The organism is Pseudomonas sp. CFBP 13727 (genome assembly GCF_014841915.1).
In the GTDB taxonomy this organism is placed as follows: domain Bacteria; phylum Pseudomonadota; class Gammaproteobacteria; order Pseudomonadales; family Pseudomonadaceae; genus Aquipseudomonas; species Aquipseudomonas baltica.
This window is the reverse complement of record NZ_JACYUT010000002.1, coordinates 1-57,671: the sequence shown is the minus strand read 5'-3', so window position 1 is coordinate 57,671 and position 57,671 is coordinate 1. Positions and strand designations below refer to the sequence as shown.

The following is a 57,671-nucleotide window of genomic DNA, read 5'->3' as shown; positions in this document are numbered from 1 at the left end:
GCGGTGAAAACCTCGGAAATCGCCGCGCGCTCGCTGGGCTTCAACCCGGTGATAAGTAAAACCCTGGCATTCGCATTGTCGGCGGCCTTGACCGGGCTGGCAGGTGGTTTGCTTGCGCCCTTGCTGATGTTCATCAACCCGGAGTCCTTCCCCTTCTCCCAATCCATCCTGTTCGTTCTGGCCGTGATCGTGGGCGGCAGCGGTATGCTGTTCGGGCCGCTGATCGGTGCCGTGTTGATCGTGTTGGTGCCGGAACTGCTGTCGGATTTCGCCGAATACCGGTTGCTGATCTTCTCCATACTGCTGCTGATCGTACTGTGGATCGCGCCCAACGGCTTGCTCGGTGCCCTCGCCCGGCGCGTGATCAAACCCGCTCGCCTGGTGCCGCCGACGTGCATCGATCACGCACGCGTCGCCGCTCATCTGCGCAGCCGCGGCCCGTCCTCAGGGCTGCGGGTTACCGATATCGGCATCCGCTTCGGCGGCGTACAGGCTGCGCAACACGTCAGTCTGCAGGCACCCGCCGGCAGTATCACCAGCATCATCGGCCCAAACGGCGCGGGCAAAACCACGGTTCTGAACATGATCAGCGGGTTTTACGCACCGGACAGCGGCCAGATCGAATTGCAACAACCGCTGGCTGGGCTGCCTGCCTGGAAGACGGCCCGGGCCGGCATTGCCCGTACGTACCAGACCACCTTGTTGTTCGGCGAACTGTCCGTGCTCGACAACCTGCTCGTGGCGATGCAGAAGGGGCGCCTGGGCCTGCCGTTCAGCCGTGCCCTGGAAACGCAACGCAGCCTGGCGCTGGAGTTGCTGGCGCTGGTGGGCTATCGCGGCGAAGTGAACATTGCCGCCGAGGATTTGCCCCACGTAGACCGCCGCCTGGTGGAAATAGCCCGGGCGCTGGCGACTGCACCGACCGTGCTATTGCTGGACGAGCCGGCGGCAGGCCTCAGCCGTCGCGACACCGACGACCTGGCGGTACTGCTGCGCAAGCTGGCGGATTTTGGCCTCACGGTGATTCTGGTCGAGCACGACATGGCACTGGTGATGTCGGTGTCCGAGCATTTACTGGTGCTCGACGCGGGCAAGCCGATTGCGTCGGGGCCACCCTCGGAAATCCGCCAGAACCCGCAAGTGATCGCCGCGTATCTGGGCGGCACCGACTACCAAGCCACCCCCCGCGCGCAACCCTGGGCGGGTAGCCGCGACGCGCGTTTGTACGTCAAGGATCTGGTCATTGATTACGGCGCGTCCGCCGTGGTCAACAAGGTCAATCTGCTGGTGAATCCCGGCGAACTGGTGGCCATCCTCGGCGCGAACGGCGCGGGTAAATCCAGCATCCTGCAATGCCTGGCCGGCCTGCATCGCGCCAGCAGCGGCAGCATCCTGCTCGACAACGAAAACATCGAACAGACCAGTGCCAGCCTGATTGCCGCACAGGGCCTGGCGTTGGTACCCGAAGGTCGTCAGGTCTTTCCTTACCTGAGCGTGCGCGACAATCTGTTGCTGGGTGGTTACTCACGTCGCGAAGCCTTCGATACCGACGCTGAAATCGAGGCCATCCTCAAGCGCTTCCCTCGTCTGCGCGATCGCATCGACAACCCGGCCGGTCTGCTGTCCGGTGGCGAGCAACAGATGGTCGCGGTGGGTCGCGGCCTGATGGCAAAGCCGAAAATCCTTCTGCTCGATGAACCGTCGCTGGGCCTGTCACCTGCCATGATCGGCGAGCTTTACGACGCGCTGGCTGCGCTGCGCGACGAGGGTGTGACCATTCTGCTGGTAGACCAGATGGCCAACCTCGCACTGCAAGTGGCTGACCGCGCGTATGTGTTGGAAACCGGAACCATTGTGAAGTCCGGCAGCGCCGCGCAATTGCGCGACGACAAAGATCTGGCCGCGGCCTACCTGGGCGAAGGAGTCAGCGCATGAACGCTTTGCAGATCATCAATGCGCGGCTTGGCGACGATAACCACCTGACCCAGCTGCAGGTAGAGAACGGCTATTTCGTCGACGCCTGGAGTGCCGACACATACCAGTGGGACACACTCGATCTGCAGGGGCAGCTCATCATGCCCGGCCTGATCGAAACCCACATTCACCTGGACAAGGCCTGCATCATGCAGCGCTGCCACCTGCAGGAAGGCACGCTGGCCGAAGCAGTGGCCCAGACCCGAGCGGCGAAAGCGGGGTTTACCGAAGACGATGTCTATCGGCGCGGTGCTCTGGTGCTGGACAAAGCCATCGTGCAAGGCACGACACACATGCGCACCCATGTCGAGTTGGACCCGCAGATAGGCTTGACCGGCTTCCATGCCATTCGCCGCTTGCAGGCTGACTATGCCTGGGCGATCAGCCTGGAGCTGTGTGTGTTCCCGCAGGAAGGGCTGCTGAACAACCCGGGCACCGAAGCGCTGTTGTGCGAGGCACTGGAAAGTGGCGCAACAGTCCTGGGCGGGTGTCCGTACATGGACAGCGACCCGCTGGGACAGATCCAGCGCTTGTTCGAATTGGCTACACGCTACGACTGCGACCTTGACCTGCATCTGGATTTCGATTTGAACCCCGAAGGCCTGACCGTCATGGAAGTCGCACGCTGTACGCGGCTGCATGGCTGGGGCGGACGCGTGACCATCGGCCATGTGACCAAGCTGTCCGCCCTGCCCAGGGAATCACTGACGGTAATCGCCCTCGAGCTGGCCGAAGCGGGCGTACAGGTGACCTGCCTGCCCAGCACCGACCTGTTCCTGATGGGTCGCGAGGTGTTCCACAACAAGCCCCGCGGGCTGGCGCCGCTGGCTTATCTGCACGCCTGTGGCGTGACGTGTTCGGTGTCTACCAACAATATCGGCAATCCGTTTACGCCCTATGGCGATGCCTCGCTGGTGCGTCAGGCCAATCTGTTCGCCAACGTCTGTCAGATGGGTACTGTAGGGCAGCTGCTGCAATGCCTGGCTTGGGTCTCCAGCGAGTCGGCACGCCTGCTCAGGCTGAAAAATTACGGCCTGCTACCAGGCTGCCGCGCCGACTTCATCGTCTTCGACGCGCCCTCACCCGCTGCGGTGATCGCCGAGATAAGCGCCCCGGTGATGGGTTTCAAGGGTGGCAGGCAAACCTTCAGCAGACCGGCGGGGAAGTTGCTGAGGCCGTGATCGAACAGGCAACGCCTGCGCATCAGCCACGCAGCGCTTGCTTGAGGTTGAACTCCTCCAGCGCTCGCTCTTCCAGCGCCAGCTGCCCTTCCAGTTCGTCCAGGTGTTCGAGCATGACCGCCACGGCCCGTGCATTATCGCCTTGCTCCAGCGCGGTAATGATTTCCTGATGCTCATCCGACGCGCACGACGGCACGTCGTTACGCTGGTACAGCGCCACGATCAACGAGCTGCGCACCATCAGGTTGCCCAGGATATCGCTGAGCACGGTATTGCCGCTGATCTCGCCGAGCAGCAGGTGAAATTCGCTCAGCTCGCGAACGATGGCGCGGCGATCGGTATCGCTGGTGGCTTTGCGTTCGTTACTCATATGGCTGGCAATGCGTTGCCGCTGTTTGCGCATCACGGCCGGGGTAATGGCCTCGACAATGGCCCGCTCGATGGCACGACGGGCGCTGAAGATGTCCCGCGCTTCCTTCGCCGTCGGCTGGGCAACCATGGCGCCGCGATTGGCTTCGATGGTCACGACTTTCTGCATCGCCAGGCGCTGTAGCGCGACCTGCACATGATTGCGGTTGGCCTGCAAGGTTTCGACGATGTGGGCTTCGACCAACCGGGTGCCGGGCGGCAGGCGATGTTGGGCAATGGCCTTGAACAACGCATCGACGATACGCTGCACCTCGAGCTGTTTGGCAGTGACGGTACTCAACCCCATCGTTTCCTCTGTTGTCTGGAAGGCCTCATGCCTATACACGAGATGCCCCGTATCCGGCAAATGCCCGGTTCGGCCCTCAGTCTACCTGGCCAAGGGCCGTACCCTCACCTCGCGGATCATGCATGGCGCTGCGCCGACCCTGGGCATCAATGGCAATGATACCGGCATGGCCCGTCATCGGGCTCTGCGCAGCTATGATTTCCACCTCATGGCCGAGCGCCGCCAGGCCTTCGATGGTCGCGGCAGGCATATCGCCCTCGAGCTTGAGGTTGTCGGTGCTGTCGAAAAAACTGCGGCCCAACAGAAAGCGCGGAGTCGCCAGCGCCTGATCGATGGGCTGCCGATAGTCGATGAGCTGAGTCGCCAGAACCATCTGCGTCTGCGGTTGGCCATCGCCCCCCTGCGTGCCGAAGAACCAGCGCTGGCCATCGTCCGCCAGGTAACAGGACGGGTTGAGCGTGTGCGCGGGACGCTTGCCGGGAGCCCAGCCATTGACGTGCTCGGGGTTGGCGTTGAAACCCGCAGCACGGTTCTGCCATAGCACCCCGGTGTCACCCAGAATACAGCCAGAGCCGAAGTCGTGAAACAAACTCTGGATGAGGCAGGCCGTGCGGCCCTGGGCATCGGTCGCCGCCATCCACACCGTATCGGCCGGACGTCCCGGCTCGTTCCACGGCGCTGCACGCTGGTCGTCGATGGCATCGGCATACCCTTGGATGTGCCGTTCATCGAGACTGGCGGCAAAATCCCAAGGCGTGTTCAGGGGGTCGCACAACTGCGCGTTTCGGCGCAGCAGGCCTTGCTTGATGGCTTCGACCAGGTAGTGGTAGTAAAGCGCGCCGCCGTTGCCGACCCGCGCGAGTGGCTTATGCTGCAGCGCGGCCATGGCTTGCAACGTATAAAGCCCCTGGCACGGCGGTGCAACGTTATAGAGATGGCCCTGGCGGTAACGTACCGAGATCGGGGCCACCAGCGGTGCACGCGTAGCCGCCAGGTCGGCCTGGGTCAAGCCACAACCGAGCCGATCGAACGCCGCACCGAAGGCGTGGGCCAACTCGCCCTGATAGAAGTCCTCGACACCGTGCCTGGCCAGATGCCGCAAGGTATTGGCCAGCGCCGGCTGGCGCAGCGTATCGCCTGCGCGTAGCCAACGCCCATCGGTTTTGCAGACACCGTGCAGGTCCGGCAACTGCTCGATGAGTGGCTGCCGCAATGTCTGCCAAAACAGCTGCGACTGTGAAACCGGCGTGCCCGCCTCCGCCACGCTGGCGGCGTCCTGCAACAGGTCGGCCCAACCAAAATTCGAACCCCACTCATGTCGGCTGATCGTCGCCGCCGTGTGCCAGCTCGCCAGCGCACCCGCCGTGGTGGCGACCGACGATGGCCCTCTCAAACCGATGACTCCGCCGTCGGGCAAACGCTGTCCGGCCTGCCCGATCCCCACGATGGTGCGCACCTGGGTGTCGTGGATCATCCACAGGGCATCCCCGCCCAGGCCGGTCATGTGCGGGAAGACCACGGCGAGCATGGCGCTGGCTGCCAACATGGCATCAATGGCAGTGCCACCGGCTTCAAGGATCTGCATCCCAGCGGCACTGGCCTGGGCGTGAGGCGTGCAGATCACCGCACGAGAGGAGGTAGCGATCATGATTTGGGGGCCCCGGCTTTGCTAGCTATCTATAAATTTATTGTTAGCAGAGCAATATGTGTGCCGTGGTTTTTACTGGTGGCGGATGAGGCTGGGGGTACGGATAGCAGCGGGATGGATCAAGGAGCTGGCAGGCGAAGAGGGATCTTCAGATTTTCTACCAGGGTTTCTGCGATTGAAGTCATCGGGGGCACCATCTGTGCCCCCCATCCGGTCAGTGTGCCGCGTCGAACTTCGGCGTGGCCTCAATGGGCGCCCTGACCAACAAATACGGCGGCTGCCGGGTGTCGAATCCCTTACCCATCCGGCTCCACTGCCCCAGCGTCACGTACACCGAATCGGCGGTCACGAATACGCCGTCCGGCCACACCAGTCGCGGGTCGCGCAGCACCACATCGAGGCGGCCATCCGGCCAGCGACGCAGCACTTGATGATGCTCGGCATCGGTCATGTACAGACGGCCCTGAGCGTCCATGTCCATCCCGTCGACCATCACCTTCTCTCCTTCATCCTTGATCTGCTCAGCCAGTTGTCGGTCATTGAGATTGAAGTCAGCAAGGGCCGCGGTCGGCAGGCTCCACAGGTGTCGACTGGTGAGCGGCGAGTAAAACAAACGCGAGCTGTCGGGCGTCAGCGCCAGACCATCGACGCCACCATGAGGAAATGCGCTGTTCTTGCCGTCGTAGCGCATGGGCACACCGTCGAGCTGGGTGACGAAATCTTTTTGCGCCACGATGGAGGGGTGACCGGCGAGCACACGACGCTGCTTGCCGGTGGCCAGATCCACCACCACCAAAGCCGGGTCGTCGCCGAAGGATGAATCGGCGACATAAGCGATGCCTTGGCTGCCGTGGGTGAGATCGATGCGCAGGTCATTCATGTGGCTGTCTTGCCGCAAGGCATCCTTGAGCTCGATGGAGGTCACGATGCTGTTGCTGCTCAAGTCGATACCCACCACCTTCGCTGCACCCGCCGGAATGCCCTGCTTGCCTGCGCGTTTGCCATCGTCGATCAACCAGAGGCGCCCACGCTTGTCCAGGGTCATGCCATGCAGGGAAACAAGCCGCTTGGCGTCGGATAGTTCAGACGGCAGGCTGACGGCGGCGGCGGGATAGGGAACCAGCTTGCCGTTGACCAACTCGCCTAGCGTCATGCCCGCGTGATCCTCGGCATGACGCGGAAAGCCAACAAACGTGCGCCCTTCCGGGGTCACCACGATACCTGACGGGCCTGGGCCGCTGAACGTAGCCACCTCCTGGATCGAACCAATGGGAACCAGGCTGCGATCGATGGTCTCGGCATGGGCTGCGTTCACTGCCAAAGCCAACGTCGCGGCCGCAAGGGCGGTGATCGAGGCTCGCTTCAATGGGTTTTTGGTCATCCGTTCCGGGCTCCTGCGGGATGAGATGGACTGGTCTGCACTAGGCTCTGAAACCGGTTTCAGAAATGTGCGAAAGAAACCTGTACGGGCGTCGAAGGGAACATACGGCGCGACAGGTTCATGGGTATTGAAGGGAGTTGGGTAGGGAAGTTCCACTGGATGGAAGATGACGTGTGGCTGGGAATGTACTGAACGATGGTTGACGGCCGGTGCGTTACGATCGAAGTCGGGGAGTCCGAGACGATCAAATCGACGCAGCCGTCGAACCGAGGCTTGATGCTTTATTCCACTGCGTGAAATGGTGGCAAAACAATAGTTCCCGAAAATTGTACATTTCCGGGGGCTTCGTATTTAGCAATAGTGGCGGAGAGAGATAGGGATTGGAACCCTAGGTACCGGTGAAAGTGCGATGGATTTCGAATCCGCTGGACTGAAACCTTTAAAACACTTAACCTCGGCCTCAATCTCATTTGACACAAGGTTTCTCCATTTTCATTTAAACCGCTGTGAGCCGCTAGTATTTACCAGGAGCCATTTGCGGGATCATTGAGGGCTCAAAACAACCCTCAGCAAGCCCCATGAACTGGCCTAGACAGCTTAAAAAACTAAAAAACCTAGTAAACAGATCAGCAGCGCTTAAGAGTAATCTTATCTCCCGAGTTAACAGTCAATTTATAATTATTTCTAAGTCTCTTCAGCACACTCAGGCTTTTCACAGACACCGCCATAGATATAGCGGTAGTTGTCGCCGCCACTCCAAGAACACTAATTGCACCGGCAGATCCAGTGGCTAGGGCGACACTAGCAGCGGGTGTGGCGGCGCCTCCTGTGCCAAGCGTAGCGACAACACCATAAAAAACTATGCCGATAGACCCAATCGCAACGACCCATGCAACCGTTCCTGTAGCCTTAATCCGAACGGTTTTTTTTGCAAGATCTCCTTCAATTATTATGGTATCTTCATTTCGACTTACCGCATCTGCTAGCTCAGCCTCTGTCGTAACGCTCATTTTTCCTCCTTGGATTTTTTTGTATCTGCAATAACAAATCCCGCAATGATTATAAAAATAATCATTGGTGGGAAAGCAACACACAAAGCTATAGCGCCAACTAATATAAGGCCACCAAACACAACGCCGACCATCTGCCCCAATAGCGGAAGGAGTAGCTTAAATACAATCACGGCCGTGATAATTGCAGCGATTACAATAATAATCATTCCACACATCCTTGCCACTGCGTTTCGTATACTAATATGCTTTTAGGTCCTGCTCCTGCTGTATCGGCTGCTTACTCTATCTCTTTAGCCCTAAATCACTACCCTGTGTCTGCCACTCTGATCGCCAGATTTAGAGGAGACTGGGTGAGCACACTAGGATTTAATAACGAGTTGGAGAAGTGTAATGTCGGCAGGGCCAATTTTAACCTAGCAATACGGTCTTTCAATCTGTATCTAGGTCTAACCCAAACGAAGTTGATCTGCAGAAAAAAACTGCCTGGCAATTACGCCAATCAGGTGCAGATTACAAGAAATCGCCTATAAAACTGCCACTCACTTTGCCGTCATCAGCGAATAATCTTTGATACCACGGAAAATTTAACCTAGCGGAGTTACCATCCAAACCCTTGAGGGCTACCAGTAGCCTATTGGTGTGGACTGCAAAGTCGAAGTTTATTTTTCCTCCATTAATCTATCAATCCCCTGTAACCGATTCTTGCGATAGGACATAATAACCTTATCACGACCACACTATATGGAGCTTATATGAATATCCCGGATGCTACCTGAAACATCTAAAGGACAGAAACTCCCGTTGTTGGATTCGCCATGTGCAACGGTCCATTGCCGTAATAAAAGCTTTTTATCCTTTTGCATAGCAGCAACTCAGTGTAGGCTGGGTTCTACGATTTCTTGGAGAGTGGGCATGGGTGAAGCATGGAATCTGCAAGCGCTGAGGGCGCAAGTTAGGGTTCGTCACCCTGAGGCGAGCGAAGGGCTTATTCAGATTATCAATTCGCTTGGTCGATCATGCGAAATCTTTGACTATCACAAATGTCTTGCCCGCGACGCTTTCGCCGCTTTCAATCCTGAAAACGATCCACACGGATTGAAATTTGCAGAGCAAATTTTTGGATGTGAGGACGAACAACATATCATTGAGAAGGCCAAGCTGATCAGCGAAGCCAACTTGATCGCCTGCATCGCCATAACTCGCAATTCGTTCGACAGCTTTGGGCAATTGCTGAATGGACTCTTACTGCCCACCCCGCTCACAAACCATTTCTACGTCCACAGCGTCAAAGACAAACTTCCCGATGGAGACCTCAAGACTCGGCTTGATGAAGTCTTGTCATCAGATTGGTTTAGGTACGTCCACGCCTTCATGAATGAGGTGAAGCATCATCGACTGATCGTTCAGCAAGCAAAAATTTCGTTCGTAGATGAAAACAGGGGTGGAAAGATCAAAGGGTTCAGCCACAAAGGAAAAGACTATCCCGCCTGCTGGGTTCGAGAGGCGCTGGAAGGGACGGTGGAACTTCAGAATTCGCTAGGTGCATGCGGAATACTGCTCAATCGTGCGTACTTTGGTGAAGCCAACAACAAATCGGCTGTATTGAGTAGTACAACTGAAAAGCAAAAAGCCCCGTAACTCATTGAATTACAGGGCTTTCCAAATAATGGCGGAGAGATAGGGACCCTAAACTTTCTGCCAGCAACACCCATAAAACACTGACTTTCTTGGCTGAAATCCATTTATTACGTATAAATACTACGTACAAACCATCACCCAAGAGAACATCGTGGCAAACAATCTAGAACTGCAAGGCGGCGTGTATCACGTTCGCCTTGCCATCCCCAAGGACGTGCAGAATGCGGTGGCGGCAAGAAAATCCTATCTCAGTCACTGAAGACAGGTCTTCGCTCTGAAGCCATGGATCGCCGTTTACCTATTCTTTCCGAGTGGAAACAGCGAATTCAAGCCGCACGCAAAGGCAACATGCCACCTGAAGACTGGCAAGAACAGTTCGTATCCGCAATTGAGAAGGTCGACACCTTCAGAACGAACAAACGCCGCGCATTGATTGGTGAGGATGTACCACCTTTTCCGCCGTCTAAAGCAATCAAAGCAATGCAGTTAATGGTTGATAACCCTGAGTTTCTGAAAAGTATGATCTTGCTCGTAGAGAAATCTAGGGCGATGGAGAAAAATGATGGCCTGGCAGGTGCGCTAAAATCTCAAGATCTGTTCGCCCATGCGCTCAAGACGAGTCTGCCAACGCTGCATAAAACGCTGTACACGATGACGGAAGATCACCAGGCAGAGATGACTGCATTTCTAGCCGATCCTGCAAGCATCAAACCTAAGTCAGTGATCACAAAAAAAGCGTTGGCGGCATTTCGGACGTACCGACAGAGCCGTGGTGCTGACGCCAAGAACATCGCCATACAGTAAATGCGGTTGACCAGCCTGTCCGACTTTTTGGCCAAGCATCAGCGTCCCTTGGACTTCGACTCTTTTTCGGCATGGCTTGACTCATTGGGTTTGAGCACCAAAACACTTAACCAGTATCGGCTGGCTGGCAGTGTTTTCTGGAAATGGGCTATGAAACACGACAGTCACTGGCGTGAGCATTATCGGGACAAAGCCAGTCCATTTGATAATCATGATTTATCTCAAACCCGGGGCAATGCTCGGAATGATGGACAACACAAAGACTTCACACTGGCAGAACTGCCGAAGCTACATGCAGCCGCTTTGAACGACGGGCATACAGCTTTGGCGGATCTAATCCTGCTGGGTACCTATACCGGTGCAAGAATTGAAGAACTCTGCCGTTTGCACATTGAGAACGTAATCACCGTAGAAGGCGTCCAGAGCTTCGATATCGTTGAGAGCAAAACCAAAGCAGGCATTCGCGTAGTCCCGATTCAACCAGCTCTTAAAGGCGTCGTGGTAGGACTTATAGATGATTCGACAGACGGCTATCTGGTACCCACCAAAGGCCGTAACAAATACCAGATACGTTCAGATGCCTTGGGAAAGGCTTTCGGTAGATTGAAGACTGCGCAGAGTTTTGGGCCACAGCATGTATTCCACAGCATCCGTAAGACCGTCATCACTCAGCTCGTCAGAGCTGACGTTACTGGAACGTTGATTGCGGAAGTAGTAGGCCATGAAACTGGCACGGTTACGTTTGACATATACAGTCAGGGCGCTTCAGCTAAGCAAAAATTTGAAGCAATCTCAAAGCTTCCAAAAATTGCAAACTAGCCGACACAGAACAATTTACAACCCTCCAGAATCCTGTTTAGAAGAAACAGTATTTGTGGTATAACTGAGCGTTTGGCAAAATTTTTTTCTAAACGGATCTTAGGGGGTTTCTAGTAACTCCATGAGACGTCTAACACCTAGGGCATAGCAAGATCCTATAAACAATTAGATGCGCATAGAAAAGCATAATATGTTATACATATTTTGGTACTGTCTTGGTCCTGTCAGTAAAAGGTTATAAATATTTTTACAAAAAAATCACTTATTTTGTGATTTTTCAATCTGAAAGATATAAATACTAGTGTAGGAAACTCCTACATCGATCAGCGCGGGATGGGGCAACCCCCTAACACCCCGACCGCTCCGTTCAAAAGTCGGCCACCATTTCCGACGTACAATCCGAGTGACAGATTCTAAACGGCGATTATTAGGTGCTAGAGGTAGATGGTCACGCGATCATGCAGCTATACAACATTAATCCGGTAAGTGAGAATCGGATAAGTGATGCTGCCTCTGCGCCAATCTAGGAATCTAATAAAATGGACTCTCTCAGGATGGTGGCTCTGGATAAAATATACAACCACCGAAAAAGCTGGAACTCGTCATACTGGGTCCAATTTTTTTCCGTAGCTAATTGAAAACAGAGCTAATCGCCAATAGAGTTACCCTGGCGAGCTACCTGCCAAAAACAGAGATGCCATCTAGTATGAATCCGTTACTGGGACGTTCTTCAAGTCTTAGGCTGGGTTTCTTCCGTGACAGGAAAAATCCGTCTAAACCTTCTTCAAAAATTCTAGTGCCCAATTAAAGAATCGATTTGCGCGATAGCCATTCTGGCCACAGTCAAAAAATCGTGATAGCAATCCATAGAACCATCGCCGCATGCGATGCACCGAAGGCGCCAATAAACATATGAATTTCGTTCACAATAAAAACAGGAACGTTGAAACCATGAGCACGGAATATACCTTAATGATCATTTACTCGTTAACGGGCGGAATGATCATCTTCAACGTTTTTCGTTATCTTTCGATCATATAAAAAATCTGGAAATACGTTTAAATAGACAGACAGACGAATCAATTTGAATGAACATCAGTATAGCCATTTGCGAACTCATCAAGCAGTCACAACTACCAACAGACCAATTTTATCAATACAGGAAATGTAATGAACCACGTATATGTAGAACACCCTTCAGCTCGCCTTGAATCTGTTCCAATAACTTGCTACGTGCTGCTGCAAGGCAATGGCCAACCTGTCAGCAGGTTGCGATACAAAACCTTGGATGACGCTATCGATGTGCCAGGAGCCTTGGCTTCAATCCATTGGTGGCTCTTGTCCGCATTACAGACAAACGCAATCCTACCCACTGGCGTTCTGCTAAACGAGTGAACACCACTGACCTTGGCCCCATGCAATACTAACCACATACACGCAGGCACCACCAACAATCGAAAAATGTGTAGTTTTATCTAAAAATCAAACACACTAAAGTGTAACAATCACTACAATACGACAACAGTAGTAGCGTTAGCTTAATTCATCGCTGCCTGACGCTAATACACTCTCCAATTCGACCTACTAACTAGCAACTCCAGTTAGCAATAACGTGTCCATCGCACCTAAAACTGCGAGTTTAATCCAACACGAAAACTAGCTTTACAAACAAGTAAAAACTCATGTATTTTTATCAACCTCATCTAAACCTCGGAATGATAAAATGCGAACGGAAACCGAAGTATTTGACGAACTACGTCAGCTATGCAAAGAACCAGGCTATATTCATGCAATTGCATATTTTTGTTTCCGTGATTTTACAGTAACAATTGGAGAACAGCTGACGACAGATGACCTGCTACATTTGTTCGGCACAAATAGACTTATAAAAACAGAGCTGACTACGCTTTTAGGTATGATGGTACAAGGGCCGAACATCTGTAATTTCCCTGGCCCTGATCAAATGCAGATTATGATCGATCAGACGGAGAGCCTACTGAGCGAACTCCACAGTTCGCTAATGACCAACTTACGGGACGGCAGAACCAAAAATACTGAATCTGATGAGCATGGGATGGCTTGGCGTGAACCTATTTTCTATGGAGGGGAGTCCGCATATGCTTCACAGTACCGTGAACTGAGCAAGGTTCGGTACAGCCCAGATGAGGCATGGTTGCTATCGAACAAAGGTTTTACAACAGACACGGCAGTTAGGATTATCTACGCGATACAATCGATCCAAAATAGCAAATTACAAACTTGGTATACGAACGCACCGCATCAGGACCCTAACACTTTAACTCCACTCTCTTGCTTCACTGTTACACTGGATGAAATAGCTGAAAATAGCGAAATTGACATTAGACAAATAGGGTCACTATTTGACGCACTGAAAATTCAGTATGGCGGGGCAAATCCTGAGTTCAATGGCATTAGCGATTTTAATGAGTTCAATGCAAGACCTATCATTCAAATAAGCGAAGAATCTTTTGTCATATTCATGACATATTCACTATTTGAATCCATCTACGAATCACCCTATTTTTGGTTCATAAATGATAAAGCTTACAAACCTACAGGGGAAAAAAACAGAGGATTGTTTACAGAAAACTTTGCAGCATCCCGACTAGCTGAAGTATTCGGCCAAGATCATGTACATACAAATATTGAGATTTACAAAAACACAACGCGAGTTGGCGAAATAGACGTCTTAGTTGAGTACGCGGGAAGACTACTAGTACTCCAAGCCAAATCTAAAAAGTTGACGATCGCTGCACGCAAGGGGAACGCCAAGCAATTACAATCAGATTTTAAAGCTGCAATCCAAGATGCTTATGATCAAGGATTGTCATGCAGTGAGTTTTTTCTTAGCAGTGAATACACCTTTACCAAACAAGATGGATCTAAATACAGTCCGGCTCGACATATCACAAAAATCCATATCTGTACGGTAGTGGCAGAACATTATCCTGCACTTACATTCCAAGCGCGCGAGTTCCTCAAATTCAAAACCACCGACATCATCACTGAACCATTTACCATGGATGTGTTCTTGTTAGATGTGATGTGCGAGATGCTAGATTCACCATTACGTTTTCTGGACTACATGGAGCGACGCGCACGTCTTTATCATCGCATAATGGCATCGCATGAACTCACCGTTCTTTCGTATCATATGACGAGCAATTTATGGGTCGATGATAAAACCGACTTTATTCAATTGGCTGATGATGTGTCGGCAGAACTTGAAAATATCATGCTAGTTCGAAGAGACGGAGTGCCTGGAAATCGGAACTCAAATGATTCCGTAACAACATTCTCCGGAACCCCTTGGAGAATGGTCGTTGATTCGCTGACACACACGAATAACGCAGATGTATTGGCTGTTGGTTGTAGATTGCTTGGCTTATCAGGCCAATCTATTGGGCAGTTTAATCAGGCGGTTTCTGAGTTGTTACATGCTTGTGAAAAAGATGGACGACATCACGATTTTATCATGGCATTCAACTCTGACGATGGATTTGGAATAACCATACACTGTAACGACGACTCGCACGACACCGCTTGGTCACGCCTTGAATCATTTTGCATCCGAAGGAAGTACGAACAGAAAGCCACTCGTTGGTGTGGCGTATGCATATCGGCAGCGTCGGGTGAGCTGCGGTTCATTCAGCACTATAATTCGCCTTGGAGGTTTTCAAAGGAACTAGACCACCAAACAAAATTTCTCAAACCTAGTACTCGCAGCGGTCGAATCGGTAAGATGAAGTTCAGCACTCCAAAACCGGGACGTAACGATCCCTGTTCTTGTGGTAGCCGGAAGAAGTACAAGAAATGCTGCTTAACAAATTAAACCTAAACGCTCACGAAAAAAACGAGCGGGTGTGCTTGGTGTTTTTCAGACGCCAAGCTCTTGCCACTTTTTCCGGGTAACTCTTAATCGACGGCTACTCAACTCAAGATCTAGTTGATCCGAGGGCGCATCCAATTGGGTACACCCTAGTGACCGCTGGTCAGTGAATACACGAAAGCTTCCAGGGCTGTATTCAATAGGCTTGCTTTGGATAATGAATACAGTGACAACAAGCACCTCTAGACCCTAATGAATACAAGGTGCGTCAAATGTCTCAAGTCGGCTATGTGCGAGTGTCTTCAGTAGACCAGAACGTTGCTCGTCAGCTCGACGGCATAGCCCTGGATGAAATCTTCACAGACAAGGTAAGCGGCGCCACTACTGACCGTCCAGCTCTCAAAGATCTGCTTCGATTCGTGCGTAAGGGTGACACTGTCCATGTCCATAGCATCGACCGCCTCGCAAGATCTCTGGAAGACCTGCTTGCACTGGTGAAGGAATTCATTAGCAAAGGCATTGCTGTCAGGTTTCACAAGGAGCAGCTCTACTTCACGGGTGAAGCCAACCCTATGCAAGAGCTGATGCTATCCCTATTAGGCAGCGTGGCTCAGTTCGAACGCTCGATGATCAAGGAGCGCCAGCGTGAGGGTATCGCCAAAGCAAAAGAAAATGGCGTCTACAAGGGTCGTACGAAGACAATAGACGATGAGGCTATCCGTAGTGCTATGGCAGAGCCCAAGGCGAGCTTCCGTAAGGTTGCTGCTGCCCTAGGTGTGAGCTTGAGCACCGTACAACGAGCTATGAAAGCATAGGGCCTGACAGGCCCAGGAGAGCCCGCCACGTGCGGGCTTTGTCGTCTCTGGCGTCATGATATTGAACAAGGTAAGTCGCGTTTCTGAGAGTGTTGTAGGGGCTTCCAGCACTCACCAGCGGCACGGATCTTACTTCCAGATTTGTCAGGTTTCCATTGGGGCTAGGAGGCATGCGTTAAGTGGCTATGAGGATCGAAGGCCCTACGTTATTTTCTGAAGCCAGACGCAGACAACGTATCGAATTGACGACCTCCCCACGGCGGGGCGGGGGAAACCGCTGAGAATCATGTAAACCATCAACCCGCCGCAACGGCAACCCCTAGAGCTGTAGGCATAACGCGACCACCGATACGACGAGAGCTAGCGTGGAAAGAACTGTTGCCCACTTGAATTTGCTGTTTTCTTCCTCAAGACCTGCCAAAACGGAAGAGAGCAAGGGGAAATTCACGCACTTGTTGTCCGGTCCAACGACCATAGAGAAGAATGCTATTTTGCTGCCTTCGCTATTCGTATACCCATATTTTGGTTGCATATGGTAGTAGAGGCGCCCGAATACGATGTCGCCGTCGGTTTTGAGCTTGCCAGCGATCAGCTTGCAGTCAATGGGGACGTAAACCTTTGACTTGCGGTTGTTCACGGCGCCAAGCTTGAACGCTTCGAATTCGCGGTAATACGTCTTGTAGATGCTGCGTAGCACCTTGAGGTCTGAAGGTGGTTTCATGGTCAGCATCCTGATGGCATGGCGTTATGCTAGCAACCTCCAATGACCTTGGATACCGGAGTCTTCGTCTGCTTCCACGTACTGCTCCATGAACTCGACAGCAGGCTTAACCTCTTCGATCACGAAAGCCTATTTCTCGAATTCTACCGTCAGACGCAGGCTCTCTTCGTATTGCAGGCCCCGTGCACGAGCCGCCTCAACTGGGTTACTAAAGTTTGTCAAGGCCCGAGCAAAAGGCTTGGAATAGGACGGGAGCGCCCACTCTTATTCTGCAATCGGAAGCTGACCCCGCTACCCTCCCTCGCATCGAGGCACAGTGCTACTATCGAGCTTTAGCACTGGGGGCGAGCATGAGCGATATAGACGAGTCGAGTTTTCCCAAGGCCCGAAGCCTGTTGCTTGCCTACTCGGGCGTAGTGCTCGCTCTGTGGTTTTTCGGAGCCAAGCTCGAACAATTTCAGCTGATGGGGACGGCGATCCAGCTCAATGAAAGGGTGGATCAAGCATGGCTAATTCTGGCCTTGCTCAACCTGTACCTGCTGGTGAGGTACTGCCAGAGGCTGCCCCCGATGGCTTTAAGGTTCGACGCCCGTATGCACCAGCTTTATAGCGCCAGCTTATCGTGGGGTGTAATTCGTCTGAAGCATTTCGCAATGAAGAGGGCGCTGGATCAACGTTTTGCAAACGAGCCAGTACACGCTAGAGGGCTAAAAGTGGTTCGCGGTAAGGCCTACCTCACCTGTTATGACAAGATAGAAGCAGATAACGCAAAGAATGCTGGCGCTGGGGACATTCGTTTCGTTACGAGACCGTACCGCACGGAAATGAAGCTGGTGGTTGAGTACGCTGTTGACGGAAAAAGCGATCCGAGTGGTTATAACCGAACCCTTCAGCTAGGCATCTACGAACCTCCAGCTTGCGTTACCTGGCCAATCAAGGCGTTCGTGATAATCCGTGGTGCATTCGTAACGCCATGGTTTACGGATTTCGTAGCTCCCCTGCTCTTTGGAGTAAGCAGCACCCTAGTATCTGTCTACATGTACCTCAGGCTCAACCATTACCTCTGGCTCTGACGATGTTGAAGCGCATAATTCTGGCGTAGATTTTTTTTGCATGGTTCAGAACGAATAGAGAGAGACAACACATGGCGATAGGAGATGTTCTGCCCTTCTTCTTACTGATACTGACTGCCATGGGCACCTTTGCGGGCTGGATGTGGCAAAAGCATCAAGAGCGTAAGAGCGTGACCGTAGCAATTGTCGCTGAGGTGCGGGCTCTGCATCAGATAGCGATAGAACGGAATTACTTAAACGATCTGGACGAATGTGCTGTAGGGCTAGAGGCGCTACCGAAGGGCAAAAGGCCATTTCACATATTCGCCGTACCGGGGAATCAGGACTATGCACGAGTGTTCACGGCGAACCTAACGAAGCTCGGCTACCTGAAGCCCAAAGACGCGTCGTCCGTTGTACGTTTCTATCAGTACATCGAGAGCGTGCTTATAGACGTTCGAGAGGGCGGCGTGTTGCACAGCGGCTCTGATGACCCTGCTTCGTTTGCACAGGCAGCTGCGATACTACGGAAGGCGTTTGCAGAGGCTGAGACGATTTCCGCCAGATACCCCGGCTGAGCTGTTTCTGAGGGGTACAATCAAGGGGTACAATCGGAAAAGAAAAAACCCCGTAACTCATTGAATTACAGGGCTTTTCAAATAATGGCGGAGAGATAGGGATTCGAACCCTAGGTACCGGTGAAGGTACAACGGATTTCGAATCCGTCCCATTCGGCCACTCTGGCATCTCTCCAACGGCGCGAATCATACCAGCGTCTGCGCCAAACGCGAAGCCCCTGATGCAAAATAATTTGCGAATTCAGGCGCTTGCGCGTCTGCAGCGGTGTTACAGCGGCACGCCCAGGCGGTTGGCCACTTCTTCGTAGGCTTCGATGACGTCGCCCAGACCCTGGCGGAAGCGGTCCTTGTCCATTTTCTTGCGGGTGTCCTTGTCCCACAGGCGGCAGCCGTCGGGGCTGAATTCGTCGCCCAGGACGATGGAGCCGTCGCTGAACACGCCGAACTCGAGCTTGAAGTCCACCAGCAGCAGGCCGGCGTCGTCGAACAGCTTGGTCAGTACGTCGTTGACCTTGAGCGACAGCTCTTTCATTTTCGCCAGTTGCTCGGCGGTGCCCCAGCCGAAGGCTACGACGTGGGACTCGTTGATGAAGGGGTCACCCTTGGCGTCGTCCTTGAGGAACAGCTCGAAGGTGTACGGGTTCAGCTTCATGCCTTCTTCGACGCCCAGGCGCTTGACCAGGCTACCGGCAGCGTAGTTGCGCACCACGCATTCGACCGGGATCATGTCGAGCTTCTTGACCAGCACTTCGTTGTCGGCCAGCAGCTTGTCGAATTGGGTCGGGATGCCGGCGGCTTCCAGTTTCTGCATGATGAAGGCGTTGAACTTGTTGTTCACCATGCCCTTGCGGTCGAGCTGTTCGATGCGCTTGCCGTCGAACGCCGAGGTGTCGTTGCGAAACAGCAGGATCAAGCGGTCGGCGTCGTCGGTCTTGTACACCGACTTGGCTTTGCCGCGGTAGAGTTCTTCACGTTTTTCCATGATGGGCTCCGCTTGCTAAAAGTATGGGCTAGGCGCCCCTTTGGGACGCTAGGCGATGTGGCGCCAGTCGAGCCCTGAATCTTGGTCGGCCAGTTGCAGCCAGTCCGCGTCGCACCCCAGGGTGTCGACGAAGCATTGCCGGGCCAGCTGCGGCAGGTTGTTCTTGCTGCTCAGGTGGGCCAGCACCAGGTGTTGCAGGTTCTGCCAGCCCAACTGTGCCACCAGGCCGGCAGCCTGATGATTGTTCAAATGGCCCCAGTCACCGCCGACGCGCTGCTTGAGAAAATAAGGGTAGTGCCCACGGGCAAGCATGTCGCGGCAGTGGTTGCTTTCGATCATCAGGGCATCGAGGCCCTGGTAGTGGTCACGCACCCTGGCGCAGTGGGAGCCCAGGTCGGTCAGCAGGCCGAAGCGCCGCTTGCCGTCGCTGAACACGTACTGGGTAGGCTCCAGGGCGTCGTGGGCCACGGCAACCACTTCGATACGCAACGCACCGATTTCCAGCACGTCGCCGCAGCGCACATGGGTGCGTACCGGTACAGGCTTGCGCAGGCCGCGCTCGGTGCCGAGGCTCATGTAGACAGGCACGCCATGGCGGCGCGCCAGCAGCTCCACGCCATGCACGTGGTCGGCATGTTCGTGGGTCACCAGCACGGCGCTCAATTGCGCGGCGCTCAGGCCCAGGCGGGCCAGCCGACGTTCGGTTTCGCGCAGGGAGAAACCGCAATCGACCAGCACATGGGTGTCTTCGCTGCTGATCAGCGTGCCATTCCCTTGGCTACCGCTGCCGAGAACGGCAAAACGCATCGCTTAACCCAGGTTGTCTTGAATCACACCCAACACACGGCGGGCAACATCTGCCGGGGCCACGGTGTTGATGTTCTTCTCGACGGTGACCTGGACGCTGTCGCCCACCTTGCTCAGGCGCACCTGGTAACGCTCGGCGCGGGCTTCGAGTTCTTCCTTGCTCGGCGCATTGCCGAACACGCGGCTGAAGAAGCCCGGCTTGTCGTCGGCGCGCTGGGCGGATTCGGCAACGTTGATGTAGTACAGGCCCAGGCTGCGGTTGATGTCTTCGATGCGCCACTGGCCCTGCTCCAGGGCACGGCCCACGCTGGACCAGGCACGGTCCAGATCGGCGCCGACGTTGAGCACCGGGTTGCCGCTGCCGTCTTCGCTCATGGCTACACGGCTGGGCGCGTCGAAATCACGTGCGGCGACCAGGGACACCGAGCCACCGCGTTCCGAGTCGCGGGTCATGCTGGCGAGCATCTGGTCGACCAGGATCGAGTCCAGGCCGGTGTTCACCGAGCGCGCCGGGAAATCGGGCTCGGTGCTGCTGCCGGCCGGGCGCTCGACGCTGACCACGTAGATTTCGCTGCTGTTGCGCTGCACGCCGGGTTCGATGCGCACGCGCACACGGGTTTCGCTTCCACTGGAGGTGGTGGCACCGCTCAGGCGCTGTGCCATAGAGGCGGAGAGCTCGTCGAAGCGCTGCCAGGTGGTGGTGAATTCACCGGTTTGCGGACGGTCTTCGGCGATGCGGAAACCGTTGTCCTCGAAGAACTGGTGAGCGATCGGCCAGACTTCGGCAGGCGCACGCTGGGCCATGATCCAGCGGTTTTCACCGCTGCGCTGCAGCGAGAAATCACTGGCCTGCGCAGCTACCTGCAAGGGCAGTGGGCGCGGCACTTCGAATTCGGAAGCCTTGGCGTTATCGTCGGCGACGTTGCGCGGGATCGGCAGCAGCGGATCCAGACGCTTGTCGGTTTGCACGCCGGGCGGCAGTTGCATCGGGGCGGTTTGGGTCGCCTCGAGGTAATCATTGCCACGATCGCGGAAGTAACCGTTTTCGCCCCAGAGCCACCCGCAACCGCTGGTGCTCGAAATGACCAAGGCAAGGGCAGAAAGGCCAGCCAATCGCTTCATGCGTCTTACTTCCTCAATTAAACCAGGACGCCGGACTGGCGCAGGGCCTGCCGCAGCGGTTCATGACAGGTGGCGCTCAACCAGGTGAGCGGCAGGCGAATGCCTTCGGGCATCAAGCCCATTTCATGCAACGCCCATTTGACCGGAATCGGGTTGGCTTCCAGGAACAGGTTCTTGTGCAGCGGCATCAGCTTGTCGTTGATGGCGCGGGCCAGTTCGGCCTCGCCCTTCAACGCCGCATTGCACAGGTCGGCCATGGCGCGCGGGGCGACGTTGGCGGTGACCGAAATATTGCCCTTGCCACCCAGCAGGATGAGCTCGACCGCAGTGGGATCATCGCCGGACAGCACCAGGAAGTCGCTGTCGACACGCCTGATGATGTCCTTGGCACGGGCCAGGTCGCCGGTGGCTTCCTTGATGCCGATGATGTTCGGCACGCTGGACAGGCGCACGACGGTGTCGGCCAGCATGTCGCAGGCAGTGCGGCCGGGAACGTTGTAGAGGATCTGCGGAATGTCGACGGCTTCGGCGATGTGCTTGAAGTGCTGGTACAGGCCTTCCTGGGTCGGCTTGTTGTAGTACGGCGTGACCAGCAGGCAGGCATCGGCGCCGGCCTTCTTGGCATTGCGGGTCAGCTCGACGGCCTCGCGGGTGGAATTGGCGCCGGTGCCGGCGATGACCGGGATACGCCCGTTCACCTGCTTGACCACGTGCTCGATGACCTTGATGTGCTCTTCGTAGTCGAGCGTCGCCGATTCGCCGGTGGTGCCGACCGCGACGATGGCATGGGTGCCCTCCTGCAGATGGAAGTCCACCAGTTTGCTCAGGCTGTCCCAGTCCAGACGCCCTTGGGCGTCCATGGGTGTGACCAGTGCCACCATACTGCCCGCAATCATGCAACCGCTCCTGCCGGAAAAAGAGAGCGGTAATGGTACTGGCGCTATCCACCTTGCACAAGCGAAGTACCACGCCGCGAGCATTCCCCTTGGCGCCGGTTTTCTATACCCTTTCAGACTTTGATCGGCAGGGGTTGCCTTTCTTGCCTGGTCATCGCCTGCCGTAACGGCGCTTCGAACCCCGTCCCTGAGCCTTGCCACCTGGCTTTACCCCGTATTTGCGGGCGTTGCCGGGCGGTCGGCAGGGGTACGCACGAGGTACGGCGCAGGCCTTGAACCAGTCATCCGGCCCCTTGACGCCGCCGACCGCTCATCGCTTTAGGAATGCTGCATGTCCACCCCCACAGTTCGCGAACAATTCCTCGTCATCAGCGCCCTGGGCCGCAATCCCATGGAACTGACCAATGTACTGTGCCGCGCGGCCCACGACGCCCGCTGCTCGGTGTCCACCTCGCGCCTGACCCGCCACGGCGAATACAGCGCCCTGGTGCTGCAGGTAGCAGGCAACTGGGACGCCCTGGCGCGCCTGGAAACCAGCCTGGCTTCGCTGGCCAAGAAACACGACTTCACGGTCAGCCTGGTGCGCAGCGCCACCCTCGACAGCCGCCCGCAAGCGCTGCCTTACGTGGCCTACGTCAGTTCGGCGTACCGCTCGGACATCATCAACGAGCTGTGCCAGTTCTTCATCGACCACAACGTCGAGCTGGAGAACCTGACCTGCGACACCTACCAGGCGCCGCAGACCGGTGGCACCATGCTCAATGCCACGTTTACCGTGACACTGCCCGCCGGCGTGCAGATCAGCTGGTTGCGCGACCAGTTCCTGGACTTCGCCGATGCCTTGAACCTGGATGCGCTGATCGAACCCTGGCGCCCACAGAACCCCATGTAAGGACTGACCGATGGCTGTCGCTCTCAATGAACCTGTAGCCGATTTCCAAGCCCAGGCCACCAGCGGCCAGACCGTCCGCCTGAGCGAGCTCAAGGGTCGCCAGGTGGTGGTCTACTTCTACCCCAAGGACAGCACGCCGGGCTGCACCACCCAGGGTCAGGATTTCCGTGACCTGCTCGAGCAGTTCAAGGCCGCCGACACCGAGGTATTCGGGGTGTCGCGCGACGGGCTCAAGTCCCACGAGAATTTCAAGGCCAAGCAGGGCTTCACCTTCGAGCTGATCAGCGATCAGGACGAGGCGTTGTGCCAGCTGTTCGACGTGATCAAGTTGAAGAAGCTGTATGGCAAGGAATACCTGGGCGTGGATCGCAGCACCTTCCTGATCGACCGGGACGGTGTGTTGCGCCAGGAATGGCGTGGCGTGAAGGTGCCGGGGCATGTGCAGAGCGTGCTGGGGGCGGCACAGGCGTTGAGCAAGGGTTGAGAGGGGGTTGGATTTTTCGCGGCTACTGACCGCTCCTGCGACGATCGTGTGTAGGAGCGGTCAGCGGCCGCGAAGGCCGCGCCGCGGTTTCAGAGCATCGGCGCCACGGTGGGCTCCTGGCGCGGCCAGGCATCGAGCACGGCCTTGAACAAGGTTGCCAGGGGGATGGCGAAGAAGATTCCCCAGAACCCCCACAGCCCGCCGAACAGCAACACCGCGCAGATGATCGCCACCGGGTGCAGGTTCACCGCCTCGGAGAACAGCAGCGGCACCAGCACGTTGCCGTCCAGGGTCTGGATGATGCCGTACACCACCATCAGGTAGATGAACTGGTCGCCCCAACCCCACTGGAACAGTGCGATCAAGGTCACCGGTACGGTCACCACCACGGCGCCCACATAGGGCACCACTACCGACACGCCTACCAGCAGGGCCAACAGCGCCGCGTAGTTCAAGCCCAGCGCAACGAACGCGATGTAGGTCACCACCCCGCAGATGAAGATCTCGATGACCTTGCCACGGATGTAATTGGCGATCTGCCGGTTCATCTCCTGCGCCACCCGAGTCAGCAGCGCCCGCTCGCGCGGCAGGTAACCGCTGACCCAGCGGCCGATCATCACCCGGTCCTTGAGAAAGAAGAACACCAGGATCGGCACCAGCACGAAATAGATCATGATGTTCACCAGCAGTGGCAGGCTGGACAGGGAAAAGGTCAGTGCCCACTGGCCGAACTTGCCGATCTCGCCGCGCGCCGCTTCGATGGCCTGCAGCACCTGTTCGTCGCTGACCAGGTGCGGATAGCGTTCGGGCAGCAGCAACAGCAGTGACTGCCACTTGCCCAGCATGCCGGGCAACTCGTTGAACAGCGTGATCAACTGGTGCCAGAGCAGCGGCACGAGCACCAGCATGAACAGCGCCAGCGCACCCATGAACAGCGCGAACACCGCTCCCACGGCCACGCCCGAAGGCACCCGCAAGCGTTCCAGGAAATTGACCAGGCCCTGCATGAGAAACGCCAGCACCATCCCTGCCAGCACAGGCGCCAGCATGCCGCCCAGGGTCAGTACGGCGGTGAACGCCAGCACCAGCAGCACCGCCAGGACGACGGCCTCTTCGTCGGAGAAGTACCGCTGGATCCAGTTGCGTAACACTTTGAACATTGAAATTCCCTTGAATGGCCCAGCTACCGAAGGTGGTGGCTCAGGCCTTGCGCAACCAATACGAGTAGACCCCGTCCAGCGCCTGTTCATGTAACAGCGCGTGACCTGCCAACGTGGCGAACGAGCGGAAGTCGCGCTGCGAGCCGGCGTCCGTGGCGATCACCTTCAATACCGTGCCACTGGCCATCCGGTTCAGTTCCAGCTTGGCCTTGAGCAGTGGCAACGGGCAATTAAGACCGCTGGTGTCCAGCTCGGCGTCACATTCAGGCGCATCGCTCATCGATATCTTCTCCAACCAAAGAAAGCCGTGATGCCGCCTCGATCGCGGCAGCCAGCGGCGCGACAGGATAACCCAAGGCCGGCGCCTCTGGTGGTCGTCGGATGGGGCGGCTACAGTAGGGCCTTTCATCTGCCGAGCTCAGTGCATGCCCTTTCTGCGCCCTACCCTGCTGACACTTGCCTGCCTGCTGGCGCTGCCGGGCCACGCCAGCGATCTGCCGTCACTTGGCGACGCCAGTTCCGCGATCGTCTCGCCCCAGCAGGAGCATCAGTTGGGTCGTGCCTGGCTGAGCCTGCTGCGCGGTCAGGTCAAACAGCTCAATGACCCACAGCTCAAGGATTTCGTCGAAACCAGCGTGTATCGGCTCTCTGAAACCAGCCAGCTGAACGACCGGCGCCTGGAGTTCATCCTGATCGACAGCAAAGAGCTCAATGCCTTCGCTGCGCCAGGGGGCATCGTCGGGGTCAATGGCGGGTTGTTCTTCAATGCCGAAACCGAGGGTGAGTACATCGGTGTGCTGGCCCACGAACTGGCGCACTTGTCGCAACGCCACTTCGCGCGCGGGGTCGAGGCGCAGCAGCGCATGCAACTGCCGATGATGGCGGCGCTGCTGGCTGGCATCGTGATCGCCGCGTCCGGTGCCGGTGACGCCGGCATTGCGGCAATCGCCGGCAGCCAGGCTGCGGCGATCCAGGAACAGCGACGCTTCTCCCGGCAGAACGAGCAGGAGGCGGACCGCATCGGCATCATCAACATGGAAAAGGCCGGCTACGACCCGCGCAACATGCCGACCATGTTCGAACGCCTGATGCGCCAGTACCGTTTCGATGCACGGCCGCCGGAATTCCTCCTGACTCACCCGGTCAGCGAATCGCGTATCGCCGACACGCGCAACCGCGCCGAACAGGCCGCCAAAGGGGGCAAGGAAGACAGCCTGTGGTACCAACTGATGCGCGCGCGGGTTCAGCTGTACTACGAGGAAACCCCAGGGCTGGCAGCCAAGCGCTTCCGCGCGCAACTGGATGAAAACCCCAATGCGCTCCCCGCGCGCTATGGCTTGGCGCTGGCTCAGGTCAAGGCTGGCCAACTCAACGAAGCGCGGGAGAACCTCAAGCAGCTGCTCGGCAAACAGCCGGACGACATCACCTTCAACCTGGCGCAGGTCGATCTGGACATCACCAACAACCGCATTCCCGATGCCCAGCAGCGCATCGATCGGCTGGTGACGCAGTATCCCGGCAACTACCCGATCAACCAGAAGCGGGTCGACGTGCTGCTCAAGCAGAACCGCATGGCGGATGCCGAAAAAGGCCTGGAAAACCTGCTCAAGAGCCGCTCGGACGACCCGGACGTGTGGTACCTGGTGGCCGAAACGCGCGGACAGAATGGCAACATCGTTGGGCTGCATCAGGCACGCGCCGAGTTCTTCGCCCTGGTCGGCGAGTTCGACCAGGCCATCCAGCAACTCGATCTGGCCAAGCGCCGGGCCGCCGACAACTTCCAGCTCGCCTCGCGAATCGATGCACGGCAACGCGAGTTGATCGAGCAGGATCGGCTGGTCAAGGAAATGCTGCGCTGAGGCCGCGGCGGGCCGAATCGGAGCCGCACGGTCGATCGGAATGAACCGACGTATCAGACACATTGATTTTCACATTTTTTTCACGCAACTGCTCTAGCGTCTAGACTTGCTCCAGGTGCGATGAATTTTCCGTGACCGGTGTGAATATCTATGGGCGTTTTGTGGCAAACCGAACCTGACAAGACTGCAACCCCCGCTGTCAGTCCTGACCCGTCTCCATTGCCAGATAGCCCACGTCAACGTCACCTGTGGTGGCGTCTGTTCTGGTTGCTGGTGGTGATCACTGTCGCGGCACTGGCGTATGCGATGTACGCGGAAATGCGGACGTCGCGACTGCAGGCGCGCGAATTCAGCCGTTGGGCGGCGTCGCTGACCTACGAGCTGCAGCCGGGGCCAAGCGAAGCTATCGTCTATCCAGGCGAGGGCCCGTTCGACAAACGCCTGGGCTACAGCGCCCTGGGCGATTTCATTCCACGCCTGCTCAAGCGCAATTACGTGGTCGAACGACAGACCCATTTCTCGCCGGCGCTGATGCGTTACGCCGGGCACGACCTGTTCGTGCCCTATCAGGAAAAACCCCAAGCCGGGCTGGTGATCACCGATTGCCGGGGCGACCCGTTGTACCTGTATCGCTACCCCCAGCAGCTCTACACCGAGTTCGCCCAGATTCCGCCAGTCATGGTCAACAGCCTGCTGTTCGTCGAGAACCGCGGCCTGCTCGACAGCCCCGAACCCCTGCTCAACCCTGCCGTGGATTGGCCGCGCTTTGCCAAGGCGGCCTGGTCGCAGGTGGCCAAGATGTTCGCCCTCCCCGGGCAGTCGGCCGGTGGCAGCACCCTGGCCACGCAATTGGAGAAGTATCGACACTCGCCCGACGGCCTGACCGGTTCCGGGCCGGAGAAGATTCGCCAGATGATCTCGGCCAGCGTGCGTGCCTATCAGGACGGTCCGCAGACCCTGGAGGCGCGCCAGCGCGTCGTGCGCGACTACCTCAACAGCGTGCCGCTGTCGGCCGTGCCCGGCCATGGTGAAGTGCACGGCATGGCCGAAGGCTTGCGGGTCTGGTATGGCGCCGATTTCGAGCAGGTCAACCGCGCCCTCGCCAGCACCACCACCGACCCCGCCAGCGAAGCCGCGCGTGGGCTCGCCCTGCGCCAGGTACTGTCGCTGATGATCGCCCAGCGCCGTCCTTCGTACTTCCTCAACAAGGGCCATGACGACCTCGCCGAGCTGACCGACAGCCATATTCGCCTGCTGACCGCCAACGGTATCGTTGACCCGACCCTGGCCACCGCAGCCCTGGCCAGCCAGGTCATGTACCGCGATTGGGTGCAGGAGCCTACCTGGCAACCCAACGAGTCGAACAAGGGCATCAGCGTGGCGCGCAACCGCCTCTCGTCCATGCTTGACCGACCGTTGTACGACCTGGACCGGCTGGACCTCTCGGCCACCACCACCCTGCATGCCGATCTGCAGAAACAGGCCAGTGATTATCTGCGCCACCTTGCCGACCCGGCCTTCGCCCAGCAAATCGGCCTGATCGGCGAGCGCCTGCTGACCTCGGCCAGCACCCGAGAGGTCAGCTACAGCTTCACTCTGTTCGAACGGACGGCCGACGGCTCGCGGGTACGAGTGCAGACCGACAACACCGACCAGCCCTTCGACATCAACGAAGGCAGCAAGCTGGAGCTGGGGTCGACGGCCAAGATGCGCGTGCTCACCACCTACCTCGAGATCATTCACGAACTGCATGAGCGCTATGCCGGGCAGACACCCGCGCAACTGCGCCAGGTGAAGATCGAAGAAGCCGATCGGCTGTCGCGCTGGGTGCTCGACTACATGATCCAGAACCCCGGCGCGGATGCGCGGGCATTGCTCGGCGCCGCCCTGGAGCGCAAGTACTCGGCAAGCCCTGCCGAGAGTTTCTTCACCGGCGGCGGGATCCACACTTTCGGCAACTTTCGCCGCGAGGACAACGGCCGTATTCCCACGCTCAAGGAAGCGCTGCAGGAGTCCATCAACCTGCCCTTCATCCGCCTGATGCGCGACCTGGTGCGCTACAGCACCTACTCCGCGCCAAGCAACAGCGGGCAGTTGCTCAGGGACGACGACGATCCGCGTCGCCAGGAATACCTGGCACGCTTCGCCGATCGCGAAGGCACGGAGTTCCTCCAGCGCTTCTGGAAGAAGTACCAGCGCAAGACCACCGAGCAGCGCCTGGAAACCTTCCTCGACGGCATGCGCCCTACCCCGCAGCGGCTGGCGGCCGTGCATCGCTACCTGTACCCCAATGCGCCCCAGGCGCAATTCGATCGCTTCGTGCGCGAGCACAGCAAAAGCGACAACGTCACCGACAAGCGCCTGAACGAGATGTACACCGGCTATGGCCCGGGCCGCTACAACCTGCCGGATCAGGGCTACATCGCGCGCGTCCACCCGCTGGACCTGTGGCTGCTGGGCTACCTGCTCAATCATCCGGACGCCAAGTTCGGCGAGGCGGGCGCGGCCAGTCGGTTCGAACGGCAGGAGGTTTACAGCTGGTTGTTCAACAGTCGCCACAAGCGCGCCCGCGACAACCGTATTCGCACCATGCTCGAGATCGAAGCGTTTACCGATATCCATCAGCGCTGGCAGCGCGTGGGTTATCCGTTCGATCATCTGGTGCCATCGCTGGCGACCGCCATCGGCAGCTCGGGTGACCGCCCTGCGGCCTTGGCCGAGCTGATCGGCATCATTCAGAACGATGGCATCAAGCTGCCTACCGTACGCATCGACACCCTGCATTTTGCTGCCGACACCCCCTACGACACGCGAGTGATCAGCGATCCGGACCGCGGCAAGCGAGTTCTGCCCGCCGAGGTCGCGGCGGCCATGCGCGAGGCGCTGTCGCAGGTGGTGGACGCCGGCACCGCGCGGCGGGTATCGGGCAGCTTCAAGACCGATGACGGCACGGCGCTGGTGATGGGCGGCAAGACCGGCACCGGTGACAACCGCATTTCCAACTTCGGTGCCGGTGGCCGGGTGATCAGCTCGAAGGCCATCAACCGTACAGCCACGTTCGTGTTCTTCATCGGCGAGAACCACTTCGGCACCCTGACCGCATTCGTGCCGGGCAAGGCGGCGGAGGGCTTTCGCTTCACTTCGGCGCTTCCGGTGCAGGTGCTCAAGGGCATGGCTCCGATTCTCACTCCCTACCTGCAGCCGGGTGCACACACCCAGTGCAGTGCGCCCTTGCAGGCTGCACGTTGAATGGCAGGGCGCGCGGCGCGCGGCGAACGAATTCATTCACGGGCGCCTGGCGGCGTAATAAGCTATATCGATAGCCCCCTATCGGACCAGGAGTCCCGCAATGAAGGCAGACAACCCATTCGGTATTCATCGTGTCATGCACGAGATCAAACGTCGCCGCCTGCAGGTGTTGCGTGTTGTGCAGCTCACCCCACGCATGCGCCGCATCACCCTCGGCGGCCCCGAGCTGGCCGGTTTCGTGAGCGAAGGCTGCGATGACCACATCAAGCTGATGTTCGCCACCACCCCGGAGCAGCAAGCGGCGCTCGACACCATGGTGCTGGGGGCACCGACGCCGGACGAAGCCAAGCCCGACATGCGCGACTACACCCCACGGCGCATCGACCTTGCAGCCGGCGAGCTGGACATCGACTTCGTCCTGCACGGCGACGGCCCCGCCGCAACCTGGGCGGCCCAGGCCGAGCCAGGTCAGTTCCTGCATATCGGCGGCCCACGCAGCTCGATGCATGTACCGGATGTGTTCGACGCCTACCTGCTGATCGGCGACGAAACGGCGATCCCAGCCATGGCGCGCCGTCTGGAAGAACTGTCGGCCAACCGTCGCGCGCTGCTGGTGGTCGAGGTGGAGAACGCCGACGAGCAGCAGCCGTTCGACAGCGCGGCGGCATTCGAGGTGATCTGGGTCGACCGGCACCAGGGCGACCTGCTGCAGACGGTCAGCGACCTGCGCCTGCCCGAAGGCGTGGTCTATGGCTGGATCGCGACCGAGGCGGGGCTCTCGCGCAAGTTGCGGCGCGTATTGCTCGACCAGCATGGGCTGAGCGAAGAGCAGATCAAGGCCGCCGGCTACTGGCGGCTCGAAGGTGACGACGGCGAGTGATGCTGGCGCCGGGTCGGTGCACGGGGTCGCCTAGCGCGCGCCCCGACGCCCCCACCAGCGGTCTACGGCCAACACCAGCACCGAGCAGCCAAGGAAGGCCATCAATACGCCCAGTGCATTCAACCAGACCTGCCCCATGCCCAGCTTCGAAACGTCCAGGAACGGATAAGGGTAGACGCCGATGCTCTGTCCACGCAGCAACAGGTAGGCGAAATACACCAGTGGATAGATCGCCCACGCCGGTACGTGCCACAAGCGCAACGTACCTTTGGGCACGCAGAGTGCCCAATACAGCACGAAAGCGACCGGCAGCACATCGTGCAGCAACTCGTTGGCCAGCCATTGCCAACCCTGGGGCTGCCACAGGTTGCGCAGCAACAGGCTGTAGGCCACGCCGACCACAACGATACTGACCATGACCCCACTGCTCACCGCGGGCCGCAGGCAGATACGCCGCCATTTCGAGTCGCACGTCGACACGTGAGCGGTCAACACGCCAGCCACTGCCGTATTGGTAAGAATGGTGAAGAAGCTGAAGAAATGCACCAGCCCACCCAGCAGGCTCGCTTCGATCTGCCAGCGCGACCACAGCACCAGATACAGCTGCAGGGCCAGAGCAAACCAGGTGGCGGCCGCCGCCAGCGCAACCAACCGGCGTTCGCCAGGGATCAACGCTTGCCGCGCTGCAGTTGCACATAGAGCCGTTCGACTTTTTCCCGCGCCCAGGGCGTCTTGCGCAGGAAGGTCAGGCTCGACTTGATGCTCGGGTCGCTCTTGAAGCAGCGGATGTCGATCCGCTGCGCCAGCCCTTCCCATTGGTAATGCGCCACGAGCGCAATGAGGATCTGCTCCAGCGTTACGCCGTGCAGGGGGTTGTGTGTAGGCTCATGCATGCCAGGCTCCAGAAACGGCGGGGCAGAAGGTGCGCACCTTAACCAACGGGCACGGCGGCGCAAAGCTTTTATTGGGCGCTCGCCGTGGGGCGCAAAAGCTATCGAAGCGGGCGCTGCGCGTGCCCGCACCCTGCGGCAAGCCGCCGCACTGTTGCAGTTTCGGCAACTGACCCTCTTTCAAACCCGGCTTTAAAAGCATGGCCTCGAGCTATATCCTTCCGCCGCAACAAACTGAAACGTTTCACTTTTGAAAAATAACGAAGCGCTTCTCGAACAGCTTCGGACCCACCAGAAGAACTCTCTGCCAATGCCTCTTACTGCCCCCTCACGCCCCATGGCGTTTTTGCCGTTCACTGCCCTGCTCGCGTTGAGTGCCCTGGGCACCAGCCAGAGCGCTGTTGCCCTGCCCGCTTTCGATTCGCAGTCTCCGTTCATGTTCGGCGACTGGAACGGCACCCGCGGTGATCTTTCCGCCAAGGGTTACGACTTCAAGCTCGACTACACCGGCGAAGTCGGCAGCAACCTGCACGGCGGTTACAACCACGACCATGCCACGCGCTACAGCGACCAGTTTGCATTGGGTGTGCACATGGACCTGGAGAAGATCCTCGGTTGGCACGACGCCGAGTTCCAGCTCACCCTGACCGACCGTAACGGCGACAACATCAGCAACGACCGGATCAACGATCCGCGTGTCGGCGGTTTTACATCGGCGCAGGAAGTCTGGGGTCGCGGCAACATCACGCGGATCACCCAGCTGTGGTACCAGCAGAAGTTCTTCGACCAGCGCCTGGACATCAAGGCCGGTCGCTTCGGTGAAGGCGAAGAATTCAACAGCTTCCCGTGCGACTTCCAGAACCTGGCGTTCTGTGGCTCACAGGTGGGCAACTGGGTCGGCAGCGTCTGGTACAACTGGCCGGTGAGCCAGTGGGCATTGCGCATCAAATACAACATCACGCCGCAGTTGTATGCCCAGGTCGGCATTTTCGAGCAGAACCCCTCGAACCTGGAGAACGACAACGGCTTCAAGCTCAGCGGCAGCGGTACCGAAGGCGCCATGCTGCCGGTCGAGCTGATCTGGAAGCCGACGTTCGGCGGGCTGCCGGGCGAGTACCGTGCCGGCTACTACTACAGCACCGCAGACGCCGACGACGTCTACAAGGATCGCAGCGGTCAGCCTGCTGCCATCACCGGCCAGGATTACCGCAGTGCTTCCAGCCGCCACGGTTTCTGGCTGGGTGCCCAGCAACAGCTGACCCGTGTCGCCAGCGACAACTCGCGGGGCCTGAGCGTGTTCGCCAACGCCACCCTGCATGACAAGAAAACCAACGCCATCGACAACTACGTCCAGGCCGGCGTCGTCTACAAGGGTCTGTTCGATGCGCGGGCGCGCGACGACATCGGTTTCGCCGTGGCCAGGGTCCACGTCAACCCGGCGTATCGCAAGAATGCCGAGTGGCACAACCGTACCCTCGCGCTCAGCGATTACAACGATGCCGCGTACCTGCCGATCCAGGACACCGAGTACAGCGCCGAGCTCTATTACGGGGTTCACATGGCCAACTGGCTGGTGCTGCGACCGAACCTGCAGTACATCCGCCACCCGGGCGGCGTCAGCCACATCGACGACGCATTGATTGGCGGCTTGAAGATTCAAGCATCGTTCTGAAACTAAACGGCGCTGAAATACCCTTACACACACGAGCTCAGAAAAACTTGAACTCTGCTGAACCATTTGAACATGACGGAGAAAACTCACTATGAGCACTGACGGTGCTTTGCGTCGGTCGCGCCTGCTGCCCAAACTTCTGGGTATCGTGATGCTGCTGATGGGTCTGGCCTTGCTGGCCGGCGGTATCAAACTGGCCACCCTGGGTGGCTCGCTGTACTACTTGATCGCCGGTATCGGCGTAGGCTTCACCGGCGTGCTGCTGCTGCAGGGTCGTCGCTCGGCCATCGGCCTGTATGCAGCGGTATTGTTCGCCAGCACCGTCTGGTCGTTGTACGAAGTGGGTCTGGACTGGTGGCAACTGGTGCCGCGCCTGGCCCTCTGGTTTGCCTTGGGCGTGGTCCTGCTGCTGCCCTGGTTCCGCAAGCCACTGCTGCGCCAGCCTGCACCCAAGGCCACGGCTGCGCTGAGCATCGCCGTGGTTCTGGCGGGCCTCTGCGCACTGGCCAGCCAGTTCACCAACCCTGGTGAAATCAAAGGCGAGCTGGACCGCGAAACCGCCAACATGCCCAACACCGCACCGGCGATGCCCGACGGTGACTGGAACTCCTACGGTCGCAGTGCCCACGGCGATCGCTACTCGCCACTGGCGCAGATCACCCCGGAAAACGTCAGCAAGCTGACCCCGGCCTGGACCTACCGCACCGGCGACATCCCTGGCCCGAACGATCCGGGCGAGACTACTGCGGAGAACACCCCGCTCAAGGTCAACGGCATGCTCTACGTATGCACGCCACACAGCCAGGTCATCGCCCTGGACCCGGACACCGGCAAGGAAATCTGGCGTTTCGACCCGAAGATCAGCACGCAGAACGCGCCGAACTTCAAGGGCTGGGCCCACATGACCTGCCGTGGCGTGTCGTATCACGATGACGCTGCCTACGCCGCCGCCAGCCCGGCCACCGACGCCACCGCACCTGCGGCTGCGCCGACTGCCTGCCCGAAGCGCATCTTCGTGCCGACTGCCGACACCCGTCTGATCGCTCTGAATGCCGACACTGGCAAGATGTGCGAAGACTTCGGCGACAAGGGCCAGATCGACCTGCGCGCCAACATCGGCGAGTTCGCTGCGGGTGGTTACTACTCCACTTCGCCACCGGCCGTGACCAAGAACCTGGTCGTGATCGGCGGCCACGTGACCGACAACGTTTCGGTGGACGAGCCTTCGGGCGTGATCCGCGCCTATGACGTGCACGACGGTCACCTGGTATGGAACTGGGACAGCGGCAACCCCGACGACACCACGCCGATCGCTGCGGGCCAGACCTATACCCGCAACTCGCCGAACATGTGGTCCATGTTCAGCGTCGATGAAAAGAACGGCATGCTGTACCTGCCCATGGGCAACCAGATGCCCGACCAGTGGGGCGGCAACCGCACTCCCGAGTCGGAGAAGTACAGCGCTGGCCTGACCGCGCTGGACATCGACACCGGCCATGTGAAGTGGACCTACCAGTTCACCCATCACGACCTGTGGGACATGGACGTAGGCGGCCAGCCTACCCTGATGGACCTCAAGACCGCCGATGGCGTGAAGCCGGCCGTGCTGGCCTCGACCAAGCAGGGCAGCATCTACGTGCTGAACCGCTTGACCGGCGAGCCGATCGTGCCGATCCACGAAGTGCCGGTGCCCCAGGGCGCGGTGGAAGGCGACCACACCTCGCCCACTCAACCAAAATCCGACCTCAACTTCATGCCACCGGTCATGCAAGAGCGCGACATGTGGGGTGTGACGCCATTCGACCAGATGCTGTGCCGGATCGACTTCAAGTCGCTGCGCTATGAAGGTCCGTTCACGCCACCTTCGCTGCAGGGCACCTTGGTGTACCCAGGCAACTTCGGCGTGTTCGACTGGGGTGGCCTGTCGGTCGACCCGGTGCGTCAGGTGGCGTTCGTCAACCCAAGCTACATGGCTTTCCGCTCCAAGCTGGTACCTGCTGCAGAAGTGGCCGGCGGCCCTGGTCGCAAGAGCGAAACCGAGGGTGTGCAGCCCAACAAGGGCGCGCCGTACGGGGTAATCCTGGAGGCGCTGCTGTCACCGATGGGCCTGCCTTGCCAGGCGCCTGCCTGGGGCTACGTGGCTGCGGTCGACTTGACCACTCACCAGACCATCTGGAAACACAAGAACGGTACCGTGCGCGACAGCTCGCCTGTGCCAATCCCGTTGAGCATGGGCGTGCCGAGCCTGGGTGGCGCTTTCACCACGGCCAGCGGCGTGTCGTTCCTCAGCGGTACGCTTGACCAGTACCTGCGTGCCTACGATATCCGCAACGGCAAGCAGCTGTGGGAAGGTCGCCTGCCTGCAGGCGCACAGACCACGCCGATGACCTACACTGGCAAGGATGGCCGTCAGTATGTACTGGTGGTCGCTGGCGGGCATGGCTCGCTGGGTACCAAGCAGGGTGACTACGTGATGGCGTTTGCACTGCCTGAAAACAAGTGATGTCGATGTAATGAAAAACGGCTCCCTCGGGAGCCGTTTTTTTGAGTGTGTCAGCGACGACCATTCACCCCCCTACTTCTCGATCACCTCTCCCCGCTGCGCCGCCAACCGGGCCAACAACCGATTCTGCGCCGGCACCGGAACTCCCTGCGCTTCCATGGCCTTGATCAGATCCTCCACCAGCGCGTTGAACTCGCTGCGGCTGATCTGCTGGCCCTTGTGCGCTTCCACCATGTCATCCCCGGTGTACTCGCACGGCCCGCCCGCCTCGACACAGAACTTGTCGATCAACTGCACACGCAGCAACTCGATGTTGACGTTGCGAAAGTGCGCCACAATCCGCTCATCCCGAGCCACGTTCAGCAACATCCCCTCCACGATCCGGCTGATCCCCGGTTTGCCACCCAGCGCCTGGTACAGGCTGTCGTCCTTGGCCGGCTGCTGGTGACCCGTGCAGGCACCCAACAGCAGGGCCATGCCCAGCACACACATGCGCATGTCAAAAACTCCCTTGCACGGACAGGTAGGTGCCGTTCTGGTTGTCCAGCGTGGCGATTTCGCCCAGTTTCGCGTAGGCCAGCACGATCGCCAGATGCTTGTTGGGGAAATACCCCAGGAACACATCCGCCCAGTCGCTTTCGCCGGCGAACGACAGGTTGTCCGGCTTCTCTCGGTACTCCACGCCCAACGCCCAGCGCGGGTTGAACAGCACGGCCAGCGAACCCTCCTTGAGCAGGCTGCGGCTGTCGCGGCAATCACCGCCGAAGCCCAACAGGCCCAGTTCGTTGGCGCGGCTGTAGCGCACTCCGCCATTGACCAGCAGGTTGTAGCCAAACGCTGCGCCCATGAACAGGCGACTGGCCGTCAGGTAACCCTCGACATCTTCGTCACGCTTGGCGCCGACCAGGCTGGGAATGAGGAAATCCTTCTGCCGCTTGTAAGCCAGGCCCAGCGCCACCTGCGGCAGTTGGTCGTAGATCAGGTCACCGAACAGGCGCACCTTCACCCCGAAAACGTCCTGGCTGAGGCTGTCTTCGGGCAGTCCCAGCTTGTGCACCAGCGACCCCAGGTCGAAGCGTTGTCGGGCGTAGGAGAATTCGATGCGATTGTCGTAGCTGGCGGCCATGCCTGCCACGTCGAGCCGGTAGTCCGGCAGGTCCACGCGGGTGGCAAATGCCGTGGCGCCCCACTCGCCCTGCTCGCCATAGCCGGAAAGCACGGCCCAGGGCGTGATCCCCCCACCGGCGGCGCCGTCGATACTGCTGGCACCGCCGGTGGCCAACAAACGGCCCTCGTTGGCGTAGAGCGACGGTTGCCAGCACAAGGCCAGCGAGCACAACAACACGGCTTTTCGCATCATGACATCAGTGAACCACGGCAATTTAAATGGGCGAGGACTGCTGCATCCAGGCTTCGAAGGCGACAGCGGTCAGCGGCCGGCTGATCAGATAGCCCTGGGCGGTGTCGCAGTTCCAGCGTTCGAGCAAGCGCAGGCTGTGTTCGTATTCGACACCCTCGGCCACCACTTTGAGGCCCAGGTTGTGGCTCATTTCGATGGTGGACCGCACGATCACCGCATCCTCGCTGGTTTCGTCGAGGTTGCGCACGAACGACTGGTCGATCTTGAGCTCCTGCACCGGCAGGCGCTTGAGGTGGGCCAGCGACGAATAGCCGGTGCCGAAGTCGTCGACAGACAAGCTGATACCGCAGTCGCGCAGGCTGTTGAGCACCTTCAGCGCCTTCTCGGGCTCGCGCATGATCGCGCTTTCGGTGATCTCGAAAATCAACTGCTCGGCCGGTACCTGGTGCAGGCCGAGCAGGCGCACGACCCGCTCAGGCAGGTCGGACCCCAGCAGGTCATCCGCCGAGATGTTCAGCGACAACTGCACGACCAGGCCGCGCGTGTTCCATTCGCTCAACTGTCGAATGCCTTCCTCGATGACCCACCGGGTCAGCGTCTGGATACTGCCGGTGCGCTCGGCCAGCTCGATGAATTCACCGGGCGAGACATTGCCCAATTGTGGATGCTGCCAACGCAGCAAGGCTTCGGCCTGGCGTACCTGCTTGTCGCGCAGGTCCAGCTTGGGCTGGTAGTGCAGGGACAACTCGTTGTTCGCGGCGGCCCGACGCAGGTCGCGGATCAGCCGCACCTGACGCTGGTGCGCAAGGTCGCGACCGTGCTGATACACCTGCAGGCGACCCGGCATGTCGGCGGCGTCTTTCATCGCGATTGCCGAACGCGCCAGCAACTCCTCGGCGCTCAGGCCATCGGAGGGAAAGGCCGCGATGCCGATCCGGCAGTCGATGGCAACGTCGTGGCCACCGAAACGGTGGGGTTGCAGCAGCACCTGTTGCAGTTTGTCGGCCACCGCCACCGCGCTGTCGCTGTCGAGGTTTTCCAGCAGCAGGAGAAACTCGTCGGTGATCAGGTGCGCGACCGTGTCGCCGGGTCGCACCAGCTCCAGCAGCGTCTGCGCGACTTGCTGGAGCAGTTTGTCGACGAAGGTCGGTCCACCGCTTTCACTGAGTTCGCGCAGGTTATCGATACCGATGTACAGCAGTGCGATCGGTCGGTCGGCGGCAATGGCGCTGCCCAGGCGCTCCATCGCCAGCGTGCGGTTGGGCAAGCCAGTCAGCGCGTCGTGCAAGGCATTGTGAGCCAGCTGCAGCTCGCGCTCGGCGATCCCGGCCTGCATGCGATTGATGGCCTTGGCCAGCACGCCCAGTTCGTCGGTGCGGCCCAGCGGCACGTCGGTCTGGTAGTCGCCATGGCCGATGCGCCCAGCGGCCCGCGCCAGGCTCTGCACCGGCAGCGAGACACTGCGCGCCAGCAGCAAGGCACCCACCAGGGAGGCCAGCAATGCGGCGAAGGCAATGCCGAAGATATTGCGATCCAGGGCGACGAACGCGCGCATCGCTTCATCCAGCGGGCTTTGCAGCAGTGCCATGACCTTTCCGCCCTCCGGGCCACTGCTGCTGGCCAGCAGCAAGGGCTGGCTGAGGTAGGTACGATCATTGTGTTCGGAAAGGGAAATGTGCTGCGCCGCCGATTCATTGACCTGCATCCATTGACTGATGCTGGCGGACAATTCGGTCGGCTGGGTGCTCACCAGCGTGCCGACCTTGCCGGCCTCGGTAGTCAGGAAGGACACCTGCAAGTTGGTCAGCGAGTGCAATTCCTGGGCAAGGGTCACATCCATGCTGAAACCCATCACCACCCGCGCGATCGGCAGCGGTGCCAGCACTGGCGCTTCCACCAGCAAGTGCGGCAGCCCCTGCAGCGGCACGAACAGCATCGACTGGCTGGTTCGGCGGGCTTCGCGCAGCGCCGTGTCATAGGGAAACACGCTGCCGGTGGGGACCTGGTCCACGGTACTGGCCAGGACACGACCGTCCATGCCCAACACGAACATGTCGGTGGCGCCGATGCGCGCGCCCTGGTTCTGCAGCGCCGAACGGATGGTCGGCGAGTCGCCGCTGGACACCGCATCGCGGAAACCGAAGTCGGCAGCCAGCAACTGCACGCCGTCGCGCAGGCGCCGACCGCGCACATCCAGCAGACGCTCGAACACTCGCGTGCCCACTTGCAACTGCTCGCGAGCCTGGGCGCGCACGGCATCGTTGGTGGCCACCTTCACGGCCACGGTCAACGCCCCCACTACCACCGACAGCAGCAGAATGAGTACGCAGGCGATGCGCGCCTGGAAACTATTGCGCAGCTTCACCGGCAGCCTTTTTGAATGCATCGCTGAACGCGCCGGTCGCCGGCTCCTGCGCCGCGTCGTCTGCCGTTGCCTCGACCTTCAGGGTGTAGTTCTGCGTCATGGCCGTAGCCGTCATGTCGATCTCGCCTCCTGGCTGTACTTGCGCATCCACGCTGCGCGGATGCCACAGGCTCACGTGGTAGCGGCCTGCGGGTAATTGATCGAAACGCACGCGCCCCTGCTCGTCGCTGACGGCGAACCAGGGATCATCGGTGACATAGATATAGCCAAGCATCCAGTCGTGAATATTGCAACCCAGGACTACCACACCAGGCTTGTCGAACAGCTCCGGCTTGCTCGGCGTGCCCTCATAGAGCCGCAGCTCGAAGCGCTTGGCGGGCGAAAAGGAATACACCTGATGGCGGATATTGTCGCTGTTGGGAAATGAAACCGAGGTACCGGTGGCCACGGCCAGCACGTGCGGCAGGTACTTCTGCGCGCGCTGGTCCATGATCGCCGTGGCCTGCCTGGATCCGGCGGCCGCCGGCCCCCCGGACAGGCTGAACACTGCGTCGGCCAGAGGCTTGCCGTCGGCCTGGGTGATACGTGCCTCGAAGGAGGCCGCGCTGACCCACGTACTGAGGACGAGACTGCCGAGCAAGGCGCCAAACCTGATCATGAAAATTTACCTGACGGATGAAAGTGTCGCCTGCCGCGGCCCACTTGGGCCACAAGCCCGGTTACAACCTTATCGGCAGCCGGCCGCAAAGCTTCAGTGCAACCATTGAAACCAGTCGCACCCTGCCCCATCTAAGCAGCATAGTCATTGACGCAGGTGCCCCATGAGCGACCAGCAGGAATCCAACGAGAATCCGTCCGAAGATCTGGACAACGAGCACATCGAGCACTCGACCCACTCCAGCACCGAGCTGGCCCTGCCTGGGCAGAACCTGCCGGACAAGGTCTACGTCATCCCGATCCACAACCGCCCGTTCTTCCCCGCGCAGGTGCTGCCGGTCATCGTCAACGAAGAGCCCTGGGCGGAAACCCTGGACCTGGTCTCCAACACCGAGCACCACTCGCTGGCGCTGTTCTTCATGGACACCCCGCCCGACGATCACCGTCATTTCGACACTTCCAGCCTGCCGCTGTACGGCACGCTGGTGAAGATCCACCACGCCAGCCGCGAAAACGGCAAGCTGCAATTCGTCGCGCAGGGGCTGTCGCGCGTGCGTATCCGCACCTGGCTCAAGCACCATCGCCCGCCGTATCTGGTAGAAGTCGAATACCCGCAGCAGCCCATCGAGCCCACCGACGAGGTGAAGGCCTACGGCATGGCGCTGATCAACGCCATCAAGGAGCTGCTGCCGCTCAATCCGCTGTACAGCGAAGAGCTGAAGAATTACCTCAACCGTTTCAGCCCCAACGACCCGTCCCCACTGACCGACTTCGCCGCCGCGCTCACCTCGGCCACGGGCAACGAGCTGCAGGGCGTGCTCGATTGCGTGCCGATGCTGCGGCGCATGGAAAAAGTCCTGCCGATGCTGCGCAAGGAAGTCGAAGTCGCACGGCTGCAGAAAGAAATTTCCGCCGAAGTGAACAAGAAGATCGGCGAGCACCAGCGTGAGTTCTTCCTCAAGGAACAGCTCAAGGTCATCCAGCAGGAGCTGGGCCTGACCAAGGACGATCGCAGCGCCGACGTCGAGCAGTTCCAGCAGCGTCTGCAGGAAAAGACCTTGCCGCCCGCCGCGCAGAAGCGCATCGACGAGGAAATGCAAAAGCTGTCGATCCTGGAAACCGGCTCGCCGGAATACGCTGTCACGCGCAACTATCTGGACTGGGCCACGGCCCTGCCGTGGGGTGTGTACGGCAAGGACAAGCTCGATCTGAAGCATGCGCGCAAGGTGCTCGACCAGCACCACGCCGGCCTCGACGACATCAAGACACGCATCATCGAATTTCTCGCGGTGGGCGCCTACAAAGGCGAGATCAGTGGCTCCATCGTGCTGCTGGTGGGCCCGCCGGGCGTGGGCAAGACCAGCGTCGGCAAGTCCATCGCCGAATCCCTGGGTCGTCCGTTCTATCGCTTCAGCGTCGGCGGCATGCGTGACGAAGCCGAGATCAAGGGCCATCGCCGCACCTACATCGGTGCCCAGCCGGGCAAGCTGGTGCAGGCGCTCAAGGACGTCGAGGTGATGAACCCGGTGATCATGCTCGACGAGATCGACAAGATGGGCCAGAGCTTCCAGGGCGACCCGGCGTCGGCGCTGCTGGAAACTCTGGACCCGGAACAGAACGTCGACTTCCTCGACCACTACCTGGATCTGCGTCTGGACCTGTCCAAGGTGCTGTTCGTGTGCACCGCCAACACCCTGGATTCCATCCCCGGCCCGCTGCTCGACCGCATGGAAGTGATCCGCCTGTCCGGGTACATCACCGAAGAGAAAATGGCCATCGCCAAGCGCCATCTGTGGCCCAAGCAACTGGCCAAGGCCGGTGTCGACAAGAATCGCCTGACCATCAGCGACAGTGCGCTGCGCACGGTGATCGAAGGCTATGCCCGCGAGGCCGGCGTGCGCCAGTTGGAAAAACAGCTGGGCAAACTGGTACGCAAGTCCGTGGTGCAGTTGATCGACAAGCCTGATGTACCGATCAAACTTGTGCCCAAGGACCTCGAAGCTTCCCTGGGCATGCCGGTGTTCCGCAGCGAGCAGGTGCTGTCGGGCAAGGGCGTGATCACCGGCCTGGCCTGGACCAGCATGGGCGGCGCCACCTTGCCGATCGAGGCGACACGTATCCATACGCTGAACCGTGGCTTCAAGCTGACCGGGCAATTGGGCGAGGTGATGAAGGAGTCGGCGGAAATTGCCTACAGCTACGTCAGCTCCAATCTTGCGCAGTTCGGCGCCGATTCCAAGTTCTTCGACGAGGCCTTCGTGCACTTGCACGTACCCGAAGGCGCCACGCCCAAGGACGGCCCGAGCGCCGGGGTGACCATGGCCAGCGCGTTGCTGTCCCTGGCCCGCGACCAGGCGCCGAAGAAGGGCGTGGCCATGACCGGCGAGCTGACCTTGACCGGGCACGTGCTGCCGATCGGTGGCGTGCGCGAAAAAGTCATTGCCGCACGGCGGCAGAAGATCATGGAGTTGATCCTGCCCGAGCCAAACCGTGGCAATTTCGAAGAGCTGCCGGATTACCTCAAGCAGGGCATCACCGTGCATTTCGCCAAACGCTTCGCCGACGTCGCCAAGATCCTCTTCTGACCCATCCACCCCCTGCAGCGGCGGCGCAAGCCGCGTCAGGGGGCATTGCGTCCGGTCGGACATACCTCATGTACCGCCGACGCGGCTCGCGCCGCTGCTACAACGGCCCTATCCGCCACACCCCTTGCGCCCTGACGCGGCTCGCGCCGCTGCTACAACGGCCTCATCCGCCACACCGTTGCGCCCTGACGCGGCTGGCGCCGCTGCTACGACGGCCCCATCCGCCACACCGTTGCGCGCCGACGCGGCTCGCGCCGCTGCTACGACGGCCCCATCCGCCACACCCCTTGCGCCCTGACGTGGCTCGGGCGGTGGCTGCAACGCCCCGAAACAACACGATCCCCTGTAGCAGCGGCGCGAGCCGCGTCCGGCCCCACCACCGCCCCACCAGACTCACCACAATCTCCCTAAACGCGGCTCATACCCCTCACTCCTGCACATTCGACGAACTGGGTTATGCTTTCCAGATCCTCGTCCGTTCGGAGCCACCATGTCCGTCGTCCGCCTGATCCTTCCCGCCAGCCTTGCCGCGCTTACAGCCTGCGCCCAGCAACCGCTTCACAGCGTCGTGCTGGAAAGTCAGAGCCAATGCCCGGTTTTCCTCAACGTCGACCAGACCGTCACCCTGCAATTGCCGACCAACCCCAGTACCGGCTACCGCTGGCTGGTGCAGAATCCGGGCGCGAGCGTTTTGCGCAGCCTCGGGCCAGAGGTCTACAGCCATCCAGAAGAAGCCGGGGTGGTCGGGGCTGCCGGGCAATCCACCTGGCGTTTCCAGGCGCGCACCCCAGGCAAGGGTCACCTGATGCTCGTGCTGCAGCAACCCTGGGCCCCGGAAATCCCCCCAGCCCAAACCTTCAGCTGCGACATCACCGTAAAATAATCCGTAGGAGCGGTCATCGGCCGCGAAATGGGCACCGCAGTCCAACTGCTACACCGCGGGGGCCCTTCGCGGCCACAGACCGCTCCTACAGCAATCGTCATCCCCCCGTAGGAGCGGTCATCGGCCGCGAAACGGGCACCGCGGCTCAACTGCTACACCGCGGGGGCCCTTCGCGGCCACAGACCGCTCCTACAGGAATCGTCCCCCCCCGTAGGAGCGGTCATCGGCCGCGAAACGGGCACCGCGGTTCAACTACCACACCGCACATCCCACAAAAAATGCACCCCCGCCCTACATCCGCTAAAATGCCGCCCCGATTTCCCGCAACCCGCCTGGATCGCCCCGTGAGCAAAGAGCCCGACCGCCTATTCGCCCAGCCCCTGAGCCAGGTCCCCGACTTCGCCTTCAACGAAGACGTGGTGCGCGTGTTCCCGGACATGATCAAACGCTCGGTCCCCGGCTACCCCACTATCGTCGAAAACATCGGCGTGCTCGCGGCGCAATTCGCCCAGCCCAACACCACACTCTACGACCTGGGCAGCTCTCTGGGCGCCGTCACCCAAGCCTTGCGCCGCCACGTGCGCGCCGAAGGCTGCCAGGTGATCGCCATCGACAGCTCCCAGGCGATGGTCGAGCGCTGCCGCGAATACCTCAACGCGCAGAACTCCATGTTTCAGGAACTGCTCCCGGTCGACGTCATCGAGGGCGACATCCTGGCCCTGGACTTCAAGCCCGCGTCGGTCATCGCGCTCAACTTCACCCTGCAGTTCATCCCCCCGGCCCAGCGCCTGGAACTGCTGGCCCGCATCCATCAGGCCCTGGTCCCCGGCGGCGCATTGATCCTTTCGGAAAAATTGCGCTTCGAAGACGACCAACAACATGACCTGCTCACCGACCTGCACATCGCCTTCAAACGCGCCAACGGCTACAGCGACCTGGAAATCGCGCAGAAACGCAGCGCCATTGAAAACGTCATGAAGCCCGACAGCCTCGAAGAAAACCGCGACCGCCTGCTCGCCGCCGGCTTCAGCAAGGTCGTGCCCTGGTTCCAATGCCTCAACTTCGCCTCGATGATCGCCCTGCCATGATTGACCTGTCCCCGCTCGTCCGCCGCCTTGCCAATACCCCGCTGGCCAACTGGGCCAACGGCCTGCAAGCCCAGCTCGACACCAAGATGGAAAAAGGCCACGGCGACCTCCAGCGCTGGCAGAGCGCCCTCGACGCCCTGCCCCCGGTAACCGCCTGCAACATAGACTTGGTCAACGGCCTGCGCCTGGACTGCGAAGACAACCCCGCTACCTACGACCAGATGCGCGCCGCTCTAATGGGCCTGTCCCCGTGGCGCAAAGGCCCCTTCGACCTGTTCGGCGTCCACGTCGACACCGAATGGCGCTCGGACTGGAAATGGGACCGCGTCGCCCCCCACCTCGACCTGCGCGGCAAACGCGTGCTCGACGTCGGCTGCGGCAACGGCTACTACCAGTGGCGCATGCTCGGCGCCGGTGCCGACAGCGTCATCGGCGTCGACCCCAACTGGCTGTTCTTCTGCCAGTTCCAGGCCGTGCAACGCTATCTGCCAGACCTCCCCGCCTGGCACCTGCCCTTCGCCCTGGAAGACCTGCCCGCCGGGCTGGAAGGCTTCGATACCGTGTTCTCCATGGGCGTGTTCTACCACCGCCGCTCCCCCATCGAGCACCTGCTGGCGCTCAGGGACTGCCTGGTCAAAGGCGGCGAACTGGTCCTCGAAACACTGGTAGTGCCTGGCGACGAGCACCAGGTGCTGGTCCCCGAAGACCGCTACGCGCAGATGCGCAACGTCTGGTTCCTGCCTTCCGTCCCAGCCCTGGAAAAGTGGGTGCGCCGCGCCGGCTTCACCGACGTGAAATGCGTGGACGTGAGCATCACCACCGTGGCCGAACAACGCGGCACCGAATGGATGAAGTTCCAGTCACTGAGCGACTTCCTCGACCCCGACGACCACAGCAAGACCGTCGAGGGCCTGCCGGCGCCGATGCGGGCGGTGATTACAGCCAGAAAATAAGCCGTAAGTCAGGAATGAGCGAATCGACGGTGAAATAAACGCCGTCGCACTTGCCTTCTTGCCGCTCATCGACTCCTTCACAGAACCATAAAAAAACCTTGAAACGGTTGCATTCGCTGCAAGCCAAGCAGGGCAAGGTTTTGCGCCCAGCAGAGCGAAAATCTGGCTGATTTCTAACCAGCTCATCGGGTTTGCAACCCGAACTCAAGCCTATATCCTGTGTCCACTTCTTACCAAAACCACCACATAGGCGATTTTTGATGCAAACCAGGGCTTTCAGGTCCTGACCGGACGACTGGCATCAAGGTTGTAAGAAATACCCGTTTCGGCGGTTTTTTTGTGTCCTGGCGTGAACACGAGCAGGCAAAAAACCCTATAATCGCCGCCCACTTCAAGGACCTGAGACATGACCCATCGCGACATCGAAGCCGGCACGAGCACCTCGACCGAAGCTTGCCCGCGAAGTCAGCGTCTCAGCGCGCTCCAACCGGATCGTTGATAGCCCACGCCAGGGCACCACGCTGAAAAAGCCTGGACCCGGCGACGCAACACGCACACCAAGCCAGCTTGCGCCACGCAACCTCGGCAATCAGATTTCTAAATTCATCAGCCGCTCACAGCGGCCTCGAGCAGGAGCCTCCCCCATGCTGAGCTGGGACGAATTCGACAAAGAAGACGCAGCCGAACCCGCCAAAGGCGCCAACGCCGGCCACGCCAGCGAAGCTGCGATGGACAAGCTCGACAGCGCCGGCGGCGCCGCCGCCCAAGAGGCCCGCGCCGCCAGCGCCAGCGACTCCGCTGCCGTAGCCCGCGCCAAAGCCGCGCTGAACAAACTCGACATCGCCGAAGGCCTGGCCGAGCTCGAAGGCTCCGCCGCCCGCGTCGCCGTCGACGAGAAGCGCATGATCAACTGCCGCGCCGACCTCAACCAACTCGTACCCTTCAAGTACGACTGGGCCTGGCAGAAGTACCTGGACGGTTGCGCAAACCACTGGATGCCGCAAGAAGTCAACATGAACGCCGACATCGCCCTCTGGAAAAACCCGGAAGGCCTGACCGACGACGAACGCCGCATCGTCATGCGCAACCTGGGCTTCTTCAGCACCGCCGACTCCCTGGTCGCCAACAACCTGGCCCTGGCCGTGTACCGCCTTATCACCAACCCGGAGTGCCGCCAGTACATCCTGCGCCAGGCCTTCGAAGAAGCGATCCACACCCACGCCTACCAGTACTGCATCGAATCCCTGGGCATGGACGAAGGCGAAATCTTCAACATGTACCACGAGATCCCATCGGTCGCTAAAAAAGCCGCCTGGGGCCTCAAGTACACCCGCGCCATCTCCGACCCGGAATTCAACACCGGCACCGTCGAAACCGACAAAGAACTGCTGCGCAACCTCATCGGCTACTACTGCGTACTCGAAGGCATCTTCTTCTACTGCGGCTTCACCCAGATCCTCTCCATGGGCCGCCGCAACAAGATGACCGGCGTCGCCGAGCAGTTCCAATACATCCTGCGCGACGAATCCATGCACCTGAACTTCGGCATCGACGTGATCAACCAGATCAAGATCGAGAACCCACACCTGTGGGACGCCGAACTCAAGGAAGAAGCTTCGCAGATGATTCTGCAAGGCACCCAGCTGGAAATCGAATACGCCCGCGACACCATGCCCCGCGGCGTGCTGGGCATGAACGCGGCGATGATGGAGGACTATCTGAAGTTCATCGCCAACCGTCGGTTGTCGCAGATTGGGTTGAAGGAAGAGTATCCAGGGACTACTAATCCATTCCCTTGGATGAGCGAGATCATGGACTTGAAGAAGGAGAAAAACTTCTTCGAGACGCGGGTCATTGAGTATCAGACGGGTGGGGCTTTGAGCTGGGATTGATGGTTGGTTCTGCTTAGCACTACTAGGAAGAGGCCGCCTTTGGGCGGCCTTTTTTTGTGCCTAGAATCTAGGGGTTTTCGACCCATCGTCCACGTAACATGCTTTTCAGTTCATAGAGGGACAATGGGTAAGACATGGTGAACGTGGATGAAGCCTTTCGAGTGGTCACCATAAACCAATTCGAAATCGAAACCAGAAGCTGATCCAGGCCAGTCATCCCCGTCGCAAACCCCGACATGCATACAAGGCAAACACCACGATCAATCCAGCGACCAAACCACTGGCCACTGTGACCCCTTCACTGAAAGCAGCATTAGCCGCTTGAGCCAGCTCCTTCCCTACTTCAGCAGGCAAATCCTGCGCAAGTGAATGAGCACCTCCCAGCGTCGCCGTAAGAGCGTCCGCCTCATCCCCAACCCCCTCGGGCAACACCAGACTTAAGCGATACCATGCTGCCACGGCGCCTCCCACCACTGTCGTCCCCAACACCACCCCGACCTCATACGCCGTCTCACTCACAGACGATGCACTGCCTGCCTTCTCAGCCGGCACGGCGCTCAACACAAGGTCGTTGGAAACGCTAGTAATGGCCGCAACTGCAGCATTCAGCAACACGAAAGCCACTGCCACAATCAGTGCGGTCGCAGTGAACAAGGCCATGACTGCAAACGCCCCAGCCGCCACGCATAAACAGGCGGGTATCACGACACTTGGCGCCACCCTTTGCGCAATCGGCACAATAGCGAGGCCCGCGGCCACGGCACACACTTGACCGGGCACCAGTATCAAGCTTGCAGCAATGGGTGACAGACCCAGAACCAGTTGCAACAGCTGAGTAGCGAAAAAGAGGAACCCGATCAGCGCGCCCAGGCTGACGAGATTGACTGTGATCGACACGCTGAAGGCGTTCGAATCGAACAGACTCAGGTCGAGCAACGGATCCTCCAGCGCCAGTTGGCGTCGGACAAAAGCGATGCCCATCAAAAGGCCTGTCAGCATGCCCACAATTGCGTAGGTATCCAGACCCACCGTGGCTAGGTGCTTGAGAGACAGCATCACTCCTGTCATAGCACCCAGGCTCAGCAGGATGCTTGGATAGTCGATCGACAACCCGGCCTGCCGTGGAGACTCTTCAATCATGGGTGAAAGCAGCAGGACCGGCAGCAGGAATGGCACTGCCACCAGGAACACCGACTGCCAACTGAAGAACTGAAGCAGCACGCCACCGAGCAGCGGTCCTGCGGCCGCCCCCAATGTCAGGCAGGTCGCCCACGCCGCGACGGCAAGACGCCTTTCTTCTCGGTCATCGAAGGCAGTCCGGATCAGGGCGAGCGTGGCAGGCAGGATCATTGCGCCGAACAGCCCCAAAACTGCGCGACCTGCAATCAAGTGCCAAGCCTGCTGAGAGAACACTATGGCAACCGAGATGATAGCGAAACCCGAGCACCCCACACACAGTAGACGGCGATAGCCCACGCGATCGCCCACGCTGCCCATGGTGATCAAAAGGCCAGCCAAGACTAATGAGTAGGCATCGATTGCCCATAGCTGTTCGGCGGCCGAGGGACCAAGGGCGACCGCAATTTTAGGAAGAGCGAAGTTGAGAATTGTGTTGTCGAGGGTTACGAGCAATACGGGCAGAAGGATCACCAACAGGCTGGCGAGCTTGGAGCGATTGGTAATGATGGACCGCAGCGGGCTTGGGATTTTTGGCATTGATCGGTTCTCCCTGAACGTCAAAGTATGGAGCGCAGGCTTCGCCATCGAGTAGGCGTGAATTGCCCAAGGCAGTCTTGCGGTTTGATTCACACCGTCCTTGGTGTGGGGAGGTTGAACTTACTGACAGATCAGTAGGGTCGCAACTGTTTGACCAATAAGTTTGTGTCAAGATTTACGATGATTGCCCCGCACCCAGTTGGCATCCCTCTACGGACGATGGATTGCAGCGTATGTGGCTCGGCTTGAACCAGCGCTACAGCTCAGCGTATTGGCGCCGAACTAAACCGCCCCTCCCCCAACGATCGCGCATCATTCCCTCTATCATCCCGCGCATCCAGATCCGCGCCCTTCGCCGCCAGCGCCTCGAGAATATCCTTGCGCTGAAACAGCGCCGCATACATCGCCGCCGTCTGCCCTGAGTTATTACGCTCATCCGGCGCACAGTCTGCGCCGAGTAGCCGATGGGCGATGCTGACTTCGCCTTTGAAGATCGCCCCCATCAGCGCAGTGTTCCCGCGCTTATCCTGGCTACACGGGTTGGCGCCCGCTGCGAGCAACTGTTCCACGGCATCTTTATGGCCGTGATAGGCCGCCAGAATCAATGCGGTGTAGCCGCTTGCATCGCGGCTGTCCAAATCATAATGAGCGTCGATGAACGCGCCCAAGCGGTCGGTGCTGCCGGTACGTGCGGCGTCGAAGTACAGTTCACGAAGTTGCTGCCGGGTATCGGAAGGCGGTGTGTCATCGGCCAAGGCGACCGTTGCGACCATCATCGCCGAGCAGATCCAGGGAATGAAATAGCGCATTAGGTATTGCTCCTGAAGATCACCGACCGTTGTTGCACGGCCGGTGATCGGATGCATCAGTCCTGCAGCTTGGCGGCCAACTGCTTGACCTTTTCCAAGTCGCCGTTGGCAACTTTGGTTACACCTGTGCCATAGGCCGGATCGGCTTTGTACAGATACGACAGCATGATGTTTTTGCTCTCGGTATCAGTGTCAGCCAGGGAACCGCCGAAGCTGTTGATCAGGTCCTGCTGCTCCTTGGGCGAATAGGAGCGGTACAAGTCGCCCGCTTGTTTGAAATTCTGCTCGCGCTGAATCTTCGCCGGTTGGGTAGTACCGCTCAAAGCCGTTTGGCTATAACGCGCACTGTCGTCACTGGGGCGCGGCGCAAGACGGCTCGGCTCGTAGTTCACCCCACCGGTAGTATGACCGCTGTTCAAGGCGCCATCCTGGTTACCGTTGTTGACGGTCACGCGAGGACGGTTGATCGGCAGGCTCATGCCGTTGGCGCCCAGGCGGTACATCTGGGTATCGGCGTACGAGAACACACGGCCTTGCAGCAGACGGTCTTCCGACGGTTCGATACCCGGCACCACGTTGGACGGTGCCATGGCAACCTGCTCGGTTTCCTGGAAGAAGTTGTCGACGTTCTTGTTCAGCACCATCTGCCCGATCTTCTGCTCCGGCACATCTGGCCAGATCTTGGTCGCGTCCAGCGGGTCGAACGCAAACTTGGCCAAGTCTTCAGGCTTGAGCACCTGGATGTACAAGTCCCACTTGGGGAAATCGCCCTTGTTGATTGCGGTGACCAAGTCATGGGTCATGTGCGCGTAGTCTTTGCCCTGGGTTTGCACAACCTGATCCGGGTCCAGATTCTTCAGACCTTGCAGGCTTTTCCAGTGAAACTTCACGTAGTGCACTTCGCCCTTGTCGTTGACGAACTTGTAGGCGTGCACGCCATTGCCGTCCATGAAGCGATAACCCGCAGGCGTGCCTTCATTGGAATACAGCAGCGTGAGGGTACGCGTCGCTTCCGGCACGTGGGAGAAGAAATCGAAACGACGGGAGTCGTCGTCGAGGTTGGTGCGCGGATCGGGTTTGAACGCGTGCACCATGTCTGGAAACTTGATCGCGTCACGAATGAAGAAGGTCGGGAAGTTGTTGCCGACCAGATCCCAGTTGCCGTCCGCCGTATAGAACTTGGTCGCGAAGCCGCGTGGGTCGCGCAGCGTTTCCGGCGAGTGGTTGCCGTGAACAACCGACGAGAAGCGCACGAACACCGGTGTGTGAGTTCCTGGCGTGAACACCTTGGCCTTGGTCAACTCACTGATGTTGCTGGACGCGACGAACTCGCCATGCACGCCGGTACCGCGGGCATGCACTACGCGCTCCGGAATGCGTTCGCGGTCGAAGCGCTGCAGTTTCTGCAACAGCTGAACGTCTTGAAGCAGTGCCGGCCCGTTGGGTCCGGCTGTCTGTGAATTCTGATTGTCGCCAACGGCGGCACCGTTGTCACGGGTCAAAGTGTCGGCAAAAGCGGATGATGAGAATATGCCGATGGCCAATGCCGTGACCGCATACCCTGATAAGGTTCTGATTTTCATAGTGAATCCCTCACGCTTCTTATGTTATGAAGAAACCTCGAGGGTAACGGCAGCCACCAGCGCGGCTAAATTGGAAGAGCCTATTGGCCCGATAGGTAAAGATGCCTGCCGGTGTTATCGGACGGACCCGTACCCCTGATTCGGTATCGCCTACGCCCGCAACCCATCCTCCGGCACGAATATCCACCCCTCCACCGGATCAATATCCGCCATCGGTTGAGCCAGCCACTGCGGCCTGTGCTCGAACGCCCACGCCAGCAGCGCGCAGGTCAGCGCATCCTGTGCATCGACATGTTCGAACCCCGGCACGAAACTTCGCGGCACACTCGCCTTCTCGACATGGAAAGGCACTCGCAAGGCCTCGATACACGCCGAGCGTTTGCATGCCGAGGGATAGGCTTCGATCGCTCGCAGCATCTGCCCGTCCGTCCATACGCCACAGGCTTCACGAATGGGTGCGAATCGCCCCAGCACATGCATGCCCTTGGTCGCCTGGCTTCCGATCATGTCCTTGATCGGCGACAGCGGATAAAGCCCGCGTTCGAACAGGAAATGCTCGGTGCGGCGGTGCAGGTAGGGATTGCTGGATGATTCGCCAACGGTGGGCACGGCGATGCCGCGGGTAATGAGGTCTATGAAAGGCCTGGAGAAGCCGAGCGGAGTGTCGATACCCATGAGCACGCGTGGCGCCTGGTGAAGTGCCGGGTCTATTTCACACAGTCTCAACAGCCCATCAACGAATTGCTCGGTCGAACTTGCTTGGTTGATCGTCCGCCGCAGATTACCCCGCCACGGCTTGCCCACGAGCCGGCGCTCGGCGTTCAACACGACCAAGGCATCGCGGCTCGCCGGGTTTCGATCGCAATTCCACCCGCCTACGTCCCAGCCTACGAACAGTGTGGTGGGGTTTGGGTAAGTCATGGTGAACACTCACGTAAGTAGATTCGGGTTGCCATCGGGCATACGCGTAGCACGGCGCCTCTCAGCAGGTTCCCCATACGGAACATCAGACGCAAAGTTAAGACAGTCCCCTCAACCCTCCACCTGCGCCAACGCATGTGCCCGGCAGGTTTCCAGGATTTCGTCAGCCAGCGCGGAGTCATCCGGACAGGCTCTGGAAAGCATCAATGCACCGACCAGATGCGCCAGTGCGTTGATTCGTTCGGCCCGCGCGCTCTGCTGGGTGAGCTTGTCTGCATCGGGGTCAACGGGCGTCGCGTTGGCCAACAGCCGTTCCATTCCCTGCGCGAATACCGCTTTGATCTCTTCGGGCTGCCGTGCGGCATCGGCCGACAATGCGGCAAGGGTACAGCCATCACCGGGTGCGTCGCGGTGCTCGCGCGACAGGTAGCGCTCGATCAGCGTTGCACGTTCCGCCTCACCGGTGCTGGCTTCCATCTGCGCGAAACCACACGCCGCCGCCTCGCTCATGAGGTCTGCCTTGGAGCGAAAATGCTTGTAGAAACCGCCGTGGGTAAAGCCAGCGGCTGCCATCAGATCAGCCACGCTCACACCGTCGTAACCCCGTTCGCGAAACAAGGTGGAGGCGGTTTCAACGATGTGCGCACGGTTGGCCTGCGCCTGTGCCTTGGAGACTTTCATGCCGGTGCCTGTGAAATAGAACCAGGGACAAGCATACATTGATGTTGATCAACATCAAAACGCTTGACCGTTTAGATTTCGATCATCATCATAAAACCGTCACTGCCCATCCTTGCCCCGCGTCTCTCCCAGGAATGAATCCCCATGAGCAATCTCCCTACAGTACTGATCACCGGCGCCTCCAGCGGCATCGGCGCTACCTACGCACGACGCTTCGCCAGTCGTGGCCACGCGCTGGTACTGGTAGCGCGCAATCGCGAACGCCTGGACGTCCTGGCTGCACAGTTACGCGAAGAAAGCGGTGTGAACGTCGATGTCATCCAGGCTGACCTCACCCGCACTGAAGACCTTGCGCAAGTAGAACGACGCTTGACCGAAGATGCCAGCATCGGCGTCTTGATCAACAATGCCGGCGTAGGCCAGTCAGGCGGCTTTTTGCAACAGCGCGTCACTGCTCTCGACAGCCTGCTGGCGCTGAACGTCACCGCAGTGACCCGCTTGGCGGCAGCCATCGCTCCGCGCCTGATTCAAGCGGGCGCTGGAAGTATCGTCAACGTCGGCTCGGTCGTAGGGCTCGCCCCGGAAATGCAAATGACCGTCTACGGCGCCACCAAAGCCTTCGTATTGTTCCTGTCCCAGGGCCTGCAGGCGGAACTGGGCCCCAAGGGCGTCTACGTGCAAGCCGTACTGCCCGCAACCACCCGCACCGAGATCTGGCAGCACTCCGGGATCGATATTGCAACCTTGCCGGAAATCATGGAGGTGGATGATCTGGTAAACGCCGCCTTGGTGGGCTACGACCGTCGCGAGCTTGTGACCATCCCACCGCTGCACGTGGCCGAGCGTTGGGAAGCGTTGGAAGGTGCCCGTCGCCTTCTGCTTTCGGATCTACGCCAGGCAAGTCCAGCCGAGCGCTACCTGGCTTCTGCCCCTGTCGGGCAGTAACCCATGAAAGCCTTTCTCATTGATCGTTACGGCAAACGTGTCATCGGCCGGATAGCTGACATGCCAGAGCCCACCTTGGCGGCCGACGATGTCCTGGTGCAGGTACACGCGGCGAGCGTCAATGCGCTGGACGTCAAGATTCGCAACGGCGAGTTCAGGCTCATCCTGCCCTACACCCTGCCGCTGATACTGGGCAATGATGTGGCAGGCACGGTGCTCGAAGTGGGTAAGAACGTCACCCGCTTCAAACCGGGCGACGATATGTTCGCCCGGGTCCATCAAACGCGTATCGGCACGTTCGCCGAACGCATTGCCATCGATCAAACCTGTGTGGCTAAAAAACCTGCGAACCTGACCATGGTCGAGGCGGCCTCGCTGCCCTTGGTGGCCTTGACTGCCTGGCAAGTACTGGTTGAAACCGCAAAAGTCACACACGGCCAGAAGGTTCTGATTCACGCAGGATCCGGCGGTGTGGGCACGGTGGCGATACAGCTCGCCAAACACCTGGGTGCCTATGTCGCCGCTACCACCAGTACGGCCAATCTCGAGTGGGTGAAGGCCCTCGGCGCTGACCAGGTGATCGACTACACGACTCAGCACTTCGTCGAGCAGTTGCACGATTACGACATTGTGCTCAATAGCTTGGGACCAGACGTATTGGGCAAGTCAGTGGAGGTCTTGAAGCGTGGCGGCCGACTGATCTCGATCTCAGGCCCACCGACCGTGGAATTCGCTACCAGGCAGGGACTCGGCTGGACCTTGACGCAAGTCCTGCGCGTGTTGAGTTCGCGCATTCGCAGCCAGGTGAGGCAGCGGGGCATGTCCTATGATTTCGTGTTCATGCGTGCGGACGGAGGTCAGCTCGGGGAGATAGCTTCACTCATTGAAGCCGGTGTCATCACGCCCGTGGTCGAGAAGGTCTATCCCTTCGAGGCCACTGCAGATGCCCTCGCCCATGTTCAAAGCGGCCGCGCAAAGGGGAAAGTGGTAATCGAGCTACGGCGTTCCTAGCACCGTTTGGATCAAGTTGCGCATGGATGAAGTTTTTCACAGTCAACGATTTGCATATGGACCCATCAGGTACAACCGCTTAGGCTGACTCGTACCCGTCCCAGTGCATTGGCCGGGCCGGGTTCGATGCTTCTCATCTCATTCAAAGGACTTGAAATCCGTGAAAGCGCTAATCGTCATCGATGTACAACAAGGCCTGTTCCAGGCAGACCCAGCTCCCGCCTTCGCCGCTGAAGTGATAGCGCGCATCAACACACTGACGGCATGTGCCAGAGCTGAAAACGTTCCGGTGATCTTCGTTCAGCACGAACTTACCCATGGCGAGTTTCTGGTGCGCGGCAGTGACAGCTGGAAAGTCGACCATCGGCTTGTGACAGCCGACACCGATCACTACGTCAACAAGACCACGCCCGACTCTTTCCTCAGGACCGATCTTCAGCCGCTATTGCAGCAAGCCGATATTTCTCACCTGGTAGTGTGCGGCTATGCGACCGAGTTCTGCGTGGACACGACGGTCCGTCGTGCCGCAGGCCTGGGTTACGAAATCACATTGGTAAGCGACGCCCATACCACCCAGTCCAAGGCGCATGCCGATGCGGCGCAGATCATCGCTCACCATACCGCCACGCTGCCGAGCATCAAAAGCTTCGGTGTACGCATCCAGGCGCAGGAAACCACAGCGGTCGATTTCGCCAGCTGACTGTGGGCACGTCTGCTGCCTTGGGTAAATAACTCGATCGCAGCCCAGCGGGACGTCCGTGCATTCAATTCGAATGTACGGATGCGCACAGCATCTGTACGAACCCTTCCCTGACCGGATGCCCATCAGTGCGCTTGTGGGTCAGCAGAAAGTTGTCCACGCTGTCGAACTCGAGTGCGTCACAGACAGCCAGTCCTTCGAGGGCGCGGTGGTTGCAGTAGACGCCCCTGGGAACCACCGCCATGCCTATGCCTTGCGCAACGCACGTCAGAATGCCCCCCCAACTTCCACATATCACCCATTCCACCCCTTGCAATGACTCTTCGCACCAAGCCCGCGAAACAGCGTGAAACGGACAACCTTCAGGCCACGCCAGGACTTTTCTATTGTTCAGATTCAAGGGTCCGTGTTGCAACCACGTCTGCGGATAAACCAGCACCGGTCGATCACCGGGTAATCTGCGACTGATAAGTCTCGGGTTGGCCGTGTCCATCGCCACCACTGCTACATCCAGCTTCCCGTCCAGAACGTGTTCTACGAGTTCTGGCCAGGTATCGGTAACGATCTCCAGGATAACCTGCGGATAGTCCCGCTCGAATGCTGCAGCGATGGCCGCAAGCCGCGTACTGACGAAGGAATCTATACCCCCTATCTTCAAAGTCCCGCCAAATCTTTTACTGTCGTTGAAACAAGACTGTGCCTCGCCAAAAGCCTCCAATACTTTCTCTGCATGCATAAGCAGGTGTTTACCCGCAGCACTTAGTTCCACGCCCTTGTCGCCTCTATTCAACAGGCAACATCCAACTTCGGCTTCCAAAGCCTTCATGCGCGCAGTGACATTCGATGGTACGCAGTGTACGGACTTGGCGGCTTTGACGATGCTTCCCGCTTTGTAGATCGCGGTGAGCATGCGCAATTGCGAAATATCCATATACACCTCGAGTGAATCACTGATTCATTTTTTGTTGGTTGTGCGAGTCCCCTTGCCCGTGGATTCTACTGCCAATGCCAAGCTGATACCAAAAACCAAACGGCAACTTCGAAGCACCAGGTTACAAATAAGGAGCTGCGCATGTCAGGTTATTATGAAGAGATCACTAAACTTGCAACCTCCGTGCATCAGCACGGGGCCCTGAACAATGCATTCTATGAGCGCTGGATGGCAGCACCCCTGCCCTTCGACGAACTGGCCCTGTTTGCCAAGAATTATCTGGTAAGAACTTCGCAAACCCCGACGATGATTGCGTTGTCGCTGCTGCACTCCGACAACCTGTGCGCACGCGTCGAAATCGCCAAGAACTTGTACTCAGAGTACGGCTACGGCCAGCCGCAGAAAGCACACATCCATTTGCTGGAGAACTTTCTAACCGATCTACTCAGCCGAGTGGCCGTTGCCTACAAGCCGGTGACCAAGCTGAGTGATGAGTTGATCCTGCCCAGTACCCGTCAATTCATCGAGGAACAGCAAACCCTGTATACCCGTCACCCTGATCAACGAGGCTGCCAGCGCATCCTGGGTACCCTGTTGGCACAGGAGTGGTTGGCGTTCTCCATGCTCACGCGCTTGTACGAAGGCGTGCGGCACTACCAGCACCTCTACGCTTCAAACGACGAGTTCCACGAACACTGCGAGTACTTTTACGTCCATATCGGCAATGCTGAAAAGGAACACAAGATCCAGGCCATTCACGCAGCCACACTCGAATGCCGCAACGACGATGAATTTGCGGCGTTGGCAGATGGCTTCTACGACTTCATGACCCTTACCGAGCAGTACTGGAATGGCATTGCCCATGCCATGGGGTATCGTCCCCGCTAAGGAGAGGCCTACCGACAGCCAGGCGTGGAATACCACGCCGGAAAAGACAAAACCCCTACCTGCTTGCGCAGATAGGGGTTTCGGAATTGAATCTTGACGATGACCTACTCTCACATGG

General features: G+C 59.0%; 49 protein-coding genes and 1 tRNA gene (1 of these 50 running past the window's edge). 25 read left to right on the top strand and 25 right to left on the bottom strand.

Going from position 1 to position 57,671, the window contains the following annotated elements; all coding sequences use genetic code 11:
- Positions 1–1,935 carry the 3' portion of a branched-chain amino acid ABC transporter ATP-binding protein/permease gene (locus tag IFT76_RS07700; protein ID WP_192057827.1) on the top strand. Its footprint begins 558 nt before the window's first position, so only the last 1,935 of its 2,493 coding nucleotides appear in the window; the start codon falls outside the window, past its left edge; it ends in the stop codon at positions 1,933–1,935.
- Complete coding sequence (locus tag IFT76_RS07695; protein ID WP_192057826.1) at positions 1,932–3,155, top strand: amidohydrolase family protein; 1,224 nt, start codon at positions 1,932–1,934, stop codon at positions 3,153–3,155. The genes IFT76_RS07700 and IFT76_RS07695 overlap by 4 nt, the downstream gene beginning before the upstream one ends.
- A 22-nt stretch (positions 3,156–3,177) precedes the next feature.
- Here IFT76_RS07695 and IFT76_RS07690 read toward each other — a convergent pair whose 3' ends face one another.
- The 5 genes from IFT76_RS07690 to IFT76_RS07670 form a co-directional block, all read right to left on the bottom strand.
- A complete protein-coding gene (locus IFT76_RS07690) occupies positions 3,178–3,870 on the bottom strand; it encodes a GntR family transcriptional regulator (RefSeq protein WP_122476658.1) in 693 nt (230 codons plus the stop codon).
- A gap of 76 nt (positions 3,871–3,946) precedes the next feature.
- Positions 3,947–5,518 (bottom strand): gamma-glutamyltransferase family protein, encoded by a 1,572-nt coding sequence (locus tag IFT76_RS07685; protein WP_192057825.1) that lies wholly within the window; start codon positions 5,516–5,518, stop codon positions 3,947–3,949.
- A gap of 214 nt (positions 5,519–5,732) precedes the next feature.
- Positions 5,733–7,055: an SMP-30/gluconolactonase/LRE family protein gene (locus IFT76_RS07680; RefSeq protein WP_342365572.1), complete on the bottom strand. Its 1,323-nt coding sequence runs from the start codon at positions 7,053–7,055 to the stop codon at positions 5,733–5,735.
- A 470-nt stretch (positions 7,056–7,525) separates the two neighbouring features.
- Positions 7,526–7,909: a hypothetical protein gene (locus tag IFT76_RS07675; RefSeq protein ID WP_192057824.1), complete on the bottom strand. Its 384-nt coding sequence runs from the start codon at positions 7,907–7,909 to the stop codon at positions 7,526–7,528.
- The gene (locus IFT76_RS07670; RefSeq protein ID WP_192057823.1) at positions 7,906–8,118 is read right to left on the bottom strand and encodes a hypothetical protein; all 213 of its coding nucleotides are present in this window, start codon (positions 8,116–8,118) and stop codon (positions 7,906–7,908) included. The genes IFT76_RS07675 and IFT76_RS07670 overlap by 4 nt, the downstream gene beginning before the upstream one ends.
- A gap of 706 nt (positions 8,119–8,824) precedes the next feature.
- Here IFT76_RS07670 and IFT76_RS07665 point away from each other — a divergent pair.
- The 5 genes from IFT76_RS07665 (at position 8,825) to IFT76_RS07650 (ending at position 15,838) form a co-directional block, all read left to right on the top strand.
- A complete protein-coding gene (locus tag IFT76_RS07665; RefSeq protein WP_192057822.1) occupies positions 8,825–9,550 on the top strand; it encodes a hypothetical protein in 726 nt (241 codons plus the stop codon).
- Between the two features lie 282 nt (positions 9,551–9,832).
- Positions 9,833–10,354 (top strand): hypothetical protein, encoded by a 522-nt coding sequence (locus IFT76_RS20810; protein ID WP_244647914.1) that lies wholly within the window; start codon positions 9,833–9,835, stop codon positions 10,352–10,354.
- Between the two features lie 6 nt (positions 10,355–10,360).
- Positions 10,361–11,173, top strand: coding sequence for a tyrosine-type recombinase/integrase (locus tag IFT76_RS20805; RefSeq protein ID WP_244647913.1), 813 nt, complete (start codon positions 10,361–10,363; stop codon positions 11,171–11,173).
- A 1,723-nt stretch (positions 11,174–12,896) separates the two neighbouring features.
- The gene (locus tag IFT76_RS07655; RefSeq protein ID WP_192057821.1) at positions 12,897–15,026 is read left to right on the top strand and encodes an SEC-C metal-binding domain-containing protein; all 2,130 of its coding nucleotides are present in this window, start codon (positions 12,897–12,899) and stop codon (positions 15,024–15,026) included.
- Between the two features lie 269 nt (positions 15,027–15,295).
- The gene (locus tag IFT76_RS07650; RefSeq protein ID WP_192057820.1) at positions 15,296–15,838 is read left to right on the top strand and encodes a recombinase family protein; all 543 of its coding nucleotides are present in this window, start codon (positions 15,296–15,298) and stop codon (positions 15,836–15,838) included.
- Positions 15,839–16,157: 319 nt separating this feature from the next.
- On the opposite strand, the gene IFT76_RS07645 is transcribed toward IFT76_RS07650, so the two are convergent.
- Positions 16,158–16,559 carry a hypothetical protein gene (locus IFT76_RS07645; RefSeq protein WP_192057819.1) on the bottom strand — a complete coding sequence of 134 codons (402 nt, stop codon included), beginning with the start codon at positions 16,557–16,559 and terminating at the stop codon, positions 16,158–16,160.
- A 350-nt stretch (positions 16,560–16,909) separates the two neighbouring features.
- Here IFT76_RS07645 and IFT76_RS07640 point away from each other — a divergent pair, with 350 nt between their 5' ends.
- A complete protein-coding gene (locus IFT76_RS07640) occupies positions 16,910–17,632 on the top strand; it encodes a hypothetical protein (RefSeq protein WP_192057818.1) in 723 nt (240 codons plus the stop codon).
- A 71-nt stretch (positions 17,633–17,703) separates the two neighbouring features.
- Positions 17,704–18,189 carry a hypothetical protein gene (locus tag IFT76_RS07635; RefSeq protein ID WP_192057817.1) on the top strand — a complete coding sequence of 162 codons (486 nt, stop codon included), beginning with the start codon at positions 17,704–17,706 and terminating at the stop codon, positions 18,187–18,189.
- Positions 18,190–18,274: 85 nt separating this feature from the next.
- Here the strand turns inward: IFT76_RS07635 and IFT76_RS07630 are convergent.
- The 5 genes from IFT76_RS07630 to dapA all read right to left on the bottom strand — a co-directional run bounded on the left by IFT76_RS07630 (position 18,275) and on the right by dapA (position 21,996).
- Positions 18,275–18,364 (bottom strand) — tRNA-Ser (locus tag IFT76_RS07630).
- Between the two features lie 93 nt (positions 18,365–18,457).
- Positions 18,458–19,171 carry a phosphoribosylaminoimidazolesuccinocarboxamide synthase gene (purC, locus tag IFT76_RS07625; RefSeq protein ID WP_056843894.1) on the bottom strand — a complete coding sequence of 238 codons (714 nt, stop codon included), beginning with the start codon at positions 19,169–19,171 and terminating at the stop codon, positions 18,458–18,460.
- A gap of 48 nt (positions 19,172–19,219) precedes the next feature.
- Positions 19,220–19,978, bottom strand: coding sequence for an MBL fold metallo-hydrolase (locus IFT76_RS07620; RefSeq protein ID WP_122714075.1), 759 nt, complete (start codon positions 19,976–19,978; stop codon positions 19,220–19,222).
- Between the two features lie 3 nt (positions 19,979–19,981).
- Positions 19,982–21,100: an outer membrane protein assembly factor BamC gene (bamC, locus tag IFT76_RS07615; RefSeq protein WP_192057816.1), complete on the bottom strand. Its 1,119-nt coding sequence runs from the start codon at positions 21,098–21,100 to the stop codon at positions 19,982–19,984.
- Between the two features lie 17 nt (positions 21,101–21,117).
- The gene (gene dapA, locus IFT76_RS07610; protein WP_192057815.1) at positions 21,118–21,996 is read right to left on the bottom strand and encodes a 4-hydroxy-tetrahydrodipicolinate synthase; all 879 of its coding nucleotides are present in this window, start codon (positions 21,994–21,996) and stop codon (positions 21,118–21,120) included.
- A 331-nt stretch (positions 21,997–22,327) separates the two neighbouring features.
- On the opposite strand from dapA, the gene IFT76_RS07605 reads away from it, so the two are divergent.
- Both IFT76_RS07605 and IFT76_RS07600 read left to right on the top strand, forming a co-directional pair.
- Entirely contained in the window at positions 22,328–22,888 is a 561-nt protein-coding gene (locus IFT76_RS07605; RefSeq protein WP_122476686.1) for a glycine cleavage system protein R, read from the top strand.
- A gap of 10 nt (positions 22,889–22,898) precedes the next feature.
- Positions 22,899–23,372 (top strand): peroxiredoxin, encoded by a 474-nt coding sequence (locus IFT76_RS07600; protein ID WP_192057814.1) that lies wholly within the window; start codon positions 22,899–22,901, stop codon positions 23,370–23,372.
- 89 nt (positions 23,373–23,461) lie between these two features.
- On the opposite strand, the gene IFT76_RS07595 is transcribed toward IFT76_RS07600, so the two are convergent.
- Positions 23,462–24,532, bottom strand: coding sequence for an AI-2E family transporter (locus IFT76_RS07595; RefSeq protein ID WP_122476688.1), 1,071 nt, complete (start codon positions 24,530–24,532; stop codon positions 23,462–23,464).
- Between the two features lie 40 nt (positions 24,533–24,572).
- On the bottom strand, positions 24,573–24,812 hold the full coding sequence (locus IFT76_RS07590; protein ID WP_122476689.1) for a sulfurtransferase TusA family protein: 240 nt from the start codon (positions 24,810–24,812) through the stop codon (positions 24,573–24,575).
- A 145-nt stretch (positions 24,813–24,957) separates the two neighbouring features.
- Here IFT76_RS07590 and IFT76_RS07585 point away from each other — a divergent pair, with 145 nt between their 5' ends.
- The 3 genes from IFT76_RS07585 to IFT76_RS07575 all read left to right on the top strand — a co-directional run bounded on the left by IFT76_RS07585 (position 24,958) and on the right by IFT76_RS07575 (position 30,520).
- Positions 24,958–26,391: a M48 family metalloprotease gene (locus IFT76_RS07585; RefSeq protein ID WP_122476690.1), complete on the top strand. Its 1,434-nt coding sequence runs from the start codon at positions 24,958–24,960 to the stop codon at positions 26,389–26,391.
- A gap of 150 nt (positions 26,392–26,541) precedes the next feature.
- Entirely contained in the window at positions 26,542–29,640 is a 3,099-nt protein-coding gene (locus IFT76_RS07580) for a transglycosylase domain-containing protein (protein ID WP_192057813.1), read from the top strand.
- Positions 29,641–29,740: 100 nt separating this feature from the next.
- Positions 29,741–30,520, top strand: coding sequence for a siderophore-interacting protein (locus IFT76_RS07575; RefSeq protein WP_192057812.1), 780 nt, complete (start codon positions 29,741–29,743; stop codon positions 30,518–30,520).
- Between the two features lie 30 nt (positions 30,521–30,550).
- Here IFT76_RS07575 and IFT76_RS07570 read toward each other — a convergent pair whose 3' ends face one another.
- Both IFT76_RS07570 and IFT76_RS07565 read right to left on the bottom strand, forming a co-directional pair.
- Positions 30,551–31,189 (bottom strand): Pr6Pr family membrane protein, encoded by a 639-nt coding sequence (locus IFT76_RS07570; RefSeq protein WP_446731098.1) that lies wholly within the window; start codon positions 31,187–31,189, stop codon positions 30,551–30,553.
- Entirely contained in the window at positions 31,189–31,413 is a 225-nt protein-coding gene (locus IFT76_RS07565) for a VF530 family protein (protein WP_122476696.1), read from the bottom strand. The genes IFT76_RS07570 and IFT76_RS07565 overlap by 1 nt, the downstream gene beginning before the upstream one ends.
- Positions 31,414–31,720: 307 nt before the next feature.
- Between IFT76_RS07565 and IFT76_RS07560 the strand changes: the two genes are divergently transcribed.
- On the top strand, positions 31,721–33,082 hold the full coding sequence (locus IFT76_RS07560; RefSeq protein ID WP_192057810.1) for a carbohydrate porin: 1,362 nt from the start codon (positions 31,721–31,723) through the stop codon (positions 33,080–33,082).
- A 91-nt stretch (positions 33,083–33,173) separates the two neighbouring features.
- The gene (locus IFT76_RS07555) at positions 33,174–35,585 is read left to right on the top strand and encodes a glucose/quinate/shikimate family membrane-bound PQQ-dependent dehydrogenase (RefSeq protein ID WP_185794228.1); all 2,412 of its coding nucleotides are present in this window, start codon (positions 33,174–33,176) and stop codon (positions 35,583–35,585) included.
- Positions 35,586–35,657: 72 nt separating this feature from the next.
- Here the strand turns inward: IFT76_RS07555 and IFT76_RS07550 are convergent, their stop codons facing one another.
- The 4 genes from IFT76_RS07550 to IFT76_RS07535 are packed head-to-tail and all read right to left on the bottom strand — an operon-like array spanning position 35,658 to position 39,968.
- Entirely contained in the window at positions 35,658–36,083 is a 426-nt protein-coding gene (locus IFT76_RS07550) for a group I truncated hemoglobin (RefSeq protein ID WP_192052729.1), read from the bottom strand.
- A 1-nt stretch (position 36,084) separates the two neighbouring features.
- A complete protein-coding gene (locus IFT76_RS07545) occupies positions 36,085–36,942 on the bottom strand; it encodes a DUF3034 family protein (RefSeq protein ID WP_192058279.1) in 858 nt (285 codons plus the stop codon).
- Between the two features lie 25 nt (positions 36,943–36,967).
- Positions 36,968–39,310: an EAL domain-containing protein gene (locus tag IFT76_RS07540; protein ID WP_192057809.1), complete on the bottom strand. Its 2,343-nt coding sequence runs from the start codon at positions 39,308–39,310 to the stop codon at positions 36,968–36,970.
- A complete protein-coding gene (locus tag IFT76_RS07535; RefSeq protein ID WP_192052725.1) occupies positions 39,294–39,968 on the bottom strand; it encodes a methylamine utilization protein in 675 nt (224 codons plus the stop codon). The genes IFT76_RS07540 and IFT76_RS07535 overlap by 17 nt, the downstream gene beginning before the upstream one ends.
- Before the next feature lie 163 nt (positions 39,969–40,131).
- Between IFT76_RS07535 and lon the strand changes: the two genes are divergently transcribed.
- The 5 genes from lon to IFT76_RS07510 all read left to right on the top strand — a co-directional run bounded on the left by lon (position 40,132) and on the right by IFT76_RS07510 (position 47,368).
- A complete protein-coding gene (gene lon / locus IFT76_RS07530; protein WP_192057808.1) occupies positions 40,132–42,552 on the top strand; it encodes an endopeptidase La in 2,421 nt (806 codons plus the stop codon).
- 490 nt (positions 42,553–43,042) lie between these two features.
- Positions 43,043–43,435: a protease inhibitor I42 family protein gene (locus tag IFT76_RS07525; protein ID WP_185794224.1), complete on the top strand. Its 393-nt coding sequence runs from the start codon at positions 43,043–43,045 to the stop codon at positions 43,433–43,435.
- Between the two features lie 305 nt (positions 43,436–43,740).
- Positions 43,741–44,523, top strand: coding sequence for a carboxy-S-adenosyl-L-methionine synthase CmoA (gene cmoA, locus IFT76_RS07520; RefSeq protein ID WP_192057807.1), 783 nt, complete (start codon positions 43,741–43,743; stop codon positions 44,521–44,523).
- Positions 44,520–45,476: a tRNA 5-methoxyuridine(34)/uridine 5-oxyacetic acid(34) synthase CmoB gene (gene cmoB, locus IFT76_RS07515; RefSeq protein WP_192057806.1), complete on the top strand. Its 957-nt coding sequence runs from the start codon at positions 44,520–44,522 to the stop codon at positions 45,474–45,476. Before cmoA ends, cmoB begins: the two co-directional genes overlap by 4 nt.
- A gap of 644 nt (positions 45,477–46,120) precedes the next feature.
- Positions 46,121–47,368, top strand: a complete 1,248-nt coding sequence (locus IFT76_RS07510; protein ID WP_122476712.1) for a ribonucleotide-diphosphate reductase subunit beta — start codon at positions 46,121–46,123, stop codon at positions 47,366–47,368.
- Between the two features lie 213 nt (positions 47,369–47,581).
- Here IFT76_RS07510 and IFT76_RS07505 read toward each other — a convergent pair whose 3' ends face one another.
- From IFT76_RS07505 to IFT76_RS07485, 5 genes are all read right to left on the bottom strand, one after another.
- A complete protein-coding gene (locus IFT76_RS07505; RefSeq protein WP_342365571.1) occupies positions 47,582–49,177 on the bottom strand; it encodes an MFS transporter in 1,596 nt (531 codons plus the stop codon).
- A gap of 170 nt (positions 49,178–49,347) precedes the next feature.
- Positions 49,348–49,893, bottom strand: a complete 546-nt coding sequence (locus IFT76_RS07500; protein WP_192058275.1) for an ankyrin repeat domain-containing protein — start codon at positions 49,891–49,893, stop codon at positions 49,348–49,350.
- Positions 49,894–49,949: 56 nt separating this feature from the next.
- Positions 49,950–51,476: a catalase KatB gene (katB, locus tag IFT76_RS07495; protein WP_192057805.1), complete on the bottom strand. Its 1,527-nt coding sequence runs from the start codon at positions 51,474–51,476 to the stop codon at positions 49,950–49,952.
- A gap of 150 nt (positions 51,477–51,626) precedes the next feature.
- On the bottom strand, positions 51,627–52,397 hold the full coding sequence (locus IFT76_RS07490) for a hypothetical protein (protein WP_192057804.1): 771 nt from the start codon (positions 52,395–52,397) through the stop codon (positions 51,627–51,629).
- Between the two features lie 111 nt (positions 52,398–52,508).
- On the bottom strand, positions 52,509–53,078 hold the full coding sequence (locus tag IFT76_RS07485) for a TetR family transcriptional regulator (RefSeq protein ID WP_192057803.1): 570 nt from the start codon (positions 53,076–53,078) through the stop codon (positions 52,509–52,511).
- Between the two features lie 144 nt (positions 53,079–53,222).
- Here IFT76_RS07485 and IFT76_RS07480 point away from each other — a divergent pair, with 144 nt between their 5' ends.
- The 3 genes from IFT76_RS07480 (at position 53,223) to IFT76_RS07470 (ending at position 55,734) form a co-directional block, all read left to right on the top strand.
- A complete protein-coding gene (locus tag IFT76_RS07480; RefSeq protein ID WP_192057802.1) occupies positions 53,223–54,023 on the top strand; it encodes an SDR family NAD(P)-dependent oxidoreductase in 801 nt (266 codons plus the stop codon).
- A 3-nt stretch (positions 54,024–54,026) separates the two neighbouring features.
- On the top strand, positions 54,027–55,034 hold the full coding sequence (locus IFT76_RS07475; protein ID WP_192057801.1) for an NADP-dependent oxidoreductase: 1,008 nt from the start codon (positions 54,027–54,029) through the stop codon (positions 55,032–55,034).
- A gap of 160 nt (positions 55,035–55,194) precedes the next feature.
- Positions 55,195–55,734: a cysteine hydrolase family protein gene (locus IFT76_RS07470; protein WP_342365570.1), complete on the top strand. Its 540-nt coding sequence runs from the start codon at positions 55,195–55,197 to the stop codon at positions 55,732–55,734.
- Positions 55,735–55,798: 64 nt separating this feature from the next.
- Here IFT76_RS07470 and IFT76_RS07465 read toward each other — a convergent pair whose 3' ends face one another.
- The gene (locus IFT76_RS07465) at positions 55,799–56,665 is read right to left on the bottom strand and encodes a LysR family transcriptional regulator (protein WP_192057799.1); all 867 of its coding nucleotides are present in this window, start codon (positions 56,663–56,665) and stop codon (positions 55,799–55,801) included.
- Between the two features lie 141 nt (positions 56,666–56,806).
- Here IFT76_RS07465 and IFT76_RS07460 point away from each other — a divergent pair, with 141 nt between their 5' ends.
- A complete protein-coding gene (locus IFT76_RS07460; RefSeq protein ID WP_192057798.1) occupies positions 56,807–57,553 on the top strand; it encodes an iron-containing redox enzyme family protein in 747 nt (248 codons plus the stop codon).
- The last annotated feature ends 118 nt before the right edge of the window (positions 57,554–57,671 follow it).

Excerpts from the sequence above, each read along its gene's own strand:
- lon (WP_192057808.1), top strand. The coding sequence starts at position 40,132 with ATGAGCGACCAGCAGGAATCCAACGAGAATCCGTCCGAAGATCTGGAC.
- IFT76_RS07545 (WP_192058279.1), bottom strand. The coding sequence starts at position 36,942 with ATGCGAAAAGCCGTGTTGTTGTGCTCGCTGGCCTTGTGCTGGCAACCG.
- IFT76_RS07535 (WP_192052725.1), bottom strand. The coding sequence starts at position 39,968 with ATGATCAGGTTTGGCGCCTTGCTCGGCAGTCTCGTCCTCAGTACGTGG.
- IFT76_RS07695 (WP_192057826.1), top strand. The coding sequence starts at position 1,932 with ATGAACGCTTTGCAGATCATCAATGCGCGGCTTGGCGACGATAACCAC.
- IFT76_RS07620 (WP_122714075.1), bottom strand. The coding sequence starts at position 19,978 with ATGCGTTTTGCCGTTCTCGGCAGCGGTAGCCAAGGGAATGGCACGCTG.
- IFT76_RS07605 (WP_122476686.1), top strand. The coding sequence starts at position 22,328 with ATGTCCACCCCCACAGTTCGCGAACAATTCCTCGTCATCAGCGCCCTG.
- IFT76_RS07565 (WP_122476696.1), bottom strand. The coding sequence starts at position 31,413 with ATGCATGAGCCTACACACAACCCCCTGCACGGCGTAACGCTGGAGCAG.
- IFT76_RS07690 (WP_122476658.1), bottom strand. The coding sequence starts at position 3,870 with ATGGGGTTGAGTACCGTCACTGCCAAACAGCTCGAGGTGCAGCGTATC.
- IFT76_RS07685 (WP_192057825.1), bottom strand. The coding sequence starts at position 5,518 with ATGATCGCTACCTCCTCTCGTGCGGTGATCTGCACGCCTCACGCCCAG.
- IFT76_RS07590 (WP_122476689.1), bottom strand. The coding sequence starts at position 24,812 with ATGAGCGATGCGCCTGAATGTGACGCCGAGCTGGACACCAGCGGTCTT.
- IFT76_RS07460 (WP_192057798.1), top strand. The coding sequence starts at position 56,807 with ATGTCAGGTTATTATGAAGAGATCACTAAACTTGCAACCTCCGTGCAT.
- IFT76_RS07480 (WP_192057802.1), top strand. The coding sequence starts at position 53,223 with ATGAGCAATCTCCCTACAGTACTGATCACCGGCGCCTCCAGCGGCATC.
- IFT76_RS07640 (WP_192057818.1), top strand. The coding sequence starts at position 16,910 with ATGAGCGATATAGACGAGTCGAGTTTTCCCAAGGCCCGAAGCCTGTTG.
- IFT76_RS07585 (WP_122476690.1), top strand. The coding sequence starts at position 24,958 with ATGCCCTTTCTGCGCCCTACCCTGCTGACACTTGCCTGCCTGCTGGCG.
- IFT76_RS07655 (WP_192057821.1), top strand. The coding sequence starts at position 12,897 with ATGCGAACGGAAACCGAAGTATTTGACGAACTACGTCAGCTATGCAAA.
- IFT76_RS07550 (WP_192052729.1), bottom strand. The coding sequence starts at position 36,083 with ATGCGCATGTGTGTGCTGGGCATGGCCCTGCTGTTGGGTGCCTGCACG.
- IFT76_RS07465 (WP_192057799.1), bottom strand. The coding sequence starts at position 56,665 with ATGGATATTTCGCAATTGCGCATGCTCACCGCGATCTACAAAGCGGGA.
- cmoB (WP_192057806.1), top strand. The coding sequence starts at position 44,520 with ATGATTGACCTGTCCCCGCTCGTCCGCCGCCTTGCCAATACCCCGCTG.
- IFT76_RS07675 (WP_192057824.1), bottom strand. The coding sequence starts at position 7,909 with ATGAGCGTTACGACAGAGGCTGAGCTAGCAGATGCGGTAAGTCGAAAT.
- IFT76_RS07575 (WP_192057812.1), top strand. The coding sequence starts at position 29,741 with ATGAAGGCAGACAACCCATTCGGTATTCATCGTGTCATGCACGAGATC.
- IFT76_RS07560 (WP_192057810.1), top strand. The coding sequence starts at position 31,721 with ATGCCTCTTACTGCCCCCTCACGCCCCATGGCGTTTTTGCCGTTCACT.
- cmoA (WP_192057807.1), top strand. The coding sequence starts at position 43,741 with ATGCCGCCCCGATTTCCCGCAACCCGCCTGGATCGCCCCGTGAGCAAA.
- IFT76_RS07635 (WP_192057817.1), top strand. The coding sequence starts at position 17,704 with ATGGCGATAGGAGATGTTCTGCCCTTCTTCTTACTGATACTGACTGCC.
- IFT76_RS20810 (WP_244647914.1), top strand. The coding sequence starts at position 9,833 with ATGGATCGCCGTTTACCTATTCTTTCCGAGTGGAAACAGCGAATTCAA.
- IFT76_RS07500 (WP_192058275.1), bottom strand. The coding sequence starts at position 49,893 with ATGCGCTATTTCATTCCCTGGATCTGCTCGGCGATGATGGTCGCAACG.
- purC (WP_056843894.1), bottom strand. The coding sequence starts at position 19,171 with ATGGAAAAACGTGAAGAACTCTACCGCGGCAAAGCCAAGTCGGTGTAC.
- IFT76_RS07665 (WP_192057822.1), top strand. The coding sequence starts at position 8,825 with ATGGGTGAAGCATGGAATCTGCAAGCGCTGAGGGCGCAAGTTAGGGTT.
- IFT76_RS07580 (WP_192057813.1), top strand. The coding sequence starts at position 26,542 with ATGGGCGTTTTGTGGCAAACCGAACCTGACAAGACTGCAACCCCCGCT.
- IFT76_RS07670 (WP_192057823.1), bottom strand. The coding sequence starts at position 8,118 with ATGATTATTATTGTAATCGCTGCAATTATCACGGCCGTGATTGTATTT.
- IFT76_RS07525 (WP_185794224.1), top strand. The coding sequence starts at position 43,043 with ATGTCCGTCGTCCGCCTGATCCTTCCCGCCAGCCTTGCCGCGCTTACA.
- IFT76_RS07490 (WP_192057804.1), bottom strand. The coding sequence starts at position 52,397 with ATGACTTACCCAAACCCCACCACACTGTTCGTAGGCTGGGACGTAGGC.
- IFT76_RS07555 (WP_185794228.1), top strand. The coding sequence starts at position 33,174 with ATGAGCACTGACGGTGCTTTGCGTCGGTCGCGCCTGCTGCCCAAACTT.
- IFT76_RS07510 (WP_122476712.1), top strand. The coding sequence starts at position 46,121 with ATGCTGAGCTGGGACGAATTCGACAAAGAAGACGCAGCCGAACCCGCC.
- IFT76_RS07475 (WP_192057801.1), top strand. The coding sequence starts at position 54,027 with ATGAAAGCCTTTCTCATTGATCGTTACGGCAAACGTGTCATCGGCCGG.
- IFT76_RS07595 (WP_122476688.1), bottom strand. The coding sequence starts at position 24,532 with ATGTTCAAAGTGTTACGCAACTGGATCCAGCGGTACTTCTCCGACGAA.
- IFT76_RS07600 (WP_192057814.1), top strand. The coding sequence starts at position 22,899 with ATGGCTGTCGCTCTCAATGAACCTGTAGCCGATTTCCAAGCCCAGGCC.
- IFT76_RS07650 (WP_192057820.1), top strand. The coding sequence starts at position 15,296 with ATGTCTCAAGTCGGCTATGTGCGAGTGTCTTCAGTAGACCAGAACGTT.
- dapA (WP_192057815.1), bottom strand. The coding sequence starts at position 21,996 with ATGATTGCGGGCAGTATGGTGGCACTGGTCACACCCATGGACGCCCAA.
- IFT76_RS07485 (WP_192057803.1), bottom strand. The coding sequence starts at position 53,078 with ATGAAAGTCTCCAAGGCACAGGCGCAGGCCAACCGTGCGCACATCGTT.
- bamC (WP_192057816.1), bottom strand. The coding sequence starts at position 21,100 with ATGAAGCGATTGGCTGGCCTTTCTGCCCTTGCCTTGGTCATTTCGAGC.
- katB (WP_192057805.1), bottom strand. The coding sequence starts at position 51,476 with ATGAAAATCAGAACCTTATCAGGGTATGCGGTCACGGCATTGGCCATC.
- IFT76_RS07645 (WP_192057819.1), bottom strand. The coding sequence starts at position 16,559 with ATGAAACCACCTTCAGACCTCAAGGTGCTACGCAGCATCTACAAGACG.